Source organism: Campylobacter showae (genome assembly GCF_963515975.1).
GTDB lineage: Bacteria > Campylobacterota > Campylobacteria > Campylobacterales > Campylobacteraceae > Campylobacter_A > Campylobacter_A showae_F.
This window is the reverse complement of sequence record NZ_CAUPZM010000009.1, coordinates 1-52,968: the sequence shown is the minus strand read 5'-3', so window position 1 is coordinate 52,968 and position 52,968 is coordinate 1. Positions and strand designations below refer to the sequence as shown.

General features: G+C 45.8%; 72 protein-coding genes (1 of these 72 only partly in view). 18 read left to right on the top strand and 54 right to left on the bottom strand.

What is annotated here, in order from left to right; all coding sequences use genetic code 11:
- The 28 genes from tkt to rplF form a co-directional block, all read right to left on the bottom strand.
- Positions 1–434: the beginning of a transketolase gene (tkt, locus tag RWM02_RS04825; RefSeq protein WP_314069555.1), read on the bottom strand. It extends 1,480 nt beyond the left edge of the window; 434 of the gene's 1,914 nt are visible here — the first part of the coding sequence; its start codon is at positions 432–434; the stop codon falls past the left edge of the window.
- A gap of 48 nt (positions 435–482) precedes the next feature.
- Positions 483–1,355, bottom strand: coding sequence for a hypothetical protein (locus RWM02_RS04820; RefSeq protein WP_314069553.1), 873 nt, complete (start codon positions 1,353–1,355; stop codon positions 483–485).
- A gap of 47 nt (positions 1,356–1,402) precedes the next feature.
- Entirely contained in the window at positions 1,403–1,630 is a 228-nt protein-coding gene (locus tag RWM02_RS04815) for a hypothetical protein (RefSeq protein ID WP_314069551.1), read from the bottom strand.
- A gap of 13 nt (positions 1,631–1,643) precedes the next feature.
- Complete coding sequence (locus tag RWM02_RS04810) at positions 1,644–1,940, bottom strand: hypothetical protein (RefSeq protein WP_314069549.1); 297 nt, start codon at positions 1,938–1,940, stop codon at positions 1,644–1,646.
- 15 nt (positions 1,941–1,955) lie between these two features.
- Positions 1,956–2,246 carry a hypothetical protein gene (locus RWM02_RS04805; protein WP_122862348.1) on the bottom strand — a complete coding sequence of 97 codons (291 nt, stop codon included), beginning with the start codon at positions 2,244–2,246 and terminating at the stop codon, positions 1,956–1,958.
- Positions 2,247–2,421: 175 nt separating this feature from the next.
- Positions 2,422–3,681 (bottom strand): hypothetical protein, encoded by a 1,260-nt coding sequence (locus tag RWM02_RS04800; protein ID WP_314069547.1) that lies wholly within the window; start codon positions 3,679–3,681, stop codon positions 2,422–2,424.
- Between the two features lie 200 nt (positions 3,682–3,881).
- Positions 3,882–5,132, bottom strand: coding sequence for a hypothetical protein (locus RWM02_RS04795; RefSeq protein WP_314069545.1), 1,251 nt, complete (start codon positions 5,130–5,132; stop codon positions 3,882–3,884).
- A 198-nt stretch (positions 5,133–5,330) separates the two neighbouring features.
- Complete coding sequence (locus RWM02_RS04790; protein WP_390887733.1) at positions 5,331–6,170, bottom strand: polyprenyl synthetase family protein; 840 nt, start codon at positions 6,168–6,170, stop codon at positions 5,331–5,333.
- Positions 6,171–6,590: 420 nt separating this feature from the next.
- Entirely contained in the window at positions 6,591–7,814 is a 1,224-nt protein-coding gene (locus RWM02_RS04785) for a DUF7488 domain-containing protein (protein WP_314069541.1), read from the bottom strand.
- Positions 7,811–8,128 (bottom strand): YbaB/EbfC family nucleoid-associated protein, encoded by a 318-nt coding sequence (locus RWM02_RS04780; protein ID WP_314069539.1) that lies wholly within the window; start codon positions 8,126–8,128, stop codon positions 7,811–7,813. The genes RWM02_RS04785 and RWM02_RS04780 overlap by 4 nt, the downstream gene beginning before the upstream one ends.
- Positions 8,129–8,520: 392 nt before the next feature.
- Positions 8,521–9,297, bottom strand: a complete 777-nt coding sequence (locus RWM02_RS04775) for an EFR1 family ferrodoxin (RefSeq protein WP_314069537.1) — start codon at positions 9,295–9,297, stop codon at positions 8,521–8,523.
- Positions 9,298–9,518: 221 nt separating this feature from the next.
- Positions 9,519–9,866, bottom strand: coding sequence for an aspartate 1-decarboxylase (panD, locus tag RWM02_RS04770; protein ID WP_314069535.1), 348 nt, complete (start codon positions 9,864–9,866; stop codon positions 9,519–9,521).
- 272 nt (positions 9,867–10,138) lie between these two features.
- Entirely contained in the window at positions 10,139–11,431 is a 1,293-nt protein-coding gene (locus RWM02_RS04765) for a UDP-N-acetylmuramoyl-L-alanyl-D-glutamate--2,6-diaminopimelate ligase (protein ID WP_314069533.1), read from the bottom strand.
- Entirely contained in the window at positions 11,415–11,960 is a 546-nt protein-coding gene (locus RWM02_RS04760) for a hypothetical protein (protein ID WP_002947079.1), read from the bottom strand. Before RWM02_RS04760 ends, RWM02_RS04765 begins: the two co-directional genes overlap by 17 nt.
- Positions 11,953–12,222, bottom strand: a complete 270-nt coding sequence (locus tag RWM02_RS04755; protein ID WP_002947081.1) for a NifU family protein — start codon at positions 12,220–12,222, stop codon at positions 11,953–11,955. The genes RWM02_RS04760 and RWM02_RS04755 overlap by 8 nt, the downstream gene beginning before the upstream one ends.
- 505 nt (positions 12,223–12,727) lie before the next feature.
- Positions 12,728–13,084, bottom strand: a complete 357-nt coding sequence (rplQ, locus tag RWM02_RS04750) for a 50S ribosomal protein L17 (RefSeq protein ID WP_002943070.1) — start codon at positions 13,082–13,084, stop codon at positions 12,728–12,730.
- An 11-nt stretch (positions 13,085–13,095) separates the two neighbouring features.
- Positions 13,096–14,109, bottom strand: a complete 1,014-nt coding sequence (locus tag RWM02_RS04745; RefSeq protein ID WP_314069529.1) for a DNA-directed RNA polymerase subunit alpha — start codon at positions 14,107–14,109, stop codon at positions 13,096–13,098.
- A gap of 14 nt (positions 14,110–14,123) precedes the next feature.
- Positions 14,124–14,750 carry a 30S ribosomal protein S4 gene (gene rpsD / locus RWM02_RS04740; RefSeq protein WP_002943554.1) on the bottom strand — a complete coding sequence of 209 codons (627 nt, stop codon included), beginning with the start codon at positions 14,748–14,750 and terminating at the stop codon, positions 14,124–14,126.
- A 22-nt stretch (positions 14,751–14,772) separates the two neighbouring features.
- The gene (gene rpsK, locus RWM02_RS04735; protein WP_002947090.1) at positions 14,773–15,165 is read right to left on the bottom strand and encodes a 30S ribosomal protein S11; all 393 of its coding nucleotides are present in this window, start codon (positions 15,163–15,165) and stop codon (positions 14,773–14,775) included.
- A gap of 9 nt (positions 15,166–15,174) precedes the next feature.
- Positions 15,175–15,543 (bottom strand): 30S ribosomal protein S13, encoded by a 369-nt coding sequence (gene rpsM / locus RWM02_RS04730; RefSeq protein ID WP_314069527.1) that lies wholly within the window; start codon positions 15,541–15,543, stop codon positions 15,175–15,177.
- 3 nt (positions 15,544–15,546) lie between these two features.
- Positions 15,547–15,660 carry a 50S ribosomal protein L36 gene (gene rpmJ / locus RWM02_RS04725; RefSeq protein WP_002947091.1) on the bottom strand — a complete coding sequence of 38 codons (114 nt, stop codon included), beginning with the start codon at positions 15,658–15,660 and terminating at the stop codon, positions 15,547–15,549.
- Positions 15,661–15,816: 156 nt separating this feature from the next.
- Entirely contained in the window at positions 15,817–16,035 is a 219-nt protein-coding gene (infA, locus tag RWM02_RS04720) for a translation initiation factor IF-1 (RefSeq protein WP_002943098.1), read from the bottom strand.
- A gap of 125 nt (positions 16,036–16,160) precedes the next feature.
- On the bottom strand, positions 16,161–16,919 hold the full coding sequence (map, locus tag RWM02_RS04715) for a type I methionyl aminopeptidase (RefSeq protein ID WP_314069525.1): 759 nt from the start codon (positions 16,917–16,919) through the stop codon (positions 16,161–16,163).
- Positions 16,919–18,181 carry a preprotein translocase subunit SecY gene (gene secY / locus RWM02_RS04710; RefSeq protein ID WP_002953674.1) on the bottom strand — a complete coding sequence of 421 codons (1,263 nt, stop codon included), beginning with the start codon at positions 18,179–18,181 and terminating at the stop codon, positions 16,919–16,921. The genes map and secY overlap by 1 nt, the downstream gene beginning before the upstream one ends.
- A complete protein-coding gene (rplO, locus tag RWM02_RS04705; RefSeq protein WP_009494836.1) occupies positions 18,181–18,582 on the bottom strand; it encodes a 50S ribosomal protein L15 in 402 nt (133 codons plus the stop codon). The genes secY and rplO overlap by 1 nt, the downstream gene beginning before the upstream one ends.
- 9 nt (positions 18,583–18,591) lie before the next feature.
- Positions 18,592–19,035: a 30S ribosomal protein S5 gene (rpsE, locus tag RWM02_RS04700; RefSeq protein WP_002943402.1), complete on the bottom strand. Its 444-nt coding sequence runs from the start codon at positions 19,033–19,035 to the stop codon at positions 18,592–18,594.
- 11 nt (positions 19,036–19,046) lie between these two features.
- Positions 19,047–19,403 carry a 50S ribosomal protein L18 gene (gene rplR, locus RWM02_RS04695; RefSeq protein ID WP_124851303.1) on the bottom strand — a complete coding sequence of 119 codons (357 nt, stop codon included), beginning with the start codon at positions 19,401–19,403 and terminating at the stop codon, positions 19,047–19,049.
- 10 nt (positions 19,404–19,413) lie between these two features.
- Positions 19,414–19,950, bottom strand: coding sequence for a 50S ribosomal protein L6 (gene rplF / locus RWM02_RS04690; RefSeq protein WP_002943347.1), 537 nt, complete (start codon positions 19,948–19,950; stop codon positions 19,414–19,416).
- A gap of 72 nt (positions 19,951–20,022) precedes the next feature.
- On the opposite strand from rplF, the gene RWM02_RS04685 reads away from it, so the two are divergent.
- On the top strand, positions 20,023–20,289 hold the full coding sequence (locus tag RWM02_RS04685; protein WP_314069522.1) for a hypothetical protein: 267 nt from the start codon (positions 20,023–20,025) through the stop codon (positions 20,287–20,289).
- A gap of 188 nt (positions 20,290–20,477) precedes the next feature.
- Here the strand turns inward: RWM02_RS04685 and rpsH are convergent, their stop codons facing one another.
- From rpsH to rpsJ, 16 genes are read right to left on the bottom strand one after another with little or no spacing between them, the layout of a single operon-like run.
- Positions 20,478–20,873, bottom strand: a complete 396-nt coding sequence (gene rpsH / locus RWM02_RS04680; protein ID WP_002943159.1) for a 30S ribosomal protein S8 — start codon at positions 20,871–20,873, stop codon at positions 20,478–20,480.
- Between the two features lie 9 nt (positions 20,874–20,882).
- Entirely contained in the window at positions 20,883–21,068 is a 186-nt protein-coding gene (locus tag RWM02_RS04675; RefSeq protein ID WP_002941532.1) for a type Z 30S ribosomal protein S14, read from the bottom strand.
- A gap of 1 nt (position 21,069) precedes the next feature.
- Positions 21,070–21,615 (bottom strand): 50S ribosomal protein L5, encoded by a 546-nt coding sequence (gene rplE, locus RWM02_RS04670; protein WP_002953670.1) that lies wholly within the window; start codon positions 21,613–21,615, stop codon positions 21,070–21,072.
- Positions 21,616–21,617: 2 nt separating this feature from the next.
- Complete coding sequence (gene rplX, locus RWM02_RS04665) at positions 21,618–21,854, bottom strand: 50S ribosomal protein L24 (protein ID WP_002943173.1); 237 nt, start codon at positions 21,852–21,854, stop codon at positions 21,618–21,620.
- A complete protein-coding gene (gene rplN / locus RWM02_RS04660) occupies positions 21,854–22,222 on the bottom strand; it encodes a 50S ribosomal protein L14 (RefSeq protein ID WP_002947105.1) in 369 nt (122 codons plus the stop codon). Before rplN ends, rplX begins: the two co-directional genes overlap by 1 nt.
- The gene (rpsQ, locus tag RWM02_RS04655) at positions 22,222–22,473 is read right to left on the bottom strand and encodes a 30S ribosomal protein S17 (protein ID WP_314069521.1); all 252 of its coding nucleotides are present in this window, start codon (positions 22,471–22,473) and stop codon (positions 22,222–22,224) included. Before rpsQ ends, rplN begins: the two co-directional genes overlap by 1 nt.
- Before the next feature lie 10 nt (positions 22,474–22,483).
- Entirely contained in the window at positions 22,484–22,669 is a 186-nt protein-coding gene (gene rpmC / locus RWM02_RS04650; protein ID WP_124851387.1) for a 50S ribosomal protein L29, read from the bottom strand.
- On the bottom strand, positions 22,656–23,081 hold the full coding sequence (gene rplP, locus RWM02_RS04645) for a 50S ribosomal protein L16 (RefSeq protein WP_002947109.1): 426 nt from the start codon (positions 23,079–23,081) through the stop codon (positions 22,656–22,658). Before rplP ends, rpmC begins: the two co-directional genes overlap by 14 nt.
- Positions 23,082–23,083: 2 nt before the next feature.
- Complete coding sequence (rpsC, locus tag RWM02_RS04640) at positions 23,084–23,785, bottom strand: 30S ribosomal protein S3 (RefSeq protein WP_009494829.1); 702 nt, start codon at positions 23,783–23,785, stop codon at positions 23,084–23,086.
- Position 23,786: 1 nt separating this feature from the next.
- The gene (rplV, locus tag RWM02_RS04635; RefSeq protein WP_002947114.1) at positions 23,787–24,119 is read right to left on the bottom strand and encodes a 50S ribosomal protein L22; all 333 of its coding nucleotides are present in this window, start codon (positions 24,117–24,119) and stop codon (positions 23,787–23,789) included.
- A gap of 9 nt (positions 24,120–24,128) precedes the next feature.
- Positions 24,129–24,410 (bottom strand): 30S ribosomal protein S19, encoded by a 282-nt coding sequence (gene rpsS, locus RWM02_RS04630; protein ID WP_002947116.1) that lies wholly within the window; start codon positions 24,408–24,410, stop codon positions 24,129–24,131.
- Between the two features lie 2 nt (positions 24,411–24,412).
- Positions 24,413–25,243 carry a 50S ribosomal protein L2 gene (gene rplB / locus RWM02_RS04625; RefSeq protein ID WP_122862334.1) on the bottom strand — a complete coding sequence of 277 codons (831 nt, stop codon included), beginning with the start codon at positions 25,241–25,243 and terminating at the stop codon, positions 24,413–24,415.
- Position 25,244: 1 nt separating this feature from the next.
- The gene (locus tag RWM02_RS04620; protein WP_122862333.1) at positions 25,245–25,526 is read right to left on the bottom strand and encodes a 50S ribosomal protein L23; all 282 of its coding nucleotides are present in this window, start codon (positions 25,524–25,526) and stop codon (positions 25,245–25,247) included.
- Between the two features lies 1 nt (position 25,527).
- Positions 25,528–26,142 (bottom strand): 50S ribosomal protein L4, encoded by a 615-nt coding sequence (gene rplD / locus RWM02_RS04615; protein WP_314069516.1) that lies wholly within the window; start codon positions 26,140–26,142, stop codon positions 25,528–25,530.
- Positions 26,139–26,717 carry a 50S ribosomal protein L3 gene (rplC, locus tag RWM02_RS04610; RefSeq protein ID WP_122862331.1) on the bottom strand — a complete coding sequence of 193 codons (579 nt, stop codon included), beginning with the start codon at positions 26,715–26,717 and terminating at the stop codon, positions 26,139–26,141. Before rplC ends, rplD begins: the two co-directional genes overlap by 4 nt.
- Before the next feature lie 14 nt (positions 26,718–26,731).
- Complete coding sequence (rpsJ, locus tag RWM02_RS04605) at positions 26,732–27,043, bottom strand: 30S ribosomal protein S10 (protein ID WP_002947121.1); 312 nt, start codon at positions 27,041–27,043, stop codon at positions 26,732–26,734.
- A 393-nt stretch (positions 27,044–27,436) separates the two neighbouring features.
- Here rpsJ and RWM02_RS04600 point away from each other — a divergent pair, with 393 nt between their 5' ends.
- The 3 genes from RWM02_RS04600 to RWM02_RS04590 all read left to right on the top strand — a co-directional run bounded on the left by RWM02_RS04600 (position 27,437) and on the right by RWM02_RS04590 (position 30,269).
- On the top strand, positions 27,437–28,531 hold the full coding sequence (locus tag RWM02_RS04600; protein WP_314069513.1) for an ATP-binding protein: 1,095 nt from the start codon (positions 27,437–27,439) through the stop codon (positions 28,529–28,531).
- Between the two features lie 9 nt (positions 28,532–28,540).
- Positions 28,541–29,422, top strand: a complete 882-nt coding sequence (locus tag RWM02_RS04595; protein WP_314069512.1) for a hypothetical protein — start codon at positions 28,541–28,543, stop codon at positions 29,420–29,422.
- Between the two features lie 277 nt (positions 29,423–29,699).
- Entirely contained in the window at positions 29,700–30,269 is a 570-nt protein-coding gene (locus RWM02_RS04590; RefSeq protein WP_314069511.1) for a ribonuclease HII, read from the top strand.
- A 119-nt stretch (positions 30,270–30,388) separates the two neighbouring features.
- On the opposite strand, the gene RWM02_RS04585 is transcribed toward RWM02_RS04590, so the two are convergent.
- The 3 genes from RWM02_RS04585 to dnaG form a co-directional block, all read right to left on the bottom strand.
- Positions 30,389–30,946 (bottom strand): restriction endonuclease, encoded by a 558-nt coding sequence (locus tag RWM02_RS04585; RefSeq protein ID WP_314069509.1) that lies wholly within the window; start codon positions 30,944–30,946, stop codon positions 30,389–30,391.
- A 296-nt stretch (positions 30,947–31,242) separates the two neighbouring features.
- Positions 31,243–32,229: an argininosuccinate synthase domain-containing protein gene (locus tag RWM02_RS04580; protein ID WP_314069507.1), complete on the bottom strand. Its 987-nt coding sequence runs from the start codon at positions 32,227–32,229 to the stop codon at positions 31,243–31,245.
- Positions 32,226–33,887 carry a DNA primase gene (gene dnaG / locus RWM02_RS04575; protein ID WP_314069505.1) on the bottom strand — a complete coding sequence of 554 codons (1,662 nt, stop codon included), beginning with the start codon at positions 33,885–33,887 and terminating at the stop codon, positions 32,226–32,228. Before dnaG ends, RWM02_RS04580 begins: the two co-directional genes overlap by 4 nt.
- Before the next feature lie 63 nt (positions 33,888–33,950).
- On the opposite strand from dnaG, the gene RWM02_RS04570 reads away from it, so the two are divergent.
- The 7 genes from RWM02_RS04570 to RWM02_RS04540 all read left to right on the top strand — a co-directional run bounded on the left by RWM02_RS04570 (position 33,951) and on the right by RWM02_RS04540 (position 40,474).
- Positions 33,951–34,976, top strand: coding sequence for a hypothetical protein (locus tag RWM02_RS04570; protein ID WP_232037834.1), 1,026 nt, complete (start codon positions 33,951–33,953; stop codon positions 34,974–34,976).
- Positions 34,954–35,391, top strand: a complete 438-nt coding sequence (gene rnhA, locus RWM02_RS04565) for a ribonuclease HI (protein ID WP_122862323.1) — start codon at positions 34,954–34,956, stop codon at positions 35,389–35,391. Before RWM02_RS04570 ends, rnhA begins: the two co-directional genes overlap by 23 nt.
- Positions 35,391–36,059 carry a ribonuclease III gene (rnc, locus tag RWM02_RS04560; RefSeq protein WP_314069500.1) on the top strand — a complete coding sequence of 223 codons (669 nt, stop codon included), beginning with the start codon at positions 35,391–35,393 and terminating at the stop codon, positions 36,057–36,059. The genes rnhA and rnc overlap by 1 nt, the downstream gene beginning before the upstream one ends.
- Entirely contained in the window at positions 36,056–37,270 is a 1,215-nt protein-coding gene (aroC, locus tag RWM02_RS04555; protein WP_314069498.1) for a chorismate synthase, read from the top strand. The genes rnc and aroC overlap by 4 nt, the downstream gene beginning before the upstream one ends.
- A 629-nt stretch (positions 37,271–37,899) precedes the next feature.
- A complete protein-coding gene (locus tag RWM02_RS04550) occupies positions 37,900–38,454 on the top strand; it encodes a LemA family protein (protein ID WP_185898236.1) in 555 nt (184 codons plus the stop codon).
- A gap of 255 nt (positions 38,455–38,709) precedes the next feature.
- Positions 38,710–39,576, top strand: a complete 867-nt coding sequence (locus RWM02_RS04545; protein WP_314069494.1) for a DUF3137 domain-containing protein — start codon at positions 38,710–38,712, stop codon at positions 39,574–39,576.
- A 106-nt stretch (positions 39,577–39,682) separates the two neighbouring features.
- Positions 39,683–40,474 (top strand): hypothetical protein, encoded by a 792-nt coding sequence (locus tag RWM02_RS04540; protein ID WP_314069492.1) that lies wholly within the window; start codon positions 39,683–39,685, stop codon positions 40,472–40,474.
- Between the two features lie 188 nt (positions 40,475–40,662).
- On the opposite strand, the gene RWM02_RS04535 is transcribed toward RWM02_RS04540, so the two are convergent.
- Both RWM02_RS04535 and RWM02_RS04530 read right to left on the bottom strand, forming a co-directional pair.
- Positions 40,663–41,262: a tetratricopeptide repeat protein gene (locus RWM02_RS04535; RefSeq protein WP_314069490.1), complete on the bottom strand. Its 600-nt coding sequence runs from the start codon at positions 41,260–41,262 to the stop codon at positions 40,663–40,665.
- 1 nt (position 41,263) lies between these two features.
- A complete protein-coding gene (locus RWM02_RS04530; protein ID WP_314069488.1) occupies positions 41,264–41,665 on the bottom strand; it encodes a hypothetical protein in 402 nt (133 codons plus the stop codon).
- Between the two features lie 96 nt (positions 41,666–41,761).
- On the opposite strand from RWM02_RS04530, the gene RWM02_RS04525 reads away from it, so the two are divergent.
- Positions 41,762–41,890 (top strand): hypothetical protein, encoded by a 129-nt coding sequence (locus tag RWM02_RS04525; RefSeq protein ID WP_314069485.1) that lies wholly within the window; start codon positions 41,762–41,764, stop codon positions 41,888–41,890.
- 9 nt (positions 41,891–41,899) lie between these two features.
- On the opposite strand, the gene RWM02_RS04520 is transcribed toward RWM02_RS04525, so the two are convergent.
- From RWM02_RS04520 to RWM02_RS04500, 5 genes are all read right to left on the bottom strand, one after another.
- Positions 41,900–42,841, bottom strand: a complete 942-nt coding sequence (locus tag RWM02_RS04520; protein WP_314069483.1) for a DUF4299 family protein — start codon at positions 42,839–42,841, stop codon at positions 41,900–41,902.
- A 145-nt stretch (positions 42,842–42,986) separates the two neighbouring features.
- Positions 42,987–44,267: a hypothetical protein gene (locus tag RWM02_RS04515; protein WP_314069481.1), complete on the bottom strand. Its 1,281-nt coding sequence runs from the start codon at positions 44,265–44,267 to the stop codon at positions 42,987–42,989.
- Positions 44,268–44,275: 8 nt separating this feature from the next.
- Entirely contained in the window at positions 44,276–44,539 is a 264-nt protein-coding gene (locus RWM02_RS04510; RefSeq protein WP_314069479.1) for an HP0495 family protein, read from the bottom strand.
- Positions 44,514–44,987 carry a cyclic pyranopterin monophosphate synthase MoaC gene (gene moaC, locus RWM02_RS04505; protein ID WP_314069478.1) on the bottom strand — a complete coding sequence of 158 codons (474 nt, stop codon included), beginning with the start codon at positions 44,985–44,987 and terminating at the stop codon, positions 44,514–44,516. Before moaC ends, RWM02_RS04510 begins: the two co-directional genes overlap by 26 nt.
- A gap of 214 nt (positions 44,988–45,201) precedes the next feature.
- Entirely contained in the window at positions 45,202–46,374 is a 1,173-nt protein-coding gene (locus RWM02_RS04500) for a MalY/PatB family protein (protein WP_314069476.1), read from the bottom strand.
- 145 nt (positions 46,375–46,519) lie between these two features.
- Between RWM02_RS04500 and RWM02_RS04495 the strand changes: the two genes are divergently transcribed.
- The 6 genes from RWM02_RS04495 (at position 46,520) to cas3 (ending at position 52,899) form a co-directional block, all read left to right on the top strand.
- Positions 46,520–47,197: a CRISPR-associated endoribonuclease Cas6 gene (locus tag RWM02_RS04495; protein WP_314069474.1), complete on the top strand. Its 678-nt coding sequence runs from the start codon at positions 46,520–46,522 to the stop codon at positions 47,195–47,197.
- 70 nt (positions 47,198–47,267) lie between these two features.
- On the top strand, positions 47,268–48,662 hold the full coding sequence (locus RWM02_RS04490; RefSeq protein WP_314069472.1) for a TM1802 family CRISPR-associated protein: 1,395 nt from the start codon (positions 47,268–47,270) through the stop codon (positions 48,660–48,662).
- A 2-nt stretch (positions 48,663–48,664) separates the two neighbouring features.
- Positions 48,665–49,081, top strand: a complete 417-nt coding sequence (locus RWM02_RS04485; RefSeq protein ID WP_314069470.1) for a hypothetical protein — start codon at positions 48,665–48,667, stop codon at positions 49,079–49,081.
- The gene (gene cas7b, locus RWM02_RS04480) at positions 49,074–49,949 is read left to right on the top strand and encodes a type I-B CRISPR-associated protein Cas7/Csh2 (protein ID WP_314069468.1); all 876 of its coding nucleotides are present in this window, start codon (positions 49,074–49,076) and stop codon (positions 49,947–49,949) included. Before RWM02_RS04485 ends, cas7b begins: the two co-directional genes overlap by 8 nt.
- Positions 49,949–50,689: a CRISPR-associated protein Cas5 gene (gene cas5, locus RWM02_RS04475; protein WP_314069466.1), complete on the top strand. Its 741-nt coding sequence runs from the start codon at positions 49,949–49,951 to the stop codon at positions 50,687–50,689. Before cas7b ends, cas5 begins: the two co-directional genes overlap by 1 nt.
- Positions 50,686–52,899, top strand: coding sequence for a CRISPR-associated helicase Cas3' (gene cas3, locus RWM02_RS04470; protein WP_314069465.1), 2,214 nt, complete (start codon positions 50,686–50,688; stop codon positions 52,897–52,899). Before cas5 ends, cas3 begins: the two co-directional genes overlap by 4 nt.
- Positions 52,900–52,968 lie beyond the last annotated feature (69 nt).

Genomic DNA, 52,968 nt, shown 5'->3' with positions numbered 1-52,968 from the left:
ATTTTATGATCGATGACGGCGTTTTCTGGTTCGTTTAGTAGATTAGCCGCATATTTTGCCGCCATAGCAAAGCCCACCGCGTTTGCCACGCCCTGTCCTAGAGGTCCGGTTGCTACTTCGACGCCTTTAGTGTGGATCTCTGGGTGACCCGGTGTTTTAGAGCCTAGCTGGCGGAAGTTTTTTAGATCATCAAGGCTAAGATCGTAGCCGCTAAGATGCAAAAAGCTATACACGAGCGAACTTGCGTGACCGCCGCTAAATACGAGCCTGTCGCGATTTAGCCAATTTGGATTTTTAGGATTGTGATTTAGAAATTTAGCCAGCACGACCATGACGTCGGCTAGCCCCATCGGCGCGCCAGGATGCCCGCTGTTTGCCTGCTGCACCATATCCGCGCATAAAAACCTTATCGTATCCGCCATCTTTTTTAGCATTTTTTCTCCTTAGTTTTTATGCGATTATACGAAAATTCGGCTTAAATTTTACGCTTTTAACGCCGCCGTAAATTTTAAAAACTCGGCGAAATTTTCCTTTTTATCTTTTAGCTCGGGAGGTATGTGATGCTCTTTTTCGCCAATTATTATGACGTCCTCTTCGCTATCTTTTACCGTTACGGGCGCGCCCCTGATCTCGTCCCACGAGCTAAAAACGGGCTCTTCCATCAGCTCGCGGCTAATGAGTCCGCGCTCGTCCAAAATCACGCCAAAAGGCTTACTCAGCCCAAAAAGCGCCCTATCTAAGCTATGGAAAATCGGCGAGCTAGGCTTAAAAATGCCGAGGGATTTAGACAATAACTTACTCTCGTCAAGCGGCGTTTTTAGCGCTTCGCCAAGGCCGAGCTCTAAAAGTTTATCCGAAATTTTCGCCTCGTCGTTTTGGACGCCATCCTCAAAAATAGCGTTTAAAACGGCTTTTAGCGCCCTTTTCATCGCCGCTTTCATCTCGTCCTCGATTTCAAATTCGCATTTTTCCAGCTCTTGCCACGCGAGATTTTCCAGCTCGTCAGGCGAATGCTCGCCGAGCCTAAACGCCGCCGCTACCTCGTCTACGTTTACAGCCGACGCGTCAAATTTAACCAAAAGATGCCGACTCGTGAGCAAAAACCCTATGCTTTTTCGCCCGATCATCTGCGCATGCACTCCGATAAACGCGAGCGGCCGGGCGCCATAAAATTTAGGCGTTTTGCTATAATCCACGCCCTTTTGTAGCCCTAGGCTTTTATCTAAAATTTGCCTCGTAGCTAGCGCGAAAACCTCGTTCGCATCGTCCCAAACGGGGTGCTTTGCGCCTCTTAAAACCAAAACCTTTTGCGCGCTCTCGTCTAGCGACGCTAAAATTTGCTCTAAATTTCGCATATTTTCTCCTAAATTTTATTAAAACCATCCTCCGCCGCGCGTCAAATTTAGACGCCGAAGTCCGCTCGCATCCTATCTTTGCCCTTAGGCGTAAAATAGCAAACGACGTAGCAGAGCATTTGATCTTTACAGCCGTATTTGGCTTCGAGCCCCTCGGTAATGCTCGCAAGCTCCTGCGGAGACTTGTCCGAAAAGGCGCCTCGCAGCTCCTCTGCGGTGGTGTGTTTCGGGCTAAGGAGCAGATACGCCGCGCCGCCGTCCACGTCCTCGCTCATTACGCGTAAAATTTCACCGCTCGCGCGAATGCCCCTTGCCGTCCCGCTCGCGCAGACTCAAAAACGTCTCGCCGCAAGCGTCCAAAGCATTTTTGCTTGAAATTTGAGCGTGCGAGGAGCTTTCGTTTAACCGCTCGCTCGCAACCTCGATAAAAACGTCCGTACCCAGCAAATAGCAGACCCGCTCAAACTCGCTTTCGTACTCCAGGCCGTCAAATTTGGCCGCGAATGCGTGCACCCGCTCGTCCGCTTCGCAGCCGAACATCATTGCGTCGCTATCTGAAATTTTAACGATATAAGGCTCGTTCATGAGCTTCCTTTAAATTTAGCGCTCAAAGCCGTATTTATCGCCGTTTTTACGCGCCGCATCTTGAAGCATCGCCAGGTGCTTTATATCTTTTTTATTCTTCGGCGCGATCTTAGCAAAGTGCTCCGCCGCCCGCCGCCATAGACACAAGTCAGCGTATATTTGTGACAGCAACCTGTGTTTTTGCTCGCCGTCCTCCAGCGCGCTCGCCTCGTCTGCGAGCTCCCAAAGCGGCGCTACAAAACTTAGCCCATTGCAACTCGTCTTTGTCCGCACATAGCATTCGCTTAGCTTTTTGATATCTTGCATCTTGTTCCTTTTTGTATAAATTTGCTAGCGGCGGCGCTAAATTTGACGCCGTTTTGCGGTTATCGGCGCTAAATTTAGCGTAAATTTGACGGCGAAAAGCCGCAAATTTGAGCGGCGCGGCGCACAGAGTCAAAGGCGCGCATGGTCAAATTTGACCGCCCCAAGCTTAGTCCGCTTAGTCGCACTTGCCGTAAAACCACTCGAGCGTCTCGCTTAACTTAAACTCGTCGCCGTCTAAAAAGTACTGCTTGCTGCTTTTGATCGCGTTTTCGCCCGCGGCTACGTAGTCGCCGATGAATCCGCGATCCATGACGTCGCGCGCCAAGATGTCTGGCTCAAAGACGTTTACCGTCTTTTGCGTTTCGCGCCATTTGCCGCTCTCATCTGGCTCACGAAGCGCTGAGGATACGTTATTTCCCGCTTCGTCGTAGACGTAGACGTACTCGCGCCGTTCGCCGTCCGACGTCTCGCGATTTTTTATCAAGTTACCGCGCGCGTCGTAGCTAAGCTCGTTTTCAAACACTATCTCCCAGCGCTGCGACTCCCCCTGCCAAAACGACGATGCGGAGTATTTTTGCCGACCTTGCTCGGTCTCCTCGCGCACGTTTTTATAGCAACCGTTCCACTCGCTCTTTGCGGCGTCCCAGCGACATCTAAGATCGGTAAAACGCCTAAATTTGGGCTCTATTTTTTGCACCGTCCTCTCCTGCGGCTGCCACGCGTCCTTGCTCCACGTAAAATTTATCTCGGTGCGCGTTCCGTCTGCGGCCGTAAAGGCCGCGTGCTTTGTCTGCGGCACCCATTTGCCGCGCCATTTATAACCCTCGGAGCTCGCGTAAACGTCGCCGTTGTAGCGATATATAGATTTTTCGTACGGAGTCCATTTTTTGACTTTAGCGCTCCACTCAAAGGTCGCTATGAGCGCGGTTTTGTGGTTTTCGTCATAAAGTCTTTTGGTTAGATAATTTGGCGTCCATTTGCCGTTTTTTAGGGTGAAATTTTGAGAGATTTCGGTCGCGCCCGTTCGCTTTTCGACGATTTTTTGACCTTGGTTTAGTTTGCCGTTTTGACCCTGGACACTGACGTAAACAAACGCGCCGTCTTTTGTTCTTTCAATTCTTGAGAGTCCTACTTTGCGCCATTTGTCGGCGCTAAAGTCCCACTCGTATTCGGTTCTGCCGATTTCTCGTTCGCCTCTTTCGTCAAATTTAACCGCGCTTTTCGTCCTGCGCCTGCCGTCGTCGTTGATTTCGTCGTAGATTTTTTCTAGTACGCTAGTCTTCGCATCGTAAATTTGACTAGATTCGTATTCGTAGCGCGGTACGGCGCCGCCCTGCGTTTTATAGCTCGTCTTTTTTAGGCAAATTTCGCCCGCCGCAGATAACGGCACCGTCCAAATCGCCGCAAAAATCGCTACCGTCCAAAAACGCCTCATAGCCGCTCCTTTTAAATTTGACCGCGAGCAGTGCGTAAATTTAGCCGCCAAACGGCATCAAATTTGACGCGAAAGCAAAATTTGACGAGCTAAATTTATGTTTGGACGCCCGTCAAATTTAGCGGCGTAAACCGAAAACAAGATCGACTCGCCGCGTCAAATTTACCGCAGTTAGGCCGCTCGCGGTCGCTAACAAAATATCATTTGACCTTTTTATACTTCCACGTCTGCTCTGAAGCGAGTTTAAATTTACCGTCTGTTGCGACGAATTGCTTAAAGCTCTTCACCGCGTATCTGCTAGGCATCTCAAAGGACATCAGCGAGCCGCCGTGTCCGACGTCGTCGGCTAGTATATGCGGATCAAAGGTCGTCTCCAGGCGCTTATTTTGCACCCATCTTTTGCCGTTTTCGTCGCTAGCTAGCTCGTAGACATCCACGCTCACGTTATCGCCGCGCTCGTTGTAGCCGTAGACGAACTTCTCGCTGCCGTCCATCGTGTCGTATCGCTGCGTTAGCAGACGCTCGCCGCTCTTGTCGTAGATGCTGCGGTTGGAGTATTCTTGCGTCCACTCTTTGCGCTCTTTATCCCACAAAAACGCCGCCGTCTCAAAGTCCGCACCCTCTACGACCGAGACGCTTTTGCTGTTGTTTTCCCATGCGTTTTGTTCGGCGTTCCAGATGAGGTTTATCGTCACGTCTTTGCCGCTAGAAGCGTCATAATCGTGCTTAGACATCTCGGCGTAGCGCCACGCTCCGCCCTCAAATACGCTTCTTACCTGCTCGTATTTGCCCTTCACGTCGCCCGCAACCATGCCTCTTTCGCGGTTTTGCCATGCGCCGTTTTCGTAATCCCAGCTCTCATAGCCGCGCGCCTGTCCGTCCGCTCCGTAGAGTAGCTGCGTTTTTGACTTAGGCTGCCATCTTTTGCCGTCCCAGACGCTAAGCACGATGAGCTCGTTCTCGCCGTATGCGTTCTCGACGGTTTTGGTTAGCGCGGTTTTTCGCCATTTGCCTTTTACCAGCTCGTATCTGATCTCCTCGCTAGCGTTTTTTAGGTACTTTATGATAGTTTTGCTAGCATTTTCAGGCATACCGCGGATAAACGAACTAGACTCCTGCGTGAGGACGCCTTTTTTATAATCGGCTTTGTATTCGGTTACTTTGATCCATTTTTTAGCGGTAAAATCATAGCTGAAGGCCTCATATTTCGTCATCTTGCCGTCTTTGTTATAGTAGCTAACCTCTTTGTGTTTGCCCTTTAGCCCGTCTGCGAGCTCGGAGCTGCTAACTAGCTCTAGGCGGCGAGCCTTGGCGTCGTAGCTTTGCTTGGTCTCGTAGCTAGAAGTCGGCTCCTCAAAAGTCTTTTGCGCGGTGCTAGCTAGCATGTAGTCGTACTCTTTGGCAAACGCCGCCGCACACAAAAGCGCAAGCGATAAGGCTAATTTTTTCATTATCTCTCCTTTTGATAAATTTAAAAGATTATAGCATAAAAAGGACGCCGAATTTTGCCGATTTTGCGGCGGGATCGGCACGGTTTTGTGCGATAGTTTATTTATAACGCGCGGATAGCGTTTTGTAGTTAAATATAAATTTGACGGCAAATTTAGCAACTTAAATTTGACCGTCATAAACGCAAATTTAAGTCGAATTTACCGCAAATGCTTGTCGATGAGACCCGTCACGATAGCGCGGATACCCGCATGCACGTTGCCTAGCTCGCGCTCTATCTTTGCGATGAGCTCGTTTTTGGCCTGCACTGCACCCTCTACGCCAAGAAGGTTGGTAAAGGAGTTTTTCGCGCCGTCGTTATGCGTCGGTTTGCCCGCCGTTTCGGCGCTTTGCGTCGCGTCGATGATGTCGTCTGCGATCTGAAACGCCAGCCCCAGATCAAGCCCGATGTCGTATATGCGAGCAGCCTCCGTCTCATCTAGTCCAGCCACGACGCAGCCTGCCTGCAAACTCGCCGCGATGAGGCGCGCGGTCTTGTGTATATGCAGAAATTTTAGCTCTTCAAGCCCTAGTTTTTGATTCTCGAAATAACAATCCACCGCCTGCCCCAGCGCCATACCGTAGATGCCTGCGTTGCGGCTTAGGATCTCTACGCACTTTATGCGCGCGTCCGCATCCAGCGGGGCTCTTGCTATCTGATAAAAGGCATGAGTGTTTAGCGCGTCGCCCGCCAGGATCGCCGTCACTTCGTCAAATTTAACGTGCAAGCTAGGCTGTCCGCGGCGCAGATCCGAGTCGTCCATCGCGGGCAGATCGTCGTGGATGAGCGAGTAGCTGTGCATCGTCTCAAATGCCAGCGCGACGTGAAACGCCGCCTCTTTGCGCTCGGGACGCACTGCGGCTACGACGCCTGCGACTAGCATCGCGCGAAAGTGCTTGCCGCCCGATTTTAGCGTGTATGAAAGCGCCTCGTCAAAGCACGGATGAAAGCTAGGGTTGCTCGGCAAGTGCGCGCCCAAAAACGCCTTAAACTCGGCCAAAAGCGCATCTTGATCGGCGGCGCTCGGCGCTGTTTGCTGCAAATTTGAGCCCGAGGTAAAACACGAGCCTTTTGCCGCGTTTAGCGAGATTAAATTTGCTCTATTTTTCGGGCTTTGAGGCGGATTTTCGGAGCTAGTTTTGGCTTTGGTCGAGTTTAAAATTCGAGAGCGATTTTGGGACGAGCTCCCGCGCGAACTGCGAGCTAAAATTTGACCCTTCGGCAGCGCCCGTGACTCGCTCAAATTTAACCCTCTCGCCGTGTTTTTAACGCAAATTTGACCGTTACCCGTAGATTTTAATTTCATCGCTAAATTTTTTTGATCTTGCATCTATTCTCCGTTTTATTTTGTTGGCTCCGAGTATAGGCTAAATTTGACGCTTCGTTTACCCGTCAAAAGCGTCAAATTTACCGTCCGAATCTACCGCGCGTTGTAAAAAAAGTCAAAGCCGTTGCGTCTAAAGAGCAAATTTTGACCGCCGCCTTTAGCAAGCAGGCCTAGCGCTTCTTTGCGGCTTGAGACCGTTTTTTGCCCCACTTGTATCAGCTTGTCGCCGACTCTGACGCCGAATTTCGCCGCGCCCGAGCCTGCGTCGACGCTTTTTACCGTTAGTTTCTCGTCAAAGGTCATGCCGTAGAGCTTTTGCACGCTCGCGGCATCGCTGCTTTGCGGCATGGACTGCGGTTTTGCGTCGCTAGAGGAGGCCTTTTTATCCGCTTTCGTCGGCGCTTTTTGCTCTTTTTTGGCCGCGTCGTCCGAGACTGCTACGCCAAATCTCAAAACCTCGTCGCCGCGCTTGATCTCAAATTTAAGCCACTCGCCCTTTTTGGCGAACAAAATCCTCTCGTTTAGCTCGCGCAAGCTCTCAAATTTCTCGCCGTTTACGCTCAAAATCTCATCGCCCGCCATCAGCGCCGCGCCGCGTCCGAGCGGATCGACGCTCTTTACGTAGAGTTTGCCGTCTCGCTCCTCGAAAACCGCTCCGACGTCGCCGTAGTACACGTCTTTATACGCCGCAAAGTGCCTTAGATAGCGGCTCGGGACGAATTTATCCCCGCCCACGGCGATACCGCGTAGCTTGCAGCATGGATTTAGCACGGCGCCCGTGCCGTTTACGTCAAACGTGAGCGCGTCCAGCTCGCCTAGAGCCTGCGCCTGCGCCTTTACATGGCCGTAGACGGTCGCGTTTAGATCGTGCGTGACGCTGACCCAGTCGCTTTTTTTCGTCGCGTTATCGTCGGCCATCTTTACAGGCTCGAGTTTGACGTCCGAGGCGACCAGATAAAGGCCCAGATACGGGTCAAATTTGACGTAGTTTTTCACGGGGATTTCGCCTTTAGGCACGGCGATTAAATTTGGCGTGATCGCGATGCTGCCGCTACCTGCGACGTTTACCATGGCGGGCAGGTTTTTTTCAAAGCAAGCGTTAAAATCATCCTGCGTCGGTCGCGGCTCGGCTCTAAGCGACGCGGCAAGAGCGCAAACCATAAAAACCGCAAAAACGGGAGAGCAAAATTTGCGGGCTAAATTTGAGCTCAAATTTGCGCTTAAATTTACCGCCGTATCGCCCCGCACGCCGCTAAAATTTAACCGTGCGAGCCCCAAAACCGCGTCCAAACGACGCGAGAAAGCTGCGCGTTTCATTGCCCTAGTCCCATGCCGGCAAACCCGACCAGCATCCTTGACGCGGCGTTTTTGCGGTCGTCCTCGATCATCTTTAGCACGTCGTTTACGGCGCTGATGAGTAAAATCTGCAAGCTCTCCTTGTCCTCCAGCAAGCTGTCGTCGATGCTGATATCGAGCACCTCGCCCTTGCCGTTTGCCCTGACGCTAATGAGCCCGCCGCCGCTTTTTACGCTAAATTCGCGTTTTTGGCTCTCCTGCTCGATTTCTTGCGCCTTTTTTTGCGCCTCCTCGAGCATCTGTCCCATTTTTGAAAAATCGATCCCCTCAAACATAAACATCCTTTCAAATTTCGCGTTATTTTAGCCAATTTAAGCTAAATTTACTTTTTTAAGCTCTGCAATGCAAGTTTCGTTCCCGCCTTTAAAACTCGCGGCGGATACGAGCACGGATGAGTAAATTTAAGCCCGAAAAGCCGTCAAATTTGAGGATAAAGTTTTATTTTAAATAGCCTGCGCACATTTTGATCTATTTTAGTTTAACACATACGTGCTTGCGGGGTTTTTGGCGCTGATTTTTGCAAATTTAAGAAATTTGCCCGAGATAATAGGCGAAGTAAAGCGGAACTGAAAGAGTATTTAAGGTAGTGCTAGCTAAATTTGAAGTCTTTTGACGAGTTAAAAAGCAATAAAATAAGCCAAATCAAGACCGCGCAAACGAACGCGCGTCAGATATCTTTGAGCTCCGCCGCGACCGATTTTTCCAGATTTTTCGCCTTGCCTAGGATCGTGATCGCCTTTTGCCTGCATTTGTTCACGCATCTGTAGCAAATCGTGCAGCGATCGCCGAATTTTGCCTTGCCGTGCGCGATTTTTATGTTTTGCATCGGGCAGGATTTTGCGCACTCGCCGCACCCGTTGCACCGCGCCGTATCAAGGGTCGGCTTGCGCCTGGCAAACGGCGTTTTGTCCCAAATTTTCATCCAGAGCCGCTGTCCCAAAAGCCCCGCGATGCGGCATAGCATGCCTAGCCCCTCTTGCGGCAGTTTACCCGCGGCAAATGCCTGCGCGACGCGCTCTAGCTTGGCGTTTGCCTCTTTGATCAGGCGCTCGTTTTTCTGCGCCGAATAGCTAAAAATCGCCACGTCGAGGATAAACGCGGGCATTCTGATGTGCGCGCCGCCCGTTATCCGTGCGCCCGCCCGCTTTAGGATCCTAGCTGCGCAGCCCGCTCCGTCGCCGCTAAAAATCTCCATCGTAGCGATGATAAAGACGTTTTTACCGCTAAAATTCGCGCCGTTTTCGCAAATAAATTCGCGCACGATCTGCGGCAAGTCGCTAAAGTAAACGGGATAGGCGAGAATGACGTCGTCATGGCGCTTTAACAGCTCGCCGCAGCCCTCGTCCTCGATCGAAACCGCAGGGATACCCTTGCCCAGACGCTCTATAAATCTCTCCACGCAATGCTTCGTGTTGCCCGTGGAGCTAAAATAAATCGCTATCATTTTGCGAATCCTTTAAATTTACGCGCGAAATTTTGCCAGTTTTTGCCAAATTTTACCGACCGCATCAAATTTAAATAAATTGATATTTGGCGCATTCGCCTTTCGTCCGTTCGCAAATGACCGTCGTGCTCGCTAGCTTAGATTTTACCGCAAATTTGACTCAGCGCCATAAAACGTAAATTTAAACGCCACGCCGCAGAAACGGCAAATTTGGACATATATTATTTTACGATCTCGTTTTGCTCGTTTACCTGCACGATTTTTGGTTCGAAATCTCTCGCTTTTTTGGCGCTAAGAAGCGCGTAAGCAACAATAATGACGACGTCGCCGACGCAGACTTTGCGCGCGGCCGCGCCGTTTAGGCAGATCTCGCCATTTTTCTCGCCGCGGATCACGTATGTAGCGAAGCGCTCGCCGTTATTGACGTTTAGGATCTCGACTTTTTGGTACTCGCAAAGCCCCGCAGCCTCGATGAGCTCGGGTCCGATCGTGACCGAGCCCACGTAGTTTAGGTTGGCGTCCGTCACGCGCGCGCGGTGGATTTTGCTTGATAAAATTTCGATTTTCATCGGCAGTCCTTTGTGTTTTTTGGGAAAATTATACTATAAATTTAGCCGCGAAAAGCAACTTTATGTAGTCGCGGCGATTCGTTTTTGCTTGCTTGTCGCGATAAAATTCGGAGTTAAATTTGTGATTAAATTTGATTTTGGAGGCATTTGCGCGAGCGATAAAAGCTGCGATAAATTTGACGCCGCTCGGCAGTAAAATAGAAATTTAGACGCAAACAAAGGTAAATTTTACTCGAATTTACCCTTATTTCGTCGCCGTTTTGTCCGTAAATTTAGGCGCGTCCGTCCAAAAGTTCGCGCACGACCTCTTTGTCGCTAAACGGATATTTTACGCCCTTGATCTCCTGATAGGTTTCGTCGCCCTTGCCTAAAATCACCAAAATTTCATCCTGTGCGAGGCTTTCAAGCGCGTATTTTATCGCCTCTTTGCGGTTTGCGATGCATTTTACGCTCTCGTTCATCTCTAGGCTGCCGCAGATCTCATCGATGATGCTTTCTGGCTCTTCGCTTCGGGGATTGTCGCTGGTGACGACGAGTCTGTGCGCGTATTTTTGTGCTATTGCGCCCATTTTAGGGCGTTTAGTGCGATCCCTATCGCCTCCGGCGCCAAAAACCGCGACGATTTTACGATGGCGCAATGCATTTAGCACCTTTTCGATGCCGTCTGGAGTGTGTGCGAAATCCACAATCACGAGCGGTTCGCGACTCACGACCTCCATGCGCCCCTCGACGCCGTCAAATTCCGCCGCGGCGCGCGCGATCTGCTCTAGCGGTCTATCCGTCAGCGTCGCGACGCAAGAGACGGCTGCTATGAGGTTGTAGAGGTTAAATTCGCCGTGCAAATTTGAGCTTAGCGCCATTTGGCCGCGCAGGGTTTTTAGCGTCCCGCGTATGCCGCCTTCTAGCGAATACTCGACAGGCGCAAAGTCCGCGTCAGCGTGAAGAGCATATGTTAGGGCATTTGCTGGGTTAAATTTGATCCCGCCGCGGTCGTCTATGTTTATGAGCTTTGGCGCGTCGTCTGCGAAAAACTCGCTCTTTACGCGTGCGTACTCTTCAAACGTGCCGTGGTAATCGAGGTGGTCCTGGGTCAAATTCGTAAAAATTTTCATCGCAAAGGATAGGCTCTCGATGCGTTTTTGAGCGATGGCGTGCGAGCTAGCCTCCATCACGAAGTACTCGCAGCCGCGTTCGCTAGCGGCCTTTAGGTAGTTAAGCGTGCGTAAAATTTCGCTCGTCGTTAGCGCCTTGTCGTCGATGCGTTCATTGTTTATAAAAGCGCCGCGAGTACCGCACAGGCCGCATTTGTAGCCTAAATTTAACAGCGTAGCGCAGATAACCGCCGCGGTCGTGGTCTTGCCGTTCGTACCCGTAATGCCGATGATCTTGATGTTCGCGTCGATGCCCAGCAACCGCTTACACTCGGCCAAATTTATGATTTTTGCGCCCTTTGCCAGGGCATCGGCTTCAAATTTGGCGTTCGTCGCCGTTTTTACGAAATAGCAACCCGCTTCGCATTCGTTCGAGTTGTCGGTGACAAAGTCCTCTTTAACGTAAATTTTCACTTTCGGCCTTTTCGTTGATTTCGCGAGCCAGCGCGCTTAGCCGTTCGTCGCCGGCAAACATCACGGCCGCGGTCTCGATGTAGTTTAGCCCCATTTCGATGAAGTCGTTTTTGATAAGATTTTGCAAAAACTCGAGAAAATCGTCGCGGTTGTCGATCATCACGCGCGTGGAAAACATGATGTCCTCAAAGGTGCTTTTAAATCCGCCGCGCCTAACCGCATCCATAAAATCGGCGTAGCTGATGGCGTTTTGCTCCTCAAGGCTCTCATCGTCGCTAAATTTTGCCTCAAGCGCGCCCAAAATTTCCTCTAGCTCGTCCGGACTCATGCCGAGCTTATCTTTTAGCTTAAATATCTCAAAAAGCGTCATCGCCTCGTCGCGGCGAGTCTTGGCAAGCGAGCAAAGCATGATGAGAAAAAGCAGCTTTTTGTCCGGTTTTTTGTCGTAGGCGAGTGAAAAATAGCTCGCGGCGGCGTTAAATTCGCCCTTATTAAATGCTTTTAGGCCCATCTTTTTATAATCAATCAAATTTAACTTCCTCGCCGATAGGGATGTTTACGACCTCTAGCTCGGGGTGGATATCCATGCGGAGCTGGCGCTCGATGCCGTATTTTAGCGTGGTCGAGCTAGCTGCGCAACCGTGGCAGTGGCCGGTTAGACGGACGTAAATTTTGCCATTTTTGATGCCTAATAGCTCCATGCCTCCGCCGTCGTTTTCAAGCATAGGCAAAACCTTTTGCAGGCTGGCTTTTACGGGCTTTAAAAGCTCTTCATCGGTAAATGGGATCATTTTTAACCTTTTAAATTTTTGAGATATTATAGCAGATAAAATTTTAAATACGCTATGAGTTTGGCGTTTTGGCCGCTATTTTTGACTTGGATAAATTTGGAGTTTTAAGCGATTCTACATGCAAATGGGTCAAATTTAAAAGATGCTAGCAGCAGTTGAGAGCGAAAACGGCGATAAAAAAAGGATACAGCGCGCAATATAAAGCTCAAAATAGTTAGGCGCGGTTTTTGTATATTCTCAAATTACTTTCAGATGCTACAAATTCGGCATATTGTGCTTGCCATGCGATCAAAATCTTTTAGAAGGCAAATTTATGCGTAGAATTGCATAAAATTTAGAATAAAAGTCGCTACAAATTTTAGCATCTTCCACCCGTATTCAAAATTGCAAACAATGCAGCAGGCGAGCAAATAAATTTAATTGAGATAAAAAGCTAGAGTGGATTTTGAGATAATTGAAGGCAGATAAATTTAAAAAGAAAAAGAGAGCCGAAGCTCTCTAAAAATTATTCTTTGATTAGCTCTATATAAGCCATCTCGGCAGCATCGCCTCGGCGAACGCGAGTCTTAACGATGCGCGTATATCCGCCGTTTTTGCCTACGAATTTTGGAGCAAGTTCAGTTACTAGCTTGTTCGTAGTTTCTTTATCCTGCAAGCTAGCAAAAACCGCTCTGTGAGCGTTGCTGTCGCCTTTTCTCGCTCTAGTGATTAGCTTTTCGATATAGCTTCTTAACTCTTTTGCCTTAGGCAAGGTCGTCTCTATCTTTTCGCTTTTGATGATAGCGATAGCTAAGTTTTTAAGTAGAGCCGAGCGGTGAGCCGACGTCCTACCTAGTTTTCTGTATCCGTGACCGTGTCTCATTTATGTTCCTTTTACTCTTTTGCACTCATTTGTGATTTTAGATCGGCGATTTTTTTCTTGAGTTGCTCTTTGCCGCCGCCTAGGTCGCCGCCGACCGGATATCCGATCTCTTGCATAACGGCTTTAATCTCTTCGAGAGATTTTTTACCTAAATTTTTAAGCTCTTTTAGCTCGTTTTCATCCATCAAAGCAAGCTCGCCGATAAATCTAATCTCGGCTTTATCAAGGCAGTTAAAGCTTCTGGCGCTCAAATTTAACTCTTCTACGCTTTGAAGTAGTTTCGCATGCTCGCTGCCAGAAGTTTGAGAGTTTAGACCTGCCGAAACGTCGATATTTAAAACGCCTTTAAACACCGACATCTGTTGATACATCGCCTCGATCGCATGTTTAAACGCTTCGATCGCGCCCACTTGTCCGTCCGTCGTAACCGTGAAAATAATCTTCTCATAGTCGGGATTGTCCTCGACTAGAACGTTTACTAGCTCGTAAACGGCTTTTTTAACAGGCGTAAAGAACGCGTCAAGAGCTATATAACCCTCTTCGATATTGTCTCTTATCTCTTCGCTTGGGACGTATCCGATACCTTTTTGGATGATTACGGAAAATTTAAGCTCCGCGTCCTCGTTTATGGTTGCAAGATAGGCGTCCGGATTTACGATATCTACGACATCGCTTTTTAGATCGCCGGCTTTTATCTCTTTTGGACCTTTAAACGAATACTCGACCACCTCGCGCTCAGACTCGTTTTTTAGCTTAAAGCGGATGTTTTTTAAATTTATAATAAACTGCGCTACGTCCTCGAGCATGCCTCTCATCGAATCAAATTCGTGAGATACACCCTCTATCTTGACGCCCGTAGCCGCAAATCCAACCGTGCTGCTATATAAAAGTCGTCTTAGCGGATGAGCCAAAGTGACCGCATAGCCCGTCTCAAACGGATACGCGGTTATTCTGGCGACATTCTCGCTTATACTCTCTACTGAAATTTCGGTAGGCATATAAGCTGATGTGGTAATTTTTCTCATCGTTATACCCCTTATTATTTCGAATAAAGCTCTACTATGAATCTTTCCTCGACAGGAATGACGACTTCTTCCCTTTCCGGAGTTCTTGTGAAAATTCCGAATTTTTTATCTTTTTCGACGTCAACCCAAGCTACGATGCCGGTTTGTGCCGTAAGATCGATCGCGCGAACGATTTGTGGATTGTTTTTAGACTTCTCGATAACCTCTACTTTAGCGCCAGCTTGGACTCTGTAAGAAGGAATATCTACTCTCTTGCCGTTTACTAAAATATGTCCGTGAGTAACTAGCTGACGAGCGAAGCGGCGAGTCGTCGCAAAGCCCATTCTGTAAACTACGTTATCTAATCTTTGCTCTAAAAGCTGTACCAAAAGCGCACCGGTATTTCCCTCGCGGCGAGCGGCTTCTTGGAATAAGCGGCGGAATTGCTTCTCGCTAATGCCGTACATAAATTTAGCTTTTTGTTTTTCGCGAAGCTGCAAGCCGTATTCGCTTATCTTGCTTCTTCTTTGTCCGTGTTGTCCCGGAGCGTAAGGTCTTTTGTCAAGCGCGCTCTTACCTGCCAAGCGACGCTCGCCCTTTAGCGCCAAACTAACGCCGAGTCTTCTTTCTAATTTTTCAACGGGTCCTCTATATCTAGCCATAATAATTCTCCTAAATTTCTAATTATACGCGGCGGCGTTTCGGCGGTCTGCAACCATTATGCGGAAGCGGAGTTATATCTTTTAAAAACGTTACTTTTATACCCTCTACCGCGCCTACGCTCTTGACTGCGGTCTCTCTACCACTGCCAGGACCTTGTACTTTGATGCCTACTTCTTTTATACCGTGCTCTTTTGCTTTTGTTAGAGCATCTTCTACCGCTTGTTGGGCTGCATAAGGAGTTGATTTTTTGCTTCCTTTAAAGCCTAGTCCGCCAGCACTGCTCCAAGCGATAGCATTTCCCATCTCATCGGTAACCGTTACCATAGTGTTGTTAAAAGTCGCGCTTATATAAACGATACCTTTAGCAATACTTTTTCTTACAATTTTCTTTTTAACTACTTTTCTTTTTGCCATCGCTTATCCTTATTTCGTTGCAGCGCCGACTGTTTTGCGCTTGCCTTTTCTAGTTCTAGCGTTTGTTTTAGTCTTTTGACCGCGCACCGGAAGACCTTTTCTATGTCTTAGACCGCGGTAGCTTCCTAGGTCCATAAGAGCCTTGATGTCCATAGCGACGCTTTTTCTAAGGTCGCCTTCCACCACGTGGTTCTCTTGGATCTCTTTGCGGATAGCCGCAGCTTCGTCTTCGGTTAGATCGTTTACTCTTTTATCGTAAGAAATTTTGGTAGCATCCAAAATTTGATGAGATTTGTGAAGACCGATACCGTAAATATAGGTCAAACCGTATTCGATTCTCTTTTTCTTTGGTAAATCCACACCTGCGATACGTGCCATGCTTTATCCTTGTCTTTGTTTATGTTTTGGATTTTCGCAGATTATGCGAACTACGCCTTGGCGCTTGACAATTTTGCACTTGTCACACATCTTCTTTACAGAAGGACGAACTTTCATTCTAGTCTCCTAAAAATTTATTCCACTTTTAGGCTGCATCAGGTTTAACGAAATTTTAAACCAACTATTTTCAAAACAAGTGGTGGGCTTTGAAAACAATTCTTCATACAGCAATTTGTCGTAAAGGGCTGAGTATAGCCAAATTTAGCTTTTAATTTACTTATGTCGGTAAATTATCCTACCCTTATCCAGACTGTAAGGCGTTAGTTCCACCTTTACGCGGTCTCCAGGCATTATTTTTATATAATGCATCCTCATCTTGCCCGCAATATGACACAAAATCACGTGTTTGTTGTCGAGCTCGACCTTAAACGTCGCATTTGGCAGCGCCTCGATGACGTTGCCGTCGATCTCTATGACGTCGTCTTTTGCCACTTAACTCCTTTTTGTTAAATTTACTTTCGCCACTCGGCGGAAGTTTGAAATTAAAATTTTAACTCACCACAAATTAAAATTTTAAAATTTACAAGTCGCACGAACGATTTGTAAATTTTAAAATTTTACGCTAGGCTTAAGATCTCCGCACGTCCGTTTACGACTGCCATGCAGTGCTCATAGTGGCTGGTTCTTAGCCCGTCTTTGCTGGTTACTTTCCATTTGTCGTGACCGATCACTGGAGTACCGTCTTTTTGGCAGATCATCGGCTCCACGCAAAATACCATTCCGTTTTTGATTTTCGGTCCCGATTTTGGACTGCCGCCCTCTAAATAATTTAAAATTTGCGGATCTTCGTGCGGGCGTCTACCGATGCCGTGACCGCAAAATCCCGTTAGCGGAACGAATCCGCGTGCTCTTATAAATTTCTCGATTTCAAAACTAAGCTCTTTAAAGTGCATTCCCGCTTTTACGGTGTCTATCGCAAAATATAACGCGTCTTTAGCGCAAGCGATTAGTTTTTCGTCCTCGCGCGAAATTTGACCCACGCCCCAAGTCCTAGCCGAGTCGCCGAAATATCCGTTCAAATTTGAACCGATATCGACGCTTACGATATCGCCTTCTTGTAGTTTGTATTCGTTCGGGATGCCGTGGATGACCACTTCGTTTACGCTGATACAAGCGGCGTTTGGAAAGCCATAAAGCCCCTTAAATGCCGGCTTTGCGCCCGCAGCCCTTATCATATCTTCGCAAATTTTATCTATTTCGAGCAGTGAAATGCCGGGCTTGATCACGCTTTCTACGTAGTCGAGGGCTTGAGCGACGATTTTATTCGCCGCTCGCATTTTCTCTATGTCGTTTGGCTGCATAATGGTTATAGCCATTACAAGCCTACCGCGCTTAGAGTTTGATATTTATTCATATAAATTTGAGCTTCTATCCTTCGCATCGTGTCAAGCGCAACAGAAACCACGATCAGCACTGACGTGCCGCCGAAATAAAACGGAACGCCCATAATTTTAACGAGCACCCAAGGAAGCGTCGAGATAAGACCGAGGTAAATCGCGCCGCTAAATGTTAGCCTTGATGCGACCTCGTTTAGATAACCCGCAGTGCCCTCGCCCGGTCTAATGCCCGGAATAAAGCCGCCCTGTCTTTTTAAATTTTCGCTGATATCTTTTGCATTAAACGCTATCGAAGCGTAAAAATATGCAAAAAATACGACCAGCAAGAATGTCAAAAAGTTGAAAAAATAGCTATTTGGATTTAAAAAATCGTGAATAGCTTGGATATAAGGATTTGTGCTGGCCTGCAAAATGGTGCTTGGGAACATCAAAATCGCACTGGCGAAAATCGGAGGAATAACGCCGCTTAAATTTACCTTGATAGGTATATAGTTCATAATGCGTTTGTTTTGATTTTCCATCACTACCTTACGCGAATAGCTCACCGGTACGCGTCTCTCGCCCATCTCGACGTAGATAACTATGCCTACCGTGACCAAGATAACAAGCAAAATTACGATAACTACAAGGAAGTTCATCTCGCCCGTATTTACCAAATTTACCGTACCGCCGATGGCTGAAGGTATGCCGCTAACGATACCCGCAAAGATAATAAGGCTGATGCCGTTGCCGATACCGCGCTGCGTGATCTGCTCGCCTATCCACATCAAAAGCATAGTTCCCGTTAGCATCGAAGCCGCTGCGATGGCGATAAATAAATTCATATCTATCATTATTGCGTCCTCTCCGCCTCTACCGTGAAGACTCTGAAGCCCCATACTGACGCCCACTGCTTGAACAAGCGTAATACCGATAGTGGCATAACGGATAATCTGCATATATTTTTGCATGCCGTCGCGGTCTTTTTTCATCTTGCCCAAATTTGGGAAAGTAGCCGCTAAAAGCTCCATAATAATCGATGCTGTGATGTATGGCATAATGCCTAGAGAGATGATGCTGAGGCGCTCTGCGGCCTTACCGCTGAACATATTAAATAGCCCAAGCGCGTTTGCGGAATTCGAATCGAAAAACTCTTTAATAACATTGACGTTTACGCCAGGAACCGGCACGTATGCCAGTATCCTGTAAGCAAATAAAAATGCCAACGTGATTAAAATCTTGTTGGTCAATGTCTTATTCATTACGCACGTCCGCTAACGGTTACGTTCTCGTCTTTGATTTTCGAAGCCAAATCTTTCGCGCTCACTCCGATCAATTTAATTTTCTTGACGCTGCTTGAAATTTTGTGTACGGTAGCGATAGTAGCGATAGTGATCTCGCTTAGCTCTTTTACCGCAACGATTTTTTCTACGTTGATTACGTAGGGTTTTTCAAATTTAGATGTAAAGCCTACTTTCGGAAGGCGTCTTTGAAGCGGCTGCTGACCGCCCTCGAAGCCTCTTTTCTCGTTGTAGCCTTTTCTAGCTCTTTGACCTTTGTGTCCTTTGCCCGCGGTTTTACCTTGACCGCTACCTTGACCGCGACCTAGTCTTTTGATTTGTCTAGTCGAGCCCTCGGCAGGTTTTAAATTTTCTAGTCCCATATCTTCTCCTTAGCCTTTAAGCATACTTAGCGCTTTTAAAGTAGCGCGAACGACGTTTGCCGAGTTGTTTGAGCCAAGCGATTTTGTTAGGATGTCCTTGATGCCCGCAAGCTCTAGAATAGGACGAGCGCTACCGCCCGCAATCACGCCTGTACCTTCGCTAGCAGGGCGAAGCAAAACGCGGCTAGCGTTAAATTTAACCTCTACGTCGTGAGGTATAGTCGAACCTTTTCTTTTTACCTCGATGATGTTTTTAAATGCGTCGTCGACGGCTTTTCTCATAGCGTCCGGTACCTCTTTTGCTTTACCGAAGCCAAAGCCCACTAGGCCGTTTCTGTTTCCTACTACGACAAGAGCCGTAAATCTAAATCTACGACCGCCTTTTACGACCTTTGTAACGCGGCCGATATCAACCATTACTTCTTCGAATTCTTCTCTGTTATATTTTTCCATAGCGATTTTCCTTATAGTTTGATACCGTTTTCACGTAATGCGTCTGCAAAAGCCGCTACAACTCCGTGATACAAATAGCCATTTCTGTCGAATAATGCCGTTTCAATTTTTTTAGCTTTTAGAGTTTTTGCAAATTCTTTAGCCAAAGTTACGGCGCCTTCTTTGTTTGCTTTTACGCCTAGTTTTCTGCCGTCTGCCGCCGCTAGAGTTACGGCTGCTACGTCGTCGATAGCTTGGACGTAAAGAGTTCTGTTTGATTTGAAGATAGAAATTCTAGGCAATACCGCAGTGCCGGAAATTTTGGCTCTGATTCTTCTTTTTCTCTTGATTCTAAGAGCGAGTTTTCTTTTTAATACATTTGCTGTCATTATCTATCCCTTACTTCTTAGATGTCTTACCGGCTTTGCGGATGATGCGCTCTTCTACGTATTTAACGCCTTTGCCCTTATACGGTTCAGGCGGTCTATACGCCCTGACTTGAGCCGCGATCTGACCGACCACTTGCTTATCGTCGCCTTTAATAGTGATGATGTTTTTCTCTACGCTGATTTCAACGCCTTTTGGCACTTCGTGATTTATCGGGTGAGAAAATCCTAAAGTAAGCTCAAGCACTTGACCTTTAGCGGCGGCTTTGTAACCGACGCCGTTGATCTCAAGCTGGCGAACAAAACCTTTTGTGATACCGATGACGATATTGTTTGCAAGCGCTCTATAAGTGCCCCAGTAGGCTCTATCTTGTCTCTCGTCGCTCTTTGGAGAAAATACTATGTGAGCATCTTCGACTTTAACGTCTACGTGCCCTTTTGTGTCAAGCTCTTTTAAATGAGCGCCTTTTTTAAATTTAAGGACGTTGCCTTCTACGCTGACCTCTACTCCGCTTGGAATAGCTATCGGCTGTTTTCCTATACGTGACATTTTTTTCCTTTTTTACTTGTCTAGGGTATGTCTACTTTTACGAATGGATACCGCAATACCATAAAAATAGAAATGAATCGAAGCGATAAAAACCGCTTCAAACACTTTAATTTTCTCATCAAATTTGACTTGTTTTTTAGAGTTGATTTCCAAAATTTAACGTCAAATTTGACATCGTCGTTTTTAAATTTAGCTTTGGCAAATTTTGATAAATTTGTGAGCCGAGCTAAATTCGGGAAGCTTTTTAAATTTGATGCTTTTGCAGCGTCAAATTTGAGCTTCCTATTTTTAAATTTTAAAAATTTGACGGTAGAATTTTTCCTAAATTTTATAAATTAAGAAAACCTGCTGGGTCAAATTTCATTTCAAAAATGCAAAAACGATGTCGCAGTTGCAAATACAACAAGCCTATCGCTTCAAACCTCATTCTAATGATGTCGAATTGACGTCTTGCTACAAAAACAAGCCTATCAATTCAAACTTCATTTCAAGGATGCAACAACGATGCCTCGCATCGTTGTTGTCCATTACCATACAGAGCAGAGGATTTCGCCGCCTACACCAGCTTTGTGAGCGTCTTCGTTACTCAAAACGCCTTTGCTGGTGCTAACGATGATCGTTCCGTAGCCGTTTTTAAATCTCTTGATCTCGTCTTTTCCCTTATAAACGCGGCGACCCGGGCTTGATACGCGCTTAAGCTCGTTAATCACGCTTCTGCCGTGCTCGTCGTATTTTAAAACTACGTTTATAAATTTCTTTTTATCTTCTTCTACGACGTTGTAGCTCTCGATATAGCCTTTAGCCGCAAGGATAGATAAAGTAGCCTCGACGACGTTTGAATGAAGAAGCTTCGTAGTCTCGAGTCTTCTCATTGCGGCGTTTCTAATGCGAGTTAGTCCGTCTGAAATTAAGTCGTTTAACATTTCTCTTCCTTACCAGCTTGCTTTTTTTAGACCCGGGATTAGTCCCTCGTTAGCCATTTTTCTTAGGCATACGCGGCAAATTCCAAAATCTTTATAAACCGAATGCGGACGTCCGCAAATTTGGCATCTCGTATAGCCGCGAACCGCAAATTTAGGCTTTCTGGCAGCCTTTGCTATCATTGATTTTTTTGCCATATTACTTTCCTTTCGCAAACGGCAAACCAAATAGCTCAAGCAATTTGAATGCCTCTTTGTCGCTGTTCGTCGTCGTGACTATAACTATATTCATACCATGAGTGCGTAAAATCTTATCGTACTCGACCTCTGGAAACATTAGCTGCTCGTCAAGGCCGAAGTTGTAGTTTCCGCGCCCGTCAAAGCCGTCTTTTGGAAGGCCTCTAAAGTCCTTAACTCTCGGTAGCGCGATAGAGATTAGTTTATCTAAAAACGCAAACATATTCTCTTTTCTAAGCGTTACTTTTACGCCGACGGGAAATCCCTCGCGCACTTTAAAGCCCGCAACCGATTTTTTAGCATCGGTAACAACAGCTTTTTGTCCGGCTATTAGCGAAATAGTATCGGCGATGTTTTGAAGTTGCTTTTGATCTTTAGCAGATTCGCCAGCGCCTACGCTTATCACGATCTTTTCGATCGCAGGGATTAGCATAGGATTTTTGATGTCGAATTCTTTAGCCAAAGCAGGCTTTACGACCTCATTATATTTAGCTTTTAATCTATTCATTTTCAGCCCTCAACTTTTGCAACGTTTGAGATATCAATAGGCATCTCTTTATTGATAAAGCCGCCGTTTGGGGTTTTTTCGCTAGGTTTTATAGCTTTTTTAGCTACCTTGCAGCCCTCGACGATGACTTGTCCTTTTTTGGCTAGGACGGATAAAATTTTACCTGTTTTACCTTTGTCGTCGCCTGCGATGATCTTAACGGTATCGCCTTTTTTTACTTTAAATTTAACGTTAGCCATTATAACACCTCCGGAGCAAGCGAAACGATTTTCATAAAGTTAGCATATCTAACCTCACGGCCGACCGGTCCAAAGATACGAGTACCGATAGGCTCGCGTTTGTTATCTAGGATGACGGCTGCGTTTTCGTCGAAGCGGATTAGCGAGCCGTTGTCTCTTTGAACCTCTTTTTTAGTTCTAACGACGACTGCTTTTACCACTTGACCTTTTTTGATCTTACCGTTTGGAAGCGCCTTTTTGACCGAGCAGATGATGACGTCGCCAAGCGTCGCGTATCTTCTCTTGCTGCCGCCCAAAACTTTAATACACATTAGCTCTTTCGCGCCGCTATTGTCGGCGACCGTAAGCCTCGTAAAAGATTGTATCATTACTCAACCCCCGTCGCTAAAATAGTCTTTAAGCGGAAAGATTTTCTCGCGCTTAGCGGTCTGCATTCGATAGCTATGACAGTATCGCCCGCTTTAGTTTCGTTCTTTTCGTCGTGAATCATATATTTTTTAAAGCGTTTTACGAATTTGTGGTATCTTGGGTGCATAACGCGTCTCTCAACCAAAATCGTAGCCGTCTTATCGCCGGCCTTTTGTAAAACGACACCTTGAATTTCTCTTTTTAATGCCATTTCTCACCCCTTACTTTGAAGCGCTAATTGCAGTGTTGATTTGCGCTATTTCCTTGCGGACGGCGCGAATCTCGTTAGGGTTGCTTAGCTGCATGGTTTTTAGCTTTTGTCTTAAAGTAAATAAAAGCACCTTTTTCTCTTTCAATAACGCGTTAAGTTCTGCAACGCTTTTGTCTTTAATATCAGTATATTTCATTTTCACTCTCTCGCGTTACGATTTTAGTCTTAAACGGAAGTTTGTGGATGGCTAAAGTTAGAGCTTCGCGCGCTAATTCCTCATCTACGCCTGCCATTTCGACTATTATACGACCTGGTTTTATATTCATAACCCACTCTTCGACTCCGGCTTTACCTTTACCCATACGAGTTTGTAGAGGTTTTTTGGTTAGCGGCTTATCTGGGAAAACTCTGATCCAAGTTTTAGCCTGGCGTTTTACGTGGCGAGTTAGAGCCACACGAGCCGCTTCGATTTGGCGCGAATTTACGCGGCCTGCTTCTACGGCTTTTATTCCGATCTCGCCCATAGCAAGATCAGCGCCGCGAGTAGCTTTACCGCGGTTTCTGCCTTTCATCTGTTTGCGAAATTTAGTTCGTTTTGGCATCAACATGATTATTTACCTCTTCTTGCTCTGCGCGGTTTTTTATCGGCTTTTTCTTCTTCGTTCTTTTCAGGTTGAACGCCTTTTTGAAGAACCTCGCCTTTAAATATCCACACTTTTATACCTATGTTTCCATAAGTCGTATGCGCTTCAGCAACGCCGTAATCGATCTTAGCCCTTAGAGTGTGAAGCGGAACGCGACCCTCCAAGTACCACTCGGTTCTAGCTATCTCAGCACCACCAAGACGTCCTGCAACTGAAATTTTGATACCTTTAGCGCCTGATTTTTGAGCGCCTTGGATAACTTTTTTCATCGCGCGTCTAAATGCAACGCGTTTTTCAAGCTGCATTGCTACGTTTTCCGCAGCTAGCTGAGCCGAAGCTTGAGCTTTTCTTTCTTCTTTGATATTTACGTTTACTTCTTTGTTGATCAGCTTTTGGATATCCTCTTTAAGCTTCTCTACGTCAGAGCCCTTTTTGCCGATGATAATACCAGGGCGAGCTGCTACGACGGTTACGCGAATTTTCTTAGCGGTTCTCTCGATCAAAATTTGAGAAACGCCCGCGTAGTAAAGTTTCTTTTTCAAGAAAGCGCGAATTTTGTAGTCTTCGCCGATATTTTCAGCCAAAGTTCCTTTAGCAGGAAACCATCTTGACTCCCAGTTGCGGTTTATTCCTAGTCTTAGACCTATCGGATTTACTTTCTGACCCATATTACGCTTCCTTCTTTTCAGGTTTAGATACTTCTACTAAGATATGAGAAGTCGGTTTGCGGATTCTGCTTGCGCTTCCTCTCGCTCGCGGTCTAAATCTTTTTAATACTGGGCCCGCATCCACGCGGCAGCTTGTTACGATAACCTCTTCAGGCTCGAATCCGCCGTTAGCTACAGCAGAGCTGATAGCCGTAGCGATAAATTTGGCGCCGCGGTTTGGCATAAAGCTAAGGCTAGCTAGCGCAAATTCTGCGTTCATACCTTGTACTTCTCTTGCGATTAGTCTGGCTTTAGTCGGAGATAGTCTTACGAATTTAATAATTGATTTGCTCATTTTATCCCCTTACTTACCGATTTTCTTTTGCACTGAGCCTTTGTGACCCTTGAATGTGCGCGTAGGAGCAAATTCGCCTAGTTTATATCCGATGTGGTTTTCCGTAACGTATACTGGAATGAAGCTCTTGCCGTTATGAACGTTAAACGTTAGGCCTATCATTTCAGGCACTATCGTGCTGCGTCTAGACCACGTTTTTATCGGCTTGTTGTCGTTGGCTTTTTTAGCGGCAACGACTTTTTTCATTACATGCTCATCGACAAAAGGTCCTTTTTTGAGTGATCTTGCCATCTCTATTTACCTTTCCTTCTTGAAATTATAAGCTTATCGCTAGCCTTCTTGCGGCGAGTCTTAGCACCTTTGGTCGGTTTACCCCATGGAGTAACAGGATGACGGCCTGAGTTTTTCTTGCCTTCACCGCCGCCGTGCGGGTGATCTACCGGGTTCATCGCAGAACCGCGAGTTTGAGGACGGATACCTCTGTGGCGATTACGTCCGGCTTTACCGATAGTTACGTTCGCCCAATCTTCGTTACCTACTACGCCGATACTAGCCATGCACTCTGCAAGTACTTGTCTCATCTCGCCGCTTGGCAAGCGAAGCATTACGTATTTTTCCTCTTTACCCATTAGCTGAGCATAACCGCCGGCTGAACGAGCCATCTGAGCGCCTTTGCCCGGTTTTAGCTCCACGTTGTGTACGATAGTACCGACCGGGATGTTTCTTAGTTTCATCGCGTTGCCTGGTTTTATGTCTAGTCCCGCCTCGGCTGCTGCTACGACGTCGCCGACGTTTAGTCCGTTTGGTCTGATGATATAGCGTTTCTCGCCGTCTTTATAAGCGATAAGCGCGATGCGGCAGTTTCTGTTCGGATCGTACTCGATAGCTTCGACCTTACCTTCGATACCGAATTTGCGGCGTTTAAAGTCGATGATTCTATAAAGTTTCTTCGCTCCGCCTTCTTTATGTCTAGAAGTTATTCTTCCGTTATTATTTCTACCGCCACTTACGGGGATCTTTACAAGCAAGCTTCTCACGCTAGGTTTAGCGGTAATATCCTCGCTCGATAAGCCCGTCATAAATCTGCGGCTAGGTGTATAAGGTTTATAGGTTCTTATCGCCATCTTACGCCTCCGTGTTTTCTAGGCTTGAGCCTTCAGGCAACTTAACGTAAAATTTCTTTATCTCGTTGCGTTGTCCTTCTCTTCCTTTGAAACGCTTAACTTTTCCGTCGATTCTAAGCGAATTTACGCGAAGCGGCGTTACTCCAAAATACTCTTTCAAAATTTCTTTCAGCCTGTTTTTAGTCATCTTAGGCGAAGTTTGTATGACGACCACGCCTTGCTCTTGAAGACCGAGAGTTTTTTCCGTATATAAAATCGTTTTGATATCAGTTATATCTGCCATTTCAGCCCTCTTTTATTATAGATTCAAGTGCGGCCTTCTCGATAACGACGGCACCGTAAGTCGCCACTAAGTAAGCGTTTATCTCGCTCACATCGATTAGATAGCAGTTTGATAAATTTCTAAACGCCAATAGCGTGTTGTCGTCAAGCAGATCTTTTACGACCAAAGCGTCTCTCAAATTTAACGCGCTGATTACTTTAGCTGCGTCTTTAGTCTTACCGCTTGCGATCTCTATGCTATCTACCGCGAAAATTTTACCCGCGTTAGCTTTTTCGTTTAGCGCGAACTCAAGCGCCAATCTTTTTTGCTTTTTATTGACCTTTTGGAAATAGTTTCGCTCGTTGCTCGGACCAAACGCCACTGCGCCGCCTACCCAGACATTAGTTCTGGTTGAGCCAGCTCTAGCGCCGCCGCGACCTTTTTGTCTCCACGGTTTTTTACCGCCGCCGCTCACTTCAGAACGACCCTTTGTATGAGCCGAATTTGAACGCATACCGGACAAATAAGACTTAACGTAAAGATATAGGTTGTGCGGGTTGATCTCAGCGTAATTAGCCGGTAGATCAAGCTCGCTAGCTTTTTGTAATTTTTCGTTTAATACGCAAACTTTACTCATTTTACTATCCTTATTCTGCCCATTGCGCCGTTATAGCCAGCGACGCTGCCTTTTAAAACCAAAATTCCGTTTTCGGCGTCAAAGCTTACGATCTCGTTTTTAACGGTAACTTTTTCGTTTCCGGTGTGTCCGGCCATCTTCATACCAGGCTGAACGCGTCCCGGCCACTCGCGGTTACCGATAGAGCCGTGTCTTTTGTGGAAGCGAGAACCGTGGCTTTTCGGACCGCCCGCAAATCCGTGTCTTTTCACGACGCCTTGATAGCCTTTGCCTTTTGAGCTGAAGCTAACTTTTAAAATTTTAGCCGAGCTAAGCGGACTAAAATCAAGATCACCCGCCTCTTTATTGGCGACTTGTAGGGTTGCGAATTTATTAAATTCCGCCGTTAGGCTATATTTTTTTTGCTGACCCTCTATGGCTTTATTTTTTGCTTTACCTTTAGCATAAGCTACTATAGCGCAGCCGCATTCGCTCACTTCGCAAACTTTAGCGTTTACGACCTTTAGAAGCGTAACGGGGATGCTTGGGTTGTTTACCGTTCTGCTCATGCCTATTTTTTCTACGATATATTCCATCTTTCACCTCGCCTTTATTTGCCCATCGCGCGGACTTCGACGTTAACCTCAGGGGCTAAGTCAAGCTTTGTTAGCGAGTCGACGGTATCGGGCGTAGCCGCTACGATATCTAGCATTCTAGCGTGAATTCTCATTTCAAACTGCTCGCGTGAGTCTTTGTTGATGTGTGGTGATTTTAAGACCGTGTAGCGTTTGATCTTCGTAGGCATCGGCACCGGACCTCTGACGTCGGCGCCCGTTCGTTTGACAGCTTCTACTATGGCTGCAACTGTGCGGTCGAGAACTCTATGGTCATAAGCTTTAAGCTTAAGCCTGATTCTTTCCATTTTCTTTCCTTTGAATAGAACTTGTCGCAAACATACGACACCTCTTACTTGTGTAAGAGACTCGGATTTTATCCAAATGGCTTTTTAATGTCAATATTTTGAGCGAATTTGATGAAATTTAATAAAATTATTTCCTTTTTATAAGGAAGTTTTTGCAAATTTGGCTGGAAATTTAAGGCGAAATTTTTCAATTTGATTTGGGATAAATTTGAACGGGTTTATTTGGGCGCAAATTTGGTTCGATTAAAATTTGCCCCGCATTTTATCGCTCAAATTTAACGCATTTTCTTTTAAATTTGAGTAGTTTTTGATCGTTTTTTGGGGTCAAATTTTAATTATCTTCCTCTTTATAAGGAAACTTCGATATAATTTTTCAAATTTTAAAGGCTAAAAATGCAAACTCTAAACGCGCTTTATCAAAATCCGCCGAAAAATATCAAATTTATAAATAGAAAATTTGAGATCTCAGCACCCAAAACGCTGATAAAAGGCGGTATAGGAAGCGGCAAAACATCTCTAATCGCGGGCTTTTTGTCGGCATTTGAGAGTAAAGAGTTTTTGTACGTAAATTTAGGCGACCTTCGCATAGATGCGGATGGTATTTTGTCAAATTTGCCCGAGTTTTTACGCCAAAATCCGCAGATAAAAATTCTAGCGATCGATGATTTCGAGCAGAGATTTTGGGATAAATTTGAGCCGGTTTTGGAGCTAAATTTATCAAATTTTATCCTAGCCTCGCGATTTAGAGATGCAAATTTTAGCGGTTTTAACGAGCTAAATTTGGATTTTTTAGACTACGAGGAATTTATCGCTTTTTTTTCGAAAAAGATCGATCCAGAGACGCTTTTTAGCCACTTTTTGCTTCACGGTAGGAGTCCCGCTTCGGCCTTTTGCGATGCCGAAAACGTCGCGGCAAATCTACAAACCGCGCTAAAATCCTCACTCTCTGCCACGCAGCTGGCCGTACTAAAAGAGTGCGCGAAGGCTCAGGCGCAAAACGTGAGCGTTTTTGAGATTTTTAGCACGCTAAAATCCGCCCGCAAAATCTCAAAAGATAGCGTTTACGGCGCGCTTAGCGAGCTGGAAAACATGAGCGCGGTTAGCCTAGTGGAAAAATTTAACGAGCCAAATGCCGCAAAAAGGCTTTATTTTAACGACTTTGCGTTTAAAAGCGCGCTAAGCCTAAAAAAGGACTTTGCTAAAAATTTTAACAACACGGTTTTTTGCGAGCTAGCCAAATTTAACGAGCAGATTTTTTATACCAAAGAGCTTGATTTTTTCCTGCCAAAAAGGAAACTTGCTATCATTTGCTCGCCTTTTAGCGATGCGGATTTGGTCTTTTTAAAATTTAAAAAACTGCACGCAAATTTAAAAAATTTAGGTATAAATAGGCTGCAAGTAATCAGCGTGGCGAACTCCGGCGAGACGAGCATAGAGGGCATAAAATGCGAGGTCGCGCCGTTTTCGCGCTGGGCGCTGGGCATATAAGGAGAGTTTATGAGAGCGGTTGCGGCGATATTTTTAGCCTGCGTTTTGGCGCTAGGCTATGAGATCAGACACGAAAACGAGGGCAAAATTTATAAATTTGCAGGCGAGGCGGACGGGAGTAAATTTGAGCTCTACATCAGCGAACTTGAGGCCGAGTTTGAAAATTTTAGCGACAAAGGCGCCATTTTACCGCCTAAATTTCAGGGGCACGCCTTTTTTGAGGGCGCTAGATACGACTTCAGTAAAGGCAACATCGAAAAATCGGGCACTGCTATAACGGCCGTAAGCGCGGTCGCCGAGTGGCTAAATCTAAGCGTAAAAGCGGATAACGGCAAACTAACGGGCAAGCTAGCAATCAAAGGCAAGGCGCGAAAAGCCGTGCTAAAACAGGTCGCAAGCTATGATTTTGCCGCGCTCGGACTGCAAGAGATCGGGCAAGACGGGGCGCGATTTGAAGCCGTCGCGAGCGACTTTTACGCGCTTAAATTTGCGCAAAATAACAAAAAATCTCTCGCCGCAAAACTTGAAAATTTTAAAACGACATGGCTCAAAGACCCCTCAAAAAACGCCGCAAACGCGCTAAATAACCTCGAGTATCAAAACAGCAAAATAAGAAGCGTCTGCGAACTCGGCGCGGGCGGGAAAATCTGCAAAACCGTCTGGCTAAAAAACCTAAAAAAGATAAATTTGAGCGACGTTTTTAAGGATTTAAACGACGCAAATTTGACTGCGATCTTCGCAAAAGAAAAGATAACTCCGAGTGAAAATTTTACGCTCTCGCCAAGTGGGATTACGTTTTTTGACGGTGCGACCGGCGACAAAAACAACGAGATCTCGCTACCGCTTGAGCCCATCAAAGAGCATTTAAAGCAAAATTTCGGGCTGTTTTAGACAGTTTTTCCGCCAGAAAAGGAAACTTTAAAAAATGGAAGGCAAAATTTGATACGAAACAAGCTAAAATTTGACAAAACAAAGGCGCAAACGAAAAGTAAATTTTTAAATGCCGTAGAGAGAAAAAATCAAAAATCAAATCAAACCGAGGAAAAATTTGACGGCTTAAATTGTGCAAATTTTACGCTCGGCAAGACGGAACCCCAAAGCACAAAAATATCACTGCGCCGATAAATTTTATACTTAAAAAAGTAAAATTTAATAAGAAAGCACACCGATGAAAAACAAATCTAACGCCCAAATCTGCGGTATCGACGAGGCGGGACGCGGCGCGCTAGCTGGGCCTTTGGCGGTAGCTGCATGCGTGCTAAAGCGCGAGATAGCGGGGCTAAACGACTCAAAAAAGCTGACCGCAAAGCGGCGCGAGGAGCTGTTTAAAGAGATCGCGAGAAGCTCGGAATTTCTCATCGCTTATTTTTCAAACGAGCAGATCGACGAGCTAGGGCTTAGCGAGTGTCTCAGGCGCGCACTGCGGCTGTTTAAAGCGCATTTTACGGATTGCGAGTTGCTCTACGACGGCAACGTAAACTACGGCACCGGCGTAAAAACCATGGTCGGAGCCGACGGCAAAGTGGCACAAGTAAGCGCGGCCAGCATCCTAGCCAAAGTAAGCCGCGACGCGCTGATGACGGCGTGGGACGGCGTGCATACGGGCTACGGATACGCCGCGCACAAAGGCTACGGCACAAAGGCGCATCTGGACGCGGTAGCAAAACTGGGCGACTCGCCGCTACAAAGGCGCAGCTTTCGCGTGAAAAGCTTTGAGCGCGGGCTGTTTGACGAATGATTTTTTGACATAAAATGAGTTTTTAGGCGATAAGCAGTTTGTCCTAATCCGAAAGAAATCGCAATTTACAATCATCTATCGTGCGTTCTATTTAAACTTTTTAATCAAATTTGAGCAAATCAGCTACTCGCAAGCAGTTTTTCTAGTTTGCGATTTTTAAAGAATTTTACGACGTCAAACGCGATTTTGGCAGCCAAAAGTGCTAAAAAAACGTGTCTAAAAGCATAAAATTTGCCTAGATATTTATGCTTTTTCATGAGTTTTAGCGTGAGCGATTTTATCGCTTCTATCGGCTTTTTGATTGCTTCGCCGATCATTTTGTCTTTTATCTCATGCACGACGAGAGCGGTAACGGTTTTTAGGTATTTTTTCGTTTTGGGCGCGGGTAAATTTTGCGTCTTAGTTTCGCCGTAAACGTCGCCGACCCAATTTTCAAAATTTTGTCTAGCATTTTTGCTTTTTAGGAGTTTTTCGCCGACTTTGCTTATCTCGTAAATCCCGCGCGAAGTCTTTAAAACGATCCTTTTTTCTTGCGGCAAAGCTTGAATTTTAGGGCTATTTGCTATGACGCTTAAAAGCGCGTCCGTTTTGCTTTGACTCGCACCCGTTTTGCGCGATAAAAACTCCGCTATCTCCTTACGGCTCGCCTTTTTTCTCTCGTTTAAAAACTGCGCCAATAAAAATAATCCTTGATAATCCATCGCAAAACTCTCATTATTATATTAAAATGAGAATTATACTTAAAATATATCAAAATAAAATAAAAGCCAAAATCATTTTGATTTTACTGCGTCGTAAGGTGAACTAAATTTACCGAGTTAAAATAAAGGGTTTGTGTCGCAAATTTGAAATTTATCCGTGCGTGGACTCTAAAATTTGCGGTAAATTTAATAAAAGACGGCAAAACTTAAGCGCTTCGAGCCGTTTAAATTTGCCTTTTTCCGAAAATCAGGCAAATTTAAAGCTCCTAAATTTAACTAACGAAAAACTCCTGCGCAGGCTCTTTGCTCTCAAAAGGTTTCACGCAAATCTCGCGCTCGCCGATCCTAGCTCGCACAGCCGTATCTTTATCGGCTCTAGTGTAGGCAAGCGCCAGCCGCACGGCAAACTCGAGATCGGCTTCGTTAAATTTAGCATCCACGAAACTCACCGCGCCCACGATATCGCCGTCAAATTTGATCTGCGTAAATTTCGGATTATTTAGAGCTAGCAGCTTGGCGTTATCGTTTTCGTCGCGGCCGATGACCATTTTGGTGCCGTTTGTTAGGCGCAGATGCCGCCCGATACGTAGCAGCTGCATATCCGCGCTCGTCATATCCGGGTCAAATTTGATGAAATCTTTGATTTTATTCGCAAAGCTCTCGATCGTGAGCAAGCACCCGCCGCCGGGCGTCTCATACTCGCTAAAGCCAAATTCCTTCGCAAGCGCGAACTGTCTTTTGCGGTCGCGTCCGCTGATGGCGAGCAGTTTGCTACGATCAACCCAGCCTTCGCGCTCCGGTTTTGTGGGCTTCATCAGCTGCGCAGACATCGGGCGCAAGATAAGGTCGTCCTCGTCGCCGGCGGCGTTTTTGACCTGCGCCATCGCGTCGCGCCTCTGGCTCATCGGACGTTGGCCGATCACCTCGCCCGTCGCGATAAAGCTAGCACCCTCCGAGCGCATCATCGCAAGCGCCGTTTTAAACATATATCCGTGGCAGTCGATGCAGGGGTTAAAGTGCTTGCCGTAGCCGTATTTAGGTGTAAAAAGGACGTCGCGCAGGTATTCGTTTCTGATATCGATTATTTTAAGCTCGGCTCCGGCTTCGTTCGCGCGGCGGCGTAAAATTTCGGCCTTTTTCTCGTCGCCGCTAAAGCCGATGTCGATGTGGATCGCCGTAACTTCGATGCCTTGGCTGGTTAGAAGCTTGATAGAGATCATGCTGTCCAGCCCGCCGCTAAATAAAACTAATGCTTTCATTTTTTATTGATTTCCTTTAAAATTTTATCGATTTTTTTTAGTATGAGCGCCTTTTCCTCCAGAGGAATTTTCGCCGCCGAGTACTTTTTGTACATATTTTTATAAAATCTCGTTTTAAAAACATTCACGGCTTCAAAAATTTTCTCCTCGTCGGTAAAGGCGTCATAGTTTTCAAACATCAGCTCGCGCACGGCGGGATCGTCTGCATCGACCCCCTGCGCTACGGCTTCGAAAATATCCCTGTGGCGGACGAAATACTCAGGCTTTAAATTTTCCAAAACGGTGCTTTTTAGACTCTCGTTTTCGATCATAGTTTTTAAAATTTGAAGCTCGAGCTGATCCTTTTGTCCGCGCTGATTTTTGCCGAAATTTTGCATTTCGTAGGCTTGCATGCGCTCCTGAGCGGCTTGCGTATTTGCGCCCCTAGTTAGCCAAAACGACCCCTCGGCTATCTTTAAAATTTTAGCCACGAGCGGCGCGTAGGAGTTTGCGACGACGGGTTTTAGACTCGCGGTAAAGGCCTGGATCGCTTCTAGCGCTTTTTGCTTTTGTACGGGACGCGAGAGGTCAAAGCCGCTAGCTAGATGCCTGATGTAAAATTCGCCGATCTCCGTGCCGCTTTCAAAAATTTGACGCAGATACTCTATCTTACCCGCGACGACCATATCGGCAGGATCTGCGCCGCCCTCAATAATGACGACGCTGCCGTCGATTTCGTTTTGCGCGAGCAGCAGAGCGGACTTCGTCGCGGCGTTTATGCCAGCGTCGTCGCCGTCAAAGCACAAAATAACGCTAATCTCGCCGCGTTTTAAAAGCGGCAGGTGCTTGGTAGTGAGCGCAGTTCCAAGCACGGCTACGACGTTGTTAAAGCCCGCCTTGTGCAGCATGATGACGTCCATGTAGCCTTCGGTGATGATGATCTGATTTTTGGCGAAAATTTCGCGCTTTGCCAGGTGGTAGCCGTAAAAAAGCGTTGATTTATCAAAGACCGCAGACTGGGGAGAATTTACGTATTTAGCTGGGTTGCCGCTGATCGTGCGTCCGCCAAAACCAACCAGCCGTCCGGCGTGCGTATAGATAGGAAAGGTGATGCGGTTTATAAAGCTAGCGTAGATGCCGTTTTCGTTTTGCTTTACGATACCGACTTCTAGGGCTTCTTTGGGCTCGATTTGATTGTTTTGCAGTAGCCTTATCGTCTGCGCGCTCTCAGGCGCGAAACCTAGTTCAAATTTATCGATCAGCTCGTCTGTTATACCGCGCGAGTAGAGATAACTGACGGCCGCGGGAGTTTTATAAAGCAGCGAGCGGTAAAAAGCATTTGCGTTTTCTAGGATGTGCTTGTTTTCTTTCGCTGGTTCGCCGCCGCGCACGTAGTTTAGCGTGAAATTTTGCAGTCCCGCGATCTTTTCGACGGCTTCTGGGTAGCTTAGCTTTTCGTAGTCCATCACGAATTTGATCGCGTCGCCGCCTGCTTTGCACGAAAAGCAGTGAAATATCCCGCGCGACGGGCTCACGCTCATGCTCGGGTTTTTATCGTCGTGAAAAGGGCATACGCACACGAAGTTCGCTCCGCTTTTTTTTAGCGGCAGATAGTGCCCGACGATATCGACGATATCGGTTTGCGCTTTTAGTCTTTCTATTGATTTTGGATCGATCATAAGCGAGATTATACAATCGTTTTGCTATAATCGGCGTTAAATTTGACTTTAGAAAGCGGCATTTTGGATATATTTTTTATCGAATTTAGAGACCCGATTTTCGGCCTCGTGGTGTTGGTCGCCGCGGTGCTCGTGATCGCCGTTTTTAGCTATGCGTGGGGCGTTTTTAAGAGCAAGGACGAAAAGGCGGAGATCGCGGGATTTTTAAAAAAATTCGGCAAATCTCAAGGCCTGAGCGACGAAAACAAGCAGCTTTTGATAAACTCGGGCGCGGATACGGCTACGATGTGCTTTTTGGCGGGGACGTTTTCAAAAAGCGGGTATTTTGAAAAGGCTATCAACGTCTATGCCGTAGCTTTAGAGCGGGCCAAAAACCGAGCGGCAAAGGAGCAAATTTTTACCGATCTGGGTCAGACTTATTTTAAGGCGGGCTTTTTAGAGCGCGCAAAAAGCGTCTTTTTAGAGGCGCTAAAAATCTCTCCGCGAAATCAAATCGCGTTAAAATCGCTAACGATAATTTTCGAAAAACTAAAAGACTACGAGGGCGCGCTGCAGGCCTTGGACGCGCTGCAGGAGCTCGGCAGCGACGTGAGAGCGCAGACGGCCTACATAAAGGCGCTGCAAATTTTAGCGGATAAAAGCAGGGACGAAGCAGGCAAAATCGGCGAAATTTTAGCCCTAAAGGACGAATTTGCGCTCGTGCGGCGTATGGCGATGGAGAGGTTAAATTTAAGCGGTTCGGGGCTTAAGGATTTTAGCGATTTCCCGCCGTTAGGGGACGTTTTGGATTTAGTTTACTATCAAAACACGCCCGTAAATTTAGCCGACCCCGAGTATAAGAGCCTGTTTTTCATCAAAGGCATGAGCGACGAGGACGGCACGCCGCTCGGTTTTGAGCTAGAGGTTTTAAAGAAACTAAAAGCGGCAAACTACGACAAGGCCGCGCTTAGCTTTAACTACGTTTGCAAGAGCTGTAAAAACGCCTTTCCGATGCATTTTTACCGCTGTCCGATGTGTAGCGAGCTAGGCAGCGTGCAAATTCTGCCTCACATCACGGAAAAATCTGATGAAAACAGTATGCCTTTTTAGCGACGGCTCGTGTCTGGATAACCCGGGCCCCGGCGGCTGGGCGTACATCCTAGAGTACGGCGAGCACAAAAAAACGGCAAGCGGCGGGCAGGCGCACACGACGAATAATCAAATGGAACTACGCGCCGCGATCGAAGGGCTAAAAGCGCTAAAGCAGCCGTGTCGCGTGAAGCTCTACACCGATAGCTCATACGTCGCAAACGCCGTAAATGCGTGGCTAGAGGGCTGGGTCAAAAAAAACTTTAAAAACGTAAAAAATGTCCCGCTGTGGCAGGAGTATCTAGTCGCAAGCGAGCCGCACGAGGTCGAGGCGATCTGGGTCAAAGGCCACGCCGGGCACCAGCAAAACGAGCTTTGCGACGAGATGGCACGCGAGAAAGCCGTCAAGATAAAAAATAGCTTAAAAGGCGAATAATGCGAAATTTGGAAGAGAAATTAGGATATAAATTCAAAGACGAAAAGCTGCTAAAAACCGCGCTCACGCACAAAAGCGTAAAAGGCGGTGCAAACAACGAAAGGCTCGAGTTTTTGGGCGATGCGGTTATGGATCTGGTGATAGGAGATTATCTTTTTCACAAATTTTCGCGCCTAAGCGAGGGAGATCTAAGCAAACTACGCGCCGCGCTCGTAAATGAAAAAAGCTTTGCCGAACTCGCCAAATATCTAAATTTAGGCCAGCTCATCAACATCTCTCCGGCCGAGGAGCACAACGGCGGACGGGCAAAAGCCTCGATCTTATCGGACGCCTTCGAGGCGCTGATGGGCGCGATCTACCTAGAAAGCGGCTTTGACGCCGTGCGCGCGGCCAGCCTAAAAGCCTTTGAGAGATGCTACCCGGATATAAATTTCGACCGCATGGTCAAGGACTACAAAACCGCGCTGCAAGAGCTAACTCAAGCGCGCTTTGCGCAGATACCAAAGTACGTGCTAGTGGGCTCAAAAGGCCCCGATCACAAGAAAGAATTTGAGATCGCGCTAATGTTAAACGAGCGCGAGATCTCTCGAGCCGCAGGCAAGAGTAAAAAAGAAGCCGAGCAAAAAGCGGCTAAAATCGCACTTGAGTTTTTAGGAGAGAGCAAGTGAATACCTTCGGACGCAAACTAACGCTAACGACGTTCGGCGAGAGTCACGCAGCAGCCATCGGCGGCGTGCTAGACGGTTTTCCCGCTGGTGTGCGTATCGATTTAAATTTTATCCAAAGCGAGCTTGACAAACGAAAACCCGGCGGCTCAAAATTTGCCACGGCAAGGAGCGAAGGCGACCGCGTCGAGATTTTAAGCGGCGTGTTTGATGGGCTAAGCACGGGCACTCCGATCGGTTTTATCATTCGAAACGAAAATCAAAAATCGGGCGATTACGAAAATTTACGCGAGCTCTTTCGTCCTGGACACGCCGACTACGCCTACTACCGTAAATACGGCATCCGCGACCACAGAGGCGGCGGACGCAGCTCGGCTAGAGAGACGGCCGTGCGCGTGGCGGGCGGCGCGATAGCTCAAATTTTGCTGAGCGAGTTTGGCGTCAGCGTGCAAAGCGGCGTGGCTAGCGTGGGCGAAATTTCGTGCGGCGAGCGATTAGACTTTGATCTCGCGGCGCGATCGGAGATATTTTCTCTGGGTAACGAAGAGGCGATGAAAGAAGAAATCCTAAAAGCCAAACAGGGGCACGACAGCGTCGGAGCTAGCGTCGTCACAGTTATCCGCGGCGCGCCGGTGGGGCTTGGCGAGGGGCTATACTATAAATTTGACGCGGCAATCGCAGCTGCGATGATGGGCATAAACGGCGTCAAAGCCGTAGAGATCGGCGAGGGCGTGAACGCAAGCAAGATGCGCGGCAGCCAAAATAACGACTCGATGAGTGCAGCGTATGCAGGCGTAAATTCGGGCGCGGACGGCTCTACTCTTGAGGGCGCGAGCGAGTCGGCAAATTTAAACGGCGGCAAATTTGACGAATATAAAAGCGAGGCGGACGGCGAGGCTTGCCGCGGCTCAAATTCGGACAAGAAATTCGGATTCGCCTCAAATCACGCTGGAGGAACGCTGGGCGGCATGACGAGTAGGCAAGAGGTCGTGATAAAGACGCATTTTAAGCCCACTCCGTCGATATTTTTATCTCAGCCGACGCAAAACGTGCGCGGGCAGGACGTCATCTGTGAGCTACGCGGACGACACGATCCTTGCATCGGAGTGCGCGGCAGCGTCGTAGCTACTGCGATGGCTAGACTAGTAACAGCCGATATGCTGCTTTTAAATTTGAGCGCAAATCTTGCGAATTTAAAGAAAATTTACGGCTAACTCCAAGATGAACTGCGCCCTAAATAAAGCTGAGCAAAACGGACGCTGCGCGCGTAAAATTTGCGATGATTTTTGCGCGCGACAAATACATTTGGCTAATTTATATTTATGATATAAACGGCGCAACAGTCACACTTAATATAAAAAATATCTCACACGGCGGCTTAGAAAATTTGCTCGCAGGTGCCGTAAAATATCTAAAATTTATGCAAGAAATCATAGAAAATAGAGCGCGACAAGGAGCTATGAGCGCGTAAATTTAGACTCTTTAACCCTAACGGCAAGAAAAATATATCCTCAAAAATAGCTCCCTGAGCAGCTCGCCCCAAACAAACTACGAAGTGCGAAAATCTAAGCCTTAGCACGATATTTATGCGGACTAGTCAGTCTATAGCGTTTACGATGAGTTTTGTAGCTTTCTTAAAACATCTCGCGCGAAATAGGCTAAATTTGCTTCATTTTTATGCTTAAATTTAAAGGCTTTTGAATCAAAATAAACAATTGATTTTACCGCGGCGCCAAACAACCAAAACACCAACAATAGCGGCAGCCTAAAAGCCGAAAATCAAGCCCAAATTTACGAATTTTAGCCCCGTTTGGCTATAATCACACCCAAAAAAGGAGCAAAAATGTACATCGTCCTAGGCATCATCGCCGTTCTCGCGCTCATCGTCATCTCGGTCTACAACTCGCTAGTCGGCAAGCGCAACCAGGTCTCAAACATCAGATCAGGCGTCGATACGCAGCTAAAAAGGCGCTTTGACCTCATCCCAAACCTCGTCGCCACCGTCAAGCAGTACATCACGCACGAGCGCGAGCTACTAGAAAACATCTCTGCGCTTAGAAGCGGTATCCAAAAGGCCGCGGGCGACGAGCAGAGATTTGCGCTAAACGGCGAGCTGTCAAACCTCATCTCAAAGCTCAACGTCGTCGTCGAGAACTACCCCGAGCTCAAAGCTAACGAAAACGTCATGCACCTGCAAAAGACGCTAAACGAGATTGAGGAGCAGATCTCCGCCGCGCGCCGCGCCTACAACGCCGCAGTGACCGACTACAACAACGCCGTGGAGATGTTTCCCTCAAATCTCGTCGCTAGCTGGGCGAGGTTTCATAAGGCGGCATTTTTCGAGGTGCCGAAAGGTCAAGACGATCCACACGACGTGCACGAGCTTTTTAACCGCTAAATTTATGCTCGTTTAGTCAAATTTGACGTTAAATTTGAGCGCTTAGCCGCACTCTTGAAAATGCAGGCGGGCTTTGTCGGTTCGTCAAATTTGAAGGTAAAAGCGGCAAATTTAATCCAAATTTGAAGCGCCGTCGCCCGCAAACGGCGAGCTAAAATTTAAACGGTTTAAAACGCAAATTTAAAGACGAAAGCCAAAATGCGGGCGTAAAATAGCCAAATTTGCAAAAGGCGTTAGATTAAAACAGGAGCGAAAATGGACGATCTGGTCTTGCTAGAGCTTGAGCGGCAAAAGGTTTTACGCTCGCTTTTTAGGCTAAAGCTCGCCTGCGTCTTCGTCGCCGCCGCGGTGGCTTGGCTGCTATATCTAGCCGCGCAAAACGCCGCTCTTAGCGCGGGCGCGTTTGTGGTCTGCGGGACTGCGATGTACTATTTTTTCGAGAGCATTTTTACCGATAGCTTTACCTTTAAATTTAAGCGAAAAGTCGTGAGGAGCATCGTGGAGGAGTGCGGTCTCGCGTATTATCCCGGCGAATACGTAGAGAGCGATTATCTTTATATGATTTATGATTTTGATATCGATAAATACTCGGGCAACGACCTGATTTTCGGGCAGATAGAGGGCGTGCGGGTCAAATTTAGCGACGTAGAGGCGATAAGTATCAAAGAGGATCTGCACGGAAACAAGACGCATAGAGTGCTTTTTGCGGGGCTTTTGTTCGTCGCCGATTTTCCTAAGCGGTTAAAGGGCGTCACGCAAATTTGCAGCGGGACGGATGATTTTAAGGACTACGGCGGCAAGCGCGCGAGGATGGACGACGCGGAGTTTGAGCGGCTATTTCGCGTCTATACGACCGATCAGATCGAGGCTAGATACGCGCTCACGCCTAGCATGATGGAAAATTTAAAGCTGCTAAAAACGAGATTTCACCGCCCTATAAACATCGTGCTAACTGGGGACAAGATCTGCATGGCGATCCGCACGGGACGCGATAACTTCGAGCCCGATCTGCGCCGTCCGCTCGTGGGCAAGGGGGCGAATAGATTTTATAAAGACGAGATCGGCGGCTTTTTGCGTATCGTCGAGGAGCTGCGGCTAAACCGTAAAATTTGGCTGGATTAGGGACTTTGGCGTCAAATTTGACGGGCATAAAGCGCACCCTAAAAATCTAAACTAGCGGACGAGACAAAAATCATCGAGTATGGCTGTAAAACGAAAAGGAGAGTTGGTGAAGGGCGTAGCGATAAACGAAACGACGATAGTCGGCGACGACGGAAAGTACTATAAATTTAGCTTTGAGGACGTGCGCTCGGGGCGACCTAGCGGCGGCGAGCGGGTGGCGTTTCGGCCTGACGGGGCGTTTGCGCGGGACGTTTTTGTAGTCGTAGACGAGGGTGAAAAGCGCGCGGTAAAGGACACCAGAAGCGATGAGACGAAGGCTGCGATAAAAGAGAGCGCGGCGTTTGACCGAGCTAGGATGCTAGGTATCGCATCCGGTATCGTGCCGGCCGCGATCAAGATCTACGCATACTTTATCGCGAACTACTCGGGGCTAGCGCTACAGATCGCGGATAATCTCGCCGTCATAGCGGCTGCGCTGCTAACTTATGCGGCGCTAGGCGGAGTCGCCGGGCTCGCTCGCAGCGATGATCTGCACGTAAACTACGGCAAGGCGATGATCGTGATGTTCGTCGCTCACGTCACGGCGACGCTGGCATCGTATATGGCGGACGCGGCCCATCCGCTAGCTAAGCTAGTGGCCGTCATCGCGCTACTGCTGCTGGGCTACGTCGCGTTCGTGTGGGGAAAGGTCTTTTTTGAGCTAGCAAGGCTGACTAGAAACGGACTTTTTCGCGTCTACGTTTGTACGTTTTTTGCGGGAGAGTTGCTGTGGGCGAGCGGTGTTTTGGCGGTATTTGGTTTCTTTTTGCTCGTGGCTTCGTTTTTCATCTATATCGCGGCTTGGGTGAAAACGGACAAGGTCGGAGAGGCAAAGGACGCGGGGCTTTTTATCTATTAAATTTGACTTGGGTTTAGTTTGTCTAAATTTGAGTTATATTTGGTAGGAGTAAAGCCGGTCGATCGATTTACTAAAAACTAAATTTGAAGTCATACGAGCTTAAATTTATTCTCCCGGCTAGCCCGAGTCGCCGTTGCCAGACGGATAGAGTCGGCATCATCAAAACTCGGGCGGTTTATCGTAGCCTGCTACTGCAACCTCTCTAGCGCTCTTTTGGCGTATTCGTTACCGCCCGCCGCTCCGCGCTTGTAGAACTCTATGGCTTTATCCATGTCCCTTGCGACGCCGTAGCTGTTCTCGTAGCATATAGCTAGATCGGTTAGAGCGTGCGGGTCGTCGTCGGCAACGGCTTTTTGGATGTAGACGAGCGCTTTTTTATAGTCTTTTTTAAAATGTATCCCGTTTAGATACATATTTCCCAGCATTGCGTCCGCACCCGTGTCGCCTAGCTTGCTTGCCTTTTCAAAGGTCTGCGCGGCTAGCTTGTAGTCCGTCATGCGGTAGTAGATCCGCGCCATATTAGAGTGGGCGAGCGAATCGTTTAGTCCCATGGCTTTTTTGTACCATTTTACGCCTTCGCCGATATTAGACATCCTTACCTCGTATAGGTAGCCAACGAGCGCGACCGCTCTGGCGTCGCCGCCATCGGCTCTGGGTTTGATAAAGGCCAGTGCTTCTTTATATTTTCCGCCATCGTCTAGCGCTATAAATTTATCGTAATCCTCGTTAGACAATCCAAACGCCGCAGTGATCGCAAATGCGCATAATGTTATTACCGTCTTTTTCATCTTAGTTCTCCAGTACTAGCAGGTCTTTAAATTTATGCTTGACGCTCATTATCGCGTCGCCGTCCTCGGTGTAGTCCGTGATATAGCCATCCTTATCGGTAGTAAAGTATACGAAACCGTAGGTGCTATAGTTGACGCCTACCACGCTGCAACCCCAGAAGTTGCACGATCTATTAACCGATAGCACTTCGCGAGGCTCGTATTGCATATAAAATTTGTTTGAAAGCATACCTATCTCGATATGCGACCAGCCGCCGGAGTATCTTTCCATATCTAGGATATGGCGGCCTTTTAGCTGGGATAGCTCTTTGTTTTCTAAAAATATATTAGAGGGGCCGATGCCGTATGTAGTACATCCGCCTAGCAGGAAGGCGCATAAAATAGGCAGGAAAATTTTTTGCATTTTTGATTTCCTTTGTGTTTTCTTGCGGCTGATTTTATCTAAAGGGGTAACGCAAGTTAATATTTTGGGATCGGGGTTGAATTTGCGGCTTTAAATTTGACGCCGAATTTGATCTATGTTGCGTCAAATTTGGCACTGTTTTGGGGTAAAGCGGCGGTCAAATTCGGCTATAAATTTAGCTATGCCGCTAAATTTATAGCACAGGAGGCAAATCGCCGCCGCTAGCTAAACAGCCTAGTCCGCCAGCCCATCTTCGCCGCATTTTGCGATGAGCGCATCAAATTCCTCTTTGCTAAACGCGCTTACGACGATATTTTTAGCGTCGATAAATTTGTACTTTTCTTTTGGCAAATTTTGGATGAAACTCTCATATTTCAGCGTCGCTAGGGTCTCGTATTTTTCCTCATCATCGCCCTCTCCGCCAAATATCGCGATCTTCCACCGCGCGACTTTCTCATCGCCTAGCATTTGCAAATTTTTATACTCCACGCTAGGTTCATACGGCAGCACGGTAACGACGTCTTGCGACAGGACGTAACCTCCGCTGATCTCGCCGTTATCGTTTCTGCGATAAAACATCTGATTTGCAAAATACGCGTCTAGGTTTTGGATATCGGTTACGAATTTGCTAAATTCGCCCGCGGGATCCTTCGCGCCAAGGATGCGAGCTATGATCTTTTGATCGAACGACACTTCGTTTCGCGTGCCGTAAATAGTGCTGATTTGCGCCTCTTTTTGCAAATTTTGCTCTATAGCCTCTAGCCCAGCGCGTATGTCGGGCTCATAGTCAAAGCCCTCGATATTTTGCGCGCTAAATTTCTCGTCGTCCTCGCTCACGATTTCGCCGTCCATTTTTATGGCTAGGTTTTTTAGGTACTCTAGCGCGATTTTCCAGTCCGTGCGGGTGCTTGGTGTGCCGATACGGACGTTATAGGCCTCGTCCTCGTAGCCGATCTCAAAGCCGCGTCCGCTAAGCCCGTCCGTACCGGCGACGAGGCAGTCAAGCTCGTCCAGCTTCGCGCCGTAAAAGCCCTCGGCGTCAAACTCCTCGTCATCCTCGTCCGCGTTAAACTGCGATAAATTCGGCACCAGGCGCAGCGCCTCCTCTACGCTCATCACGGGCGCAAGGCCCACTAGAAATTTCTTTTTATTTTTGACGAAAAACGTTATACTCATTTTTGATCCTTTGGGGTTAAATTTGGCTTTCGCGGCGTTTTAGCGGAGTCAAATTCGAGCGTAAATTTACCGCGTCAAATTTGCCTCCGTTTGGAGCGAGCATAAAACCCGGGCGCAAATTTAACCAAATGCGCCAAAGCCGGGCTCACTCGTCCTTTTTCTCGTCCTCTTTTTTGCCGATCTTTTCTTTGGCGTTTTTTATGAGATTTTCGGCGGCTTTGTAGAGCTTCTCGCCTAGTTCTTTTGATTTCGCTTTGAGATTTTCGCCGATCTCGCTCGCATTTATCGCGCTTAGCTTCTCCTCGGTTCGTTTTTCAAAGTCGCTGATGTCTTTTTTGAGCGCTTCGAGGCGTTCTTTGGCGTTAAAATTTTCTTTAAATTTATCGCCGGCTTGAGTTACTTCGCGCTTTAGCTCCTCAAATTTAGCTCCCGCAAGGCTTGCGAATTTATCGATATTTTCGTTAAATTTTAGCTCCTCTAGCTGAAGCTCGATCTGGCGCGAAACGTCGTTTTGCAGGCGCTTCAATTTGGCGAAGTAGCTATCTATGGACTCGTCTAGGATTTCGTTTATCACGGCAGCAGACGGCTCATCTGAGCGCGCCATATCGCGTAGCATCGCTACGAACCTCTCCTCGAGTCTTATAAATTCTTTAGCTTCGCCAAGCAGCGTCTGGCCGTCGGGGGCAAATTTGATCTCCTCGATAAACTTCTCCGTCCTCTTGCTAAGCGCCTCTTTTACGCCTCCGATCGCGCCGCTAATTAGCTCTTTGGCAAAGGCCTGATCGACGTCGGCTATCTCGCACGCCGCCTCGCAGACCGTCCTTGCGATCTCCAGGATGCGCTCTTTGCTCGCTTCCCCCTCGTTTATCGCGCTAAGCACGACATTTTTGGCGATCTGTTCGACCATATCTTTCACGTCGTCGCCCTTTTCGATCGCGGTTAGAAACGCCGCTTCGGTAGTTTCTTTGAGGATTCCCAGCATTTGTAGCTCACAGAGTATTTTTTCGTCTATCGCGGTTAAAATTTCCTCTTTATCGGCTAGGTCGCTATTTTTTATGAAATTTTCCATATTTTCAAGCAGCGCGCGCACGTCGTTTTTGATCTCGTCTTTTTGCGCGTAAATTTGTCGCTCGATCTGCTCTTTTTCGTAGATTAGGCGGTGGATATACTGCTCTTTTGCCTCGCTGAGCGCGTCGCCCGCGCTTTGGATGAGGTTGGCGACGTTTTGGCGGTTTAGCAGATCCTCGCCTTTTAGCGCCTCGCAAATTTGCTCAAATTCTTTAGCCAGAGCCGCGTTTGCGTCGCCGTTTTTTGCGCCTTTGACGCTTTTTCTAAACTCGCTTAGCGCAAATTCCCTTATCAAAACGGAAATTTGCGGGTCGTTTTTGTTCTCTTTTATGGTTTGGATGAAGACTAAATTTTGCATGAAAGTCCTTATAGTACGTATTTGCAAACGCGTCTTAGCGCGGAAAATATCTCTAATCGCTCCTGGTTAGAATTAACCAAAACGCTTAAATTGTAGCTTTTGTATTTGCTCTCTTTGCTCGATTTTGACGGCGTTATCTTGTGTTGTCTCTCGCCTACGACGCCCTGCGCGATAGCTTCGGCGCTTTCATTCTCAAGCACGATGATTTTGTATTCCCAAAAATTTGGATAGATGATTTCTGGTTCTTTATTTAGATCGCACGTAGTCGCCACTTTTGCCTCCGCTTTTACTTTCTAGTTTTATGTCCGTTATTTGCATAGTTTTATCTATCGCTTTTATCATGTCGTAGATCGTTAGAAGACCGACGCTAACGCCTGTTAGCGCCTCCATCTCGACGCCGGTTTTACCGTCTATCTTGACGCTAACGGTTAGCTTGTAGGCGCAGATATCAGCTAACTCCTCGATGTCGCAGTTTATGCCGCTGATTAGCAGCGTATGGCACATCGGGATGAGTTCGCTCGTTTTTTTTGCGCCCATTATCGCACCTACGACGGCAGTTTGCAGGACGGGGCCTTTTTTGCCGGTGTTGTTTTTGATCGCGTCAAAGGCTTCGCGCGACATTTTTATAATGCCGCTTGCTACGGCTATGCGCGTAGTTACGCCCTTGTCGCTTACGTCGACCATTTTCGGGCGGTTGTTTTCGTCTATATGAGTTAGCATTTTCGTCCTTTCGCCTAAAGTGCTAAATTTGCTTAAATTTGAGCTAGGCGGAGTAAATTTATGAGAAGGATTATAACTAAAAAAGCTTAATGAATAAGACAAAAACGCCTCGGCAGGGGGAGCCGAGGCGCCGTTACAAAAAGGAGGTTTTCTTGTCGGACGTCGAAATCATACCAAAAAGGTCTAAATTTTATCCCAATTTTTCGTAAATATATTATTCCCTACTTTTCGCGTAGGCTAGGGCGCCTGATTTTAGGCGTTTTAGCCCCTCCAGCACGCGCGATCTTTGGGTTGCGATATTGAGGCGCAGGAAGCACTTCTCGGCACCCCTATACGCGTTGCCGTCGTTTAGCCAAAGCCTCGCTTTCTGGCGTAAAAATTTATGAAAATCGCTTGCGTCGTCGCAAATTTCGCGGCAGTCAAGCCAGAGCAGATACGTGGCGTCTTGCTCCACGAGCCTGATCTGCGGCAGTTCGTTTTGTAAAAACTCGCTCACGATTTTGCGGTTTTGTTCTACGTATTCGCGCATCTGCTCGAGCCACGCTTCGCCCCGCTCAAACGCGGCGATCGCCGCGATACAAGAAAATGCGTTGCCCTCGCCGACCTCGTCGTCGTTGATAGCCTTTGCCATTTTGGCGCGCAGTTTTGGATTTGGCACTACGGCGGCGGAGCTTTGCAAGCCGGCGATGTTAAAGGCTTTAGTCGGCGAAACGCAGGTGATCGAGATGTTTTTGCAAGTCTCGCTCGCGCGGATAAAGGGCACATAGCTTTTGCCCGGGCTCGTGATGTCGCAGTGAATCTCGTCAGATATCACCAAAACGCCGTATTTGGCGCATAGTTCGCCGATTTTGGCTAGCTTTTCCTCGCTCCAAATTTTACCGACGGGATTGTGCGGGTTGCAAAGGATAAACATCGTCGTTAGCGGATCGGCAAGCTTTTCTTCGAGATCGGCAAAGTCTATATCGTAGCCGCGCCCGTCGTAGGCTAGCTCGTTTGCGAGCGCGATCCTGCCGTTGTTTTCGATGCTGCGGTAAAAGACGTGATAGACGGGGCTTTGGACCACGATTTTATCGCCCACGCTCGTAAATTTGCGCACGGCGGAGCTAATGATCGGGATCACGCCCGTGCAAAAAATCAGCCAGCTCAGGTCGAATTTGACGTCGTGACGCCTGCTCCACCACGAGCAGATCGCCTCGCTCCACTCTTGCGGCACGTACGAATAGCCAAAAACTCCGTTATCCAGGCGCTTTTGTAGCGCTTCTAAAATTTCGGGCGCGACCTTAAAATCCATATCTGCCACCCACATCGGCAGCTCGTCTTTGCTTGTTTTCCACTTTGACGAATACGTCCCGCTTCGCTCCACCGGCGCGTCAAAATCGTATTTCATTTGCTCTCCTTGCGTGATTTTTGCGGATATTTTAGCGAATTTGGCGGATAAAATTTGAAATTTTGCTACATTTTTGAGCAAAGTCGATTTTTAATGCAATATTTTCTATAATTGCATTAAAAATTTAGCAAATTTAAGGATAAAAATGCTCACGATAACCTCACGTTTGCCAAGCGCAAATTTAAAAATTTCAAAGGCATTACCTCAGCTCATCCAAGGCTACGTCTACCGCTATCTGCCAAGTGCCGAGCACGAGGGATATAGGCATGAGCCCAGCGGCAAAATTTTTAAACGAACGAATTTTGATTTTCGTTTAAAGGGCGCAAATTTGCGGATTAGATTTACTTCTTACAAGCCGGAATTTGAAAAAATAATCGCGCTTGCCGTGCTAAAAGATGGGTTAAGCTTGGGCGAACTTTGCTTGTGCGATACGACTGTGGCGGTTAGCGAACACAGAACTGCGCAAAGCGAAGCGGTGCTACAAGGCTGCGTAGCATGCGCGGTAAGCGGGCTTTTGGGACATAAAATTTATCTGCAACCGCAAGATTCCAGGCATCTTGAGATGATGAAAACGAACGCTTTGCAAAGATTTGAAACTCTTACCGGACGCAGATACGACGGCAAATTTGAGCTAAATTTGCTCTGGCAAAATTTGCAAAATCCGTTTAATTTTTATTACGGCAATAACCGCTCGCCGGTTCAAGCTTGGCAAGCAAAATGGAAAATTTGCGCGCAGCCTGAGCTCATAAATTTGATCCTTGATGCGGGCATCGGAAGCGGATGCATGAACTGCGGAGCGGGGTTTTTAGAAGTAGTAGAATAAAAAATAAATTTTATGAATCTTTAAGGTATATTGTACTAGCATTAATAAAATTTTTTAAGGTCAATTTAAAATGGGGCTTGCTCATAAGTTGCATGTGATCGGAAATTTAGTAAGCAATGACGATACTATCGCTATGATAAAAAATTCAAATTTTAAAGATAGCGAACATATTGTTTTAACCATCGATTTTAAAGTAGAAAATTTAAAACTTGTCGATAAGCCAAAAATATCCAGAGCCTCGCTAGATAACATAAAGGCGCTTTTTACTAAAAAGATAGGCGGTTCAGGCAAGGGGATATACTATCTTTATCCAAATTACGAATACCAAAATGAAAGCGATCTATATGATGAGTTTAAAAAAATTTCTTTTACTATTTTAAATTCTATCATGGTCTATGCAAATGACGATAATAAACGCATTGCCTCTTTAATGTTTGAGTACATTAAAAACTATAAAAATGACGAACTTGGGCTAAAAAATTTTAAAAAGAATGATTATTTTCTGATTTTACGTATAAACGGCAAAAGTTTTTACGAACTCATGCCTGAAGTTTTGGATAATTATATTAATATGCCAGTTGTGATGCACAAAAAAGACAAAAATGCATATTTTAAGCCGAGAAAAGCAATAGATATAATATCTGCAAAGGATGAATTTTGCGGCTATAATCCCGATATAAAATTTTTCACATATGACAATTATGATAAAGACCTTAAATTGCAAATTGTAAACAAACTTCCTATGTCAAATGATACTGCAAAGGCGATAAAAAAGGGGTGGATGTTTGCGACAAATAACTTAAAATTTTACTACAAAGGCCTAGAATACATAATCATCCCTTCTATGGCAAATTTCGATGCTGAAATTTTCAAAGGATTAATAAGCTTTCTTAAAAATGCAAAAAATATGCAAGAAGAATCGGAAAGAGAAGAGAGCTTTATGAGAAGATTGCGAAAGCAAATCGAAAATTACGACCAAATAAATAGCTTTACGCTTGATATTTTATTTGCCGAGGTTGATCAGACAAATTTATCCGTTAAGATATTTTCTACGCTTGAAGACGTTTTGCCAAGCAGGATAGCAAAGGTCGCAAAACTAATGCAAGAGCGTCATATTACCGACTCTTCAAAGCAAATTCAAGATACAGATGATGATATCAAATTTACCTATCTCAAAAATTATTTTGGAGTTATTGAAAAATATGCTGCCGCCACAAAAGTCAAAGGCCTTGATAATAAAATCATGCAAGAGAAAATTTTTCTAGCAAAGTTGTTGCTTGGCTACGCAAAGATAAAATATATCGAGCTTTTGAAACGATTTGAACATTTTAGGGAATTTGATGCCCAAAATAAGAAAAAGATAAAAGACGGCGTCAAAAACTGGATAGCCTTTCCTGAAAATATCGTCGAAAATGAAAATAAAATTTTAAGATTTTTACAAGAGATAAACGCGATAAGGATGTGATTATGAAGCTTTTTTCCGATTATTTTGAGGAGCTGTTAGAAAAACAGTCCGATTATTTTAAAGATGATCTAATCAAAGGTGCTTATTTGATAGGCGCTTATTCAAAGAGCATTATAAATAGTTCTTTTACATCAGAAGTTTCTAAAGAAAATAAGACATTTGAAAAGTGGCTTTCAAATCAAAAAATAATAGCGCCGAATTTAAAGAAAATTTTTAATAAAGCAAATGAATTTGAAAGAAAACTAAAGCTAGGCAGCGCGACAAATAGCGATCTGTCGCAGCTGATAACTACGCATTTTTGCAATGAAAAAAGCAAGAGCGTTTCTCGCTATGAAATTTCATTTGCATTTATACGAGGTATGAACGACTACGTTAAATTTAAAAAAGATAATCAACAATCAGGAGAAAATAATGAGTGAGATAGCAAAACATAGCGAAATTTTGTTTTTATGGGACGCAAAGATGACAAATCCTAACGGAGATATGTTAAACGACAATGCGCCAAGATACGATGAGAGCGACAGAAAAGCTATAGTGAGCGACGTAAGAGTAAAGCGAACCATCAGGGATGATCTGCAATACAGAAAGTCTCAAACTATCTTTGTAAATAATGCCGAACAGGTACAGTCGGCAGAAACTAGATTTACCGAAGTAAAGAAAATTTTAGGCGAATCAGACGATAAAAAGGCATTTTTAAGCTGCATAGATAATAGACTTTTTGGAGGCGTGGCGCCAAGAAGCAATATCCAAATCATAGGCGCAGTGCAATTTTCTTGGGCTAAATCGCTAAACGAAACAGAGACTATAATGTCTCAAGGAACCGGTGCATTTGGCAAAGACGGCAGCGGCAACAAAACATTTAGAACAGACAACTACATACCGTATGGCTTATTTGCCATGTATGGCACTATAAATTCACTAAATGCCGCCAAATCAAACGCTAGCGAAGAAGATGTCGCACAAATGCTTGACTCGATGTGGCAAGGCACAAAACTACTAAACACAAGAAGTAAGGTCGGTCAAAAGCCAAGAATGCTTATTAGAGTTATCTATAAAGATACTTATATGATAGGCTTGCTTGACGAGCTTGTAAAGCTATACAATAAAGATTCCGATCAGATCAGAAGCATTGACGAGTGCGAGTTAAATTTTACAGCCCTTACTAGATCGCTAAAAAATATGAGCCAAAAAATAGAAAAGGTTGTAATCTTTTACGATGACTCTTTTAGGAGGTATGTGGATCAGTTTAAAGAGCTGGGGCTAGAAATAGACGCAAGAGAGCTATAATGTTTGCATTTAAAATTTGGGGTAAATTTGCTTGCTTTAGAGATCCGCTTTCTATAAGCCAAAATATCACTTTGCCGCTACCGCCAAAAACTACCGTAGGCGGTATGCTAGCAGCGCTGCTTGGCGCGGATGACTATTTAGGCGACGATGATTTTATGGATTTTGGATATAGCGTCGTTTTGGATGGTTGCGTTTTGAAGAAAACCTTTTCGCAAAACTACATAAACGACTACACCAAAAAAACAAAAGCTCATCTAAATAGCCTTAAAAATTTAGATATGCAAAAGATTTCAAATGGTTTAAGAGATAGATCCGCACCGCAAAAACCTATAAACAGAGAGTTGCTAATCGATCCGAGATATACGATCTTTATCGATAAATTTAAATTTGAAAACGAAGCGATAGATAGTCTAAAAAATAGGATTTCCAAATTTCCTTTTTATCTTGGTAATAGCGAATTTGCCGGTAATTTTGAGTTTATGGAGATAGTAAAATTTACAAACAAAAATTTTGATGAGGTAAGTATTGACTCGTTTGTGCCGCAAAGCAAGGCGCATAATATATGCTTTGACGAAAATATTTTATACTCGCCAATCTGCTTTGCCGGAAGCCTAGATAACGATAGATCTCCAAAAACACACATAAATTTGATAGTTTCAAACGATCAAATAAGGACAAAAAATATAGAGGCTTGCGAGGTGGTTTGTACTCAAAAAACTTATCGCTGCATATTTGTATGATACAAATTTCAGATATTTTTAACTCCCATCCTCAAAAACCATACAATGAACACATTAAAAATATAGCCGACAGCTTTGATGACGATTGGCACAAGGAAGCAGCATCTTTTCACGATCTAGCCAAAATTTCACAAAAATTTCAAGACTATATAAATTTAGACACTAAAAATTTTAACTCGGCGGATGAATTTGAAAAAGCACGGCAAAAGCTAAAAACTACGCACACGTTAGAAAGCGCTTTTATATACTTTTTTACTAGAGCTAACAAAGATATAAATTTCTTGGCAAATTTCTTTGCTATCTTAAAGCATCACTCTGATTTACCGGATATAGACTACTTTCTCTCAAATACAGGATCTACAAAAGCAAAAGTAACAGACAGACTCAAAAAGATAGATGAGATAGCTCAAAGAGCAAATTTGGATATCGATATAGATCTCTACGACTTTGTGGATTATTTTTTAGACTTGGAAAATGAACTATCAAAATATTACGGTTTGGAGAGCTTTTTTATTTTTAAAAAAAGATACTCAAGGCTCATTTTGGCTGATAAATTTGAAGCTATTTTTTCAGAAAGCTATCAAAATTTAGATGTTTTAAATGCCGAAAAGATAGATCTTTACATAGACCAAATAAAGAGCTTAATAGCCGACAAAAAGCAAGATGATTATAAAGACAAGGCAAGAGAGATTATATTTAAAAATTTTAACTCCAATAAAGATAAGAAAACATTTCTCATAAAGGCGCCAACGGGTATCGGCAAAACATTTTTGGCATTAAATTTAGCCTTAGAAATAGCTAGAAACGGCAATAAAAGGCGCGTCATAACGGCTATACCTTTTACCTCTATCATAGATCAAACGCACACCGAGTATCAAAAAATCATAGCAGATCAAGACGTTTTAAAGTATCACCATTTAACAAGCTATAAAAGCCAAAACAACGATGAACAAGAGCAGTTTATGCAAAAGGTATTCTTAGCCGACGTCTGGCATGAGAATTTTATAGTTACTACATTTAACCAGCTGTTTTTTACTTTTTTCTCAAACCATAATAAAGACAATCTCAAGCTTGAAACCCTTCGAGATAGCGTCGTTATAATAGACGAGATACAAAATATTCCGCGAGTGCTGCTAAAATCCATCGCAGCCGCTTTTAACGAATTTTCAAAAAGATACGATATCCATTTTATAATCATGTCGGCAACTATGCCTCATATCGCAGCTGAGCTGGAGAGCTTTACCGAGCTTTCGGAGCCTATTTTATATAAACGCGAAAAAGATAGATATGAGATCATTTATGAGCCGGATATAAAAGGGCTTGATGATTTGGTAAGTGAAATTTTAAAACATCAAGATGGGAGCGCGCTTTGCGTCGTAAATACAATTTCAAAAGCCAAAAAACTATACGAAGCCCTAAAAAATAGCGGCAAAAGAAGCGTCTATCTTTTGACGACGCATCAGATCCCGCTTCATAGAGTACAAATAATAGACGAGATAAAAGAAAAACTTGAAGACGGCGAGAAGATTACCCTAGTCGCCACTCAGCTCATCGAGGCCGGGGTTGATCTTAGTTTTGACGTGGGATTTCGCGAATTTGCACCCATTGGCGCCATCATCCAGGCCGCCGGTAGAGTAAATCGCAACGCTACATCTAGTAAGCCGGCAAAGGTCGTGGTTTTTCATTATCTAGACGGCAAACCATTTCCATATCATGACATAGACCTACAAGAAGATAAGGTAAAAGAAATTTTAGCTCGCTCCATAAAAGAGAGCGAAATTTATCAAATTTTAGAGAGCTATTTTCAGAGCACCAAAGACGAAACGACGAGCATAGATCTACTAAGCCTTGCTAAAGAGTTAAAATTTCAAACTCTATTTGATAAATTTAATGACAACTTCATGCCAAAACAAGACTACAAAGTATCACTTTTTATAGAGCAGTATGATGGTCATTTCAATGAATTTTTAGAAAAACGAGAGGTGCTTTTAGCTTCTGACAAAGATAAATTTATCATCCTGGCAAATATCAAAGAGCTTGAAAAAGAGCTGGCGCTATATACCATTGCAGTTGGCAAAAATATGCTTGAAAATATAAAGCCATACACCAGAGAGTTTTTTGGCAGATATGTTTTAGCGCCTAGCGATTTTTATAATAAATTTGACGGATTCTTGCCTGAGTTAACGGCAGCAGACGAGGTATTTGACTAATGTTTTGCAAAGACCAAATCACCGGCACGCTTGTGAATTATTACGTCACCTGTAAGCGCGAGGCGTGGC

Excerpts from the sequence above, each read along its gene's own strand:
- RWM02_RS04785 (WP_314069541.1), bottom strand. The coding sequence starts at position 7,814 with ATGAAACGCGCAGCTTTCTCGCGTCGTTTGGACGCGGTTTTGGGGCTC.
- rnc (WP_314069500.1), top strand. The coding sequence starts at position 35,391 with ATGCGAAATTTGGAAGAGAAATTAGGATATAAATTCAAAGACGAAAAG.
- RWM02_RS04820 (WP_314069553.1), bottom strand. The coding sequence starts at position 1,355 with ATGCGAAATTTAGAGCAAATTTTAGCGTCGCTAGACGAGAGCGCGCAA.
- moaC (WP_314069478.1), bottom strand. The coding sequence starts at position 44,987 with ATGCTAACTCATATAGACGAAAACAACCGCCCGAAAATGGTCGACGTA.
- rpsJ (WP_002947121.1), bottom strand. The coding sequence starts at position 27,043 with ATGGAAAGAATCAGGCTTAAGCTTAAAGCTTATGACCATAGAGTTCTC.
- RWM02_RS04780 (WP_314069539.1), bottom strand. The coding sequence starts at position 8,128 with ATGTTTGAGGGGATCGATTTTTCAAAAATGGGACAGATGCTCGAGGAG.
- RWM02_RS04580 (WP_314069507.1), bottom strand. The coding sequence starts at position 32,229 with ATGAAAGCATTAGTTTTATTTAGCGGCGGGCTGGACAGCATGATCTCT.
- rnhA (WP_122862323.1), top strand. The coding sequence starts at position 34,954 with ATGAAAACAGTATGCCTTTTTAGCGACGGCTCGTGTCTGGATAACCCG.
- rpsE (WP_002943402.1), bottom strand. The coding sequence starts at position 19,035 with ATGGAAAAATATAACAGAGAAGAATTCGAAGAAGTAATGGTTGATATC.
- rpsK (WP_002947090.1), bottom strand. The coding sequence starts at position 15,165 with ATGGCAAAAAGAAAAGTAGTTAAAAAGAAAATTGTAAGAAAAAGTATT.
- RWM02_RS04675 (WP_002941532.1), bottom strand. The coding sequence starts at position 21,068 with ATGGCAAAAAAATCAATGATAGCAAAGGCTGCCAGAAAGCCTAAATTT.
- rpsQ (WP_314069521.1), bottom strand. The coding sequence starts at position 22,473 with ATGGCATTAAAAAGAGAAATTCAAGGTGTCGTTTTACAAAAGGCCGGC.
- RWM02_RS04685 (WP_314069522.1), top strand. The coding sequence starts at position 20,023 with ATGAATCGAAGCGATAAAAACCGCTTCAAACACTTTAATTTTCTCATC.
- RWM02_RS04535 (WP_314069490.1), bottom strand. The coding sequence starts at position 41,262 with ATGAAAAAGACGGTAATAACATTATGCGCATTTGCGATCACTGCGGCG.
- map (WP_314069525.1), bottom strand. The coding sequence starts at position 16,919 with ATGGCTATAACCATTATGCAGCCAAACGACATAGAGAAAATGCGAGCG.
- rplE (WP_002953670.1), bottom strand. The coding sequence starts at position 21,615 with ATGAATAGATTAAAAGCTAAATATAATGAGGTCGTAAAGCCTGCTTTG.
- RWM02_RS04495 (WP_314069474.1), top strand. The coding sequence starts at position 46,520 with ATGCTCACGATAACCTCACGTTTGCCAAGCGCAAATTTAAAAATTTCA.
- rplP (WP_002947109.1), bottom strand. The coding sequence starts at position 23,081 with ATGTTGATGCCAAAACGAACTAAATTTCGCAAACAGATGAAAGGCAGA.
- dnaG (WP_314069505.1), bottom strand. The coding sequence starts at position 33,887 with ATGATCGATCCAAAATCAATAGAAAGACTAAAAGCGCAAACCGATATC.
- RWM02_RS04620 (WP_122862333.1), bottom strand. The coding sequence starts at position 25,526 with ATGGCAGATATAACTGATATCAAAACGATTTTATATACGGAAAAAACT.
- rpmC (WP_124851387.1), bottom strand. The coding sequence starts at position 22,669 with ATGAAATATACTGATATTAAAGACAAAAGCGTTGCAGAACTTAACGCG.
- RWM02_RS04550 (WP_185898236.1), top strand. The coding sequence starts at position 37,900 with ATGTACATCGTCCTAGGCATCATCGCCGTTCTCGCGCTCATCGTCATC.
- RWM02_RS04795 (WP_314069545.1), bottom strand. The coding sequence starts at position 5,132 with ATGAAAAAATTAGCCTTATCGCTTGCGCTTTTGTGTGCGGCGGCGTTT.
- rplX (WP_002943173.1), bottom strand. The coding sequence starts at position 21,854 with ATGGCTAACGTTAAATTTAAAGTAAAAAAAGGCGATACCGTTAAGATC.
- RWM02_RS04800 (WP_314069547.1), bottom strand. The coding sequence starts at position 3,681 with ATGAGGCGTTTTTGGACGGTAGCGATTTTTGCGGCGATTTGGACGGTG.
- RWM02_RS04815 (WP_314069551.1), bottom strand. The coding sequence starts at position 1,630 with ATGAGCGAGGACGTGGACGGCGGCGCGGCGTATCTGCTCCTTAGCCCG.
- RWM02_RS04545 (WP_314069494.1), top strand. The coding sequence starts at position 38,710 with ATGGACGATCTGGTCTTGCTAGAGCTTGAGCGGCAAAAGGTTTTACGC.
- RWM02_RS04745 (WP_314069529.1), bottom strand. The coding sequence starts at position 14,109 with ATGAGAAAAATTACCACATCAGCTTATATGCCTACCGAAATTTCAGTA.
- RWM02_RS04530 (WP_314069488.1), bottom strand. The coding sequence starts at position 41,665 with ATGCAAAAAATTTTCCTGCCTATTTTATGCGCCTTCCTGCTAGGCGGA.
- rplF (WP_002943347.1), bottom strand. The coding sequence starts at position 19,950 with ATGTCACGTATAGGAAAACAGCCGATAGCTATTCCAAGCGGAGTAGAG.
- cas5 (WP_314069466.1), top strand. The coding sequence starts at position 49,949 with ATGTTTGCATTTAAAATTTGGGGTAAATTTGCTTGCTTTAGAGATCCG.
- RWM02_RS04485 (WP_314069470.1), top strand. The coding sequence starts at position 48,665 with ATGAAGCTTTTTTCCGATTATTTTGAGGAGCTGTTAGAAAAACAGTCC.
- RWM02_RS04595 (WP_314069512.1), top strand. The coding sequence starts at position 28,541 with ATGAGAGCGGTTGCGGCGATATTTTTAGCCTGCGTTTTGGCGCTAGGC.
- RWM02_RS04755 (WP_002947081.1), bottom strand. The coding sequence starts at position 12,222 with ATGATCCCATTTACCGATGAAGAGCTTTTAAAGCCCGTAAAAGCCAGC.
- rplN (WP_002947105.1), bottom strand. The coding sequence starts at position 22,222 with ATGATACAATCTTTTACGAGGCTTACGGTCGCCGACAATAGCGGCGCG.
- rpsH (WP_002943159.1), bottom strand. The coding sequence starts at position 20,873 with ATGTTAAACGACTTAATTTCAGACGGACTAACTCGCATTAGAAACGCC.
- rpmJ (WP_002947091.1), bottom strand. The coding sequence starts at position 15,660 with ATGAAAGTTCGTCCTTCTGTAAAGAAGATGTGTGACAAGTGCAAAATT.
- panD (WP_314069535.1), bottom strand. The coding sequence starts at position 9,866 with ATGAAAATCGAAATTTTATCAAGCAAAATCCACCGCGCGCGCGTGACG.
- rplB (WP_122862334.1), bottom strand. The coding sequence starts at position 25,243 with ATGGCGATAAGAACCTATAAACCTTATACACCTAGCCGCAGATTTATG.
- RWM02_RS04805 (WP_122862348.1), bottom strand. The coding sequence starts at position 2,246 with ATGCAAGATATCAAAAAGCTAAGCGAATGCTATGTGCGGACAAAGACG.
- rplC (WP_122862331.1), bottom strand. The coding sequence starts at position 26,717 with ATGGAATATATCGTAGAAAAAATAGGCATGAGCAGAACGGTAAACAAC.
- RWM02_RS04520 (WP_314069483.1), bottom strand. The coding sequence starts at position 42,841 with ATGAGTATAACGTTTTTCGTCAAAAATAAAAAGAAATTTCTAGTGGGC.
- rpsC (WP_009494829.1), bottom strand. The coding sequence starts at position 23,785 with ATGGGTCAGAAAGTAAATCCGATAGGTCTAAGACTAGGAATAAACCGC.
- rplO (WP_009494836.1), bottom strand. The coding sequence starts at position 18,582 with ATGGGACTAGAAAATTTAAAACCTGCCGAGGGCTCGACTAGACAAATC.
- rpsD (WP_002943554.1), bottom strand. The coding sequence starts at position 14,750 with ATGGCTAGATATAGAGGACCCGTTGAAAAATTAGAAAGAAGACTCGGC.
- rpsM (WP_314069527.1), bottom strand. The coding sequence starts at position 15,543 with ATGGCACGTATCGCAGGTGTGGATTTACCAAAGAAAAAGAGAATCGAA.
- rpsS (WP_002947116.1), bottom strand. The coding sequence starts at position 24,410 with ATGGCAAGATCACTCAAAAAAGGACCTTTTGTCGATGAGCATGTAATG.
- RWM02_RS04515 (WP_314069481.1), bottom strand. The coding sequence starts at position 44,267 with ATGCAAAATTTAGTCTTCATCCAAACCATAAAAGAGAACAAAAACGAC.
- rplD (WP_314069516.1), bottom strand. The coding sequence starts at position 26,142 with ATGAGTAAAGTTTGCGTATTAAACGAAAAATTACAAAAAGCTAGCGAG.
- cas3 (WP_314069465.1), top strand. The coding sequence starts at position 50,686 with ATGATACAAATTTCAGATATTTTTAACTCCCATCCTCAAAAACCATAC.
- RWM02_RS04600 (WP_314069513.1), top strand. The coding sequence starts at position 27,437 with ATGCAAACTCTAAACGCGCTTTATCAAAATCCGCCGAAAAATATCAAA.
- rplV (WP_002947114.1), bottom strand. The coding sequence starts at position 24,119 with ATGAGCAAATCAATTATTAAATTCGTAAGACTATCTCCGACTAAAGCC.
- RWM02_RS04490 (WP_314069472.1), top strand. The coding sequence starts at position 47,268 with ATGGGGCTTGCTCATAAGTTGCATGTGATCGGAAATTTAGTAAGCAAT.
- cas7b (WP_314069468.1), top strand. The coding sequence starts at position 49,074 with ATGAGTGAGATAGCAAAACATAGCGAAATTTTGTTTTTATGGGACGCA.
- RWM02_RS04500 (WP_314069476.1), bottom strand. The coding sequence starts at position 46,374 with ATGAAATACGATTTTGACGCGCCGGTGGAGCGAAGCGGGACGTATTCG.
- rplQ (WP_002943070.1), bottom strand. The coding sequence starts at position 13,084 with ATGAGACACGGTCACGGATACAGAAAACTAGGTAGGACGTCGGCTCAC.
- secY (WP_002953674.1), bottom strand. The coding sequence starts at position 18,181 with ATGAATAAGACATTGACCAACAAGATTTTAATCACGTTGGCATTTTTA.
- rplR (WP_124851303.1), bottom strand. The coding sequence starts at position 19,403 with ATGACAGCAAATGTATTAAAAAGAAAACTCGCTCTTAGAATCAAGAGA.
- RWM02_RS04810 (WP_314069549.1), bottom strand. The coding sequence starts at position 1,940 with ATGAACGAGCCTTATATCGTTAAAATTTCAGATAGCGACGCAATGATG.
- RWM02_RS04775 (WP_314069537.1), bottom strand. The coding sequence starts at position 9,297 with ATGATAGCGATTTATTTTAGCTCCACGGGCAACACGAAGCATTGCGTG.
- RWM02_RS04590 (WP_314069511.1), top strand. The coding sequence starts at position 29,700 with ATGAAAAACAAATCTAACGCCCAAATCTGCGGTATCGACGAGGCGGGA.